At 70.7% G+C, this 56,312-nt stretch carries 55 protein-coding genes and 1 tRNA gene (2 of these 56 cut by a window edge); 12 read left to right on the top strand and 44 right to left on the bottom strand.

What is annotated here, in order from left to right; translation table 11 throughout:
* A protein-coding gene (murA, locus tag VFW66_13070) for a UDP-N-acetylglucosamine 1-carboxyvinyltransferase (GenBank protein HEX5387631.1) crosses the window boundary here: on the bottom strand, window positions 1-654 show its 5' portion. The gene continues 636 nt to the left of window position 1, outside the view; the window shows 654 of its 1,290 coding nt (coding positions 1-654); it begins with the start codon at window positions 652-654; its stop codon lies off the left edge, out of view.
* Window positions 655-743: 89 nt separating this feature from the next.
* Here murA and VFW66_13065 point away from each other — a divergent pair, with 89 nt between their 5' ends.
* From VFW66_13065 to VFW66_13055, 3 genes are read left to right on the top strand one after another with little or no spacing between them, the layout of a single operon-like run.
* Window positions 744-1,229: a hypothetical protein gene (locus tag VFW66_13065; GenBank protein ID HEX5387630.1), complete on the top strand. Its 486-nt coding sequence runs from the start codon at window positions 744-746 to the stop codon at window positions 1,227-1,229.
* The gene (locus VFW66_13060; protein ID HEX5387629.1) at window positions 1,226-2,194 is read left to right on the top strand and encodes a zinc dependent phospholipase C family protein; all 969 of its coding nucleotides are present in this window, start codon (window positions 1,226-1,228) and stop codon (window positions 2,192-2,194) included. The genes VFW66_13065 and VFW66_13060 overlap by 4 nt, the downstream gene beginning before the upstream one ends.
* 53 nt (window positions 2,195-2,247) lie before the next feature.
* On the top strand, window positions 2,248-3,201 hold the full coding sequence (locus tag VFW66_13055) for a M23 family metallopeptidase (protein HEX5387628.1): 954 nt from the start codon (window positions 2,248-2,250) through the stop codon (window positions 3,199-3,201).
* Window position 3,202: 1 nt separating this feature from the next.
* On the opposite strand, the gene gatB is transcribed toward VFW66_13055, so the two are convergent.
* From gatB to VFW66_13020, 7 genes are all read right to left on the bottom strand, one after another.
* Window positions 3,203-4,630: an Asp-tRNA(Asn)/Glu-tRNA(Gln) amidotransferase subunit GatB gene (gene gatB, locus VFW66_13050; GenBank protein ID HEX5387627.1), complete on the bottom strand. Its 1,428-nt coding sequence runs from the start codon at window positions 4,628-4,630 to the stop codon at window positions 3,203-3,205.
* Window positions 4,630-6,036, bottom strand: coding sequence for an Asp-tRNA(Asn)/Glu-tRNA(Gln) amidotransferase subunit GatA (gatA, locus tag VFW66_13045; GenBank protein HEX5387626.1), 1,407 nt, complete (start codon window positions 6,034-6,036; stop codon window positions 4,630-4,632). Before gatA ends, gatB begins: the two co-directional genes overlap by 1 nt.
* On the bottom strand, window positions 6,033-6,332 hold the full coding sequence (locus VFW66_13040) for an Asp-tRNA(Asn)/Glu-tRNA(Gln) amidotransferase subunit GatC (protein ID HEX5387625.1): 300 nt from the start codon (window positions 6,330-6,332) through the stop codon (window positions 6,033-6,035). The genes gatA and VFW66_13040 overlap by 4 nt, the downstream gene beginning before the upstream one ends.
* A complete protein-coding gene (locus VFW66_13035) occupies window positions 6,329-8,626 on the bottom strand; it encodes a UvrD-helicase domain-containing protein (GenBank protein ID HEX5387624.1) in 2,298 nt (765 codons plus the stop codon). Before VFW66_13035 ends, VFW66_13040 begins: the two co-directional genes overlap by 4 nt.
* The gene (locus tag VFW66_13030; protein HEX5387623.1) at window positions 8,623-9,837 is read right to left on the bottom strand and encodes a HAMP domain-containing sensor histidine kinase; all 1,215 of its coding nucleotides are present in this window, start codon (window positions 9,835-9,837) and stop codon (window positions 8,623-8,625) included. Before VFW66_13030 ends, VFW66_13035 begins: the two co-directional genes overlap by 4 nt.
* Before the next feature lie 76 nt (window positions 9,838-9,913).
* On the bottom strand, window positions 9,914-11,197 hold the full coding sequence (gene serS / locus VFW66_13025; GenBank protein ID HEX5387622.1) for a serine--tRNA ligase: 1,284 nt from the start codon (window positions 11,195-11,197) through the stop codon (window positions 9,914-9,916).
* A gap of 6 nt (window positions 11,198-11,203) precedes the next feature.
* Window positions 11,204-11,761, bottom strand: coding sequence for a hypothetical protein (locus VFW66_13020; GenBank protein ID HEX5387621.1), 558 nt, complete (start codon window positions 11,759-11,761; stop codon window positions 11,204-11,206).
* Between the two features lie 168 nt (window positions 11,762-11,929).
* Between VFW66_13020 and VFW66_13015 the strand changes: the two genes are divergently transcribed.
* Genes VFW66_13015 through VFW66_13005 form a run of 3 tightly spaced genes read left to right on the top strand, consistent with a single transcriptional unit; the run spans window position 11,930 to window position 15,026 of the window.
* The gene (locus VFW66_13015; protein HEX5387620.1) at window positions 11,930-12,961 is read left to right on the top strand and encodes a sugar phosphate nucleotidyltransferase; all 1,032 of its coding nucleotides are present in this window, start codon (window positions 11,930-11,932) and stop codon (window positions 12,959-12,961) included.
* Window positions 12,958-14,157, top strand: coding sequence for a putative sugar nucleotidyl transferase (locus tag VFW66_13010; protein HEX5387619.1), 1,200 nt, complete (start codon window positions 12,958-12,960; stop codon window positions 14,155-14,157). Before VFW66_13015 ends, VFW66_13010 begins: the two co-directional genes overlap by 4 nt.
* Complete coding sequence (locus tag VFW66_13005) at window positions 14,154-15,026, top strand: MBL fold metallo-hydrolase (GenBank protein HEX5387618.1); 873 nt, start codon at window positions 14,154-14,156, stop codon at window positions 15,024-15,026. The genes VFW66_13010 and VFW66_13005 overlap by 4 nt, the downstream gene beginning before the upstream one ends.
* On the opposite strand, the gene VFW66_13000 is transcribed toward VFW66_13005, so the two are convergent.
* The 3 genes from VFW66_13000 to VFW66_12990 all read right to left on the bottom strand — a co-directional run bounded on the left by VFW66_13000 (window position 14,983) and on the right by VFW66_12990 (window position 18,865).
* Window positions 14,983-15,372, bottom strand: coding sequence for a hypothetical protein (locus tag VFW66_13000; protein HEX5387617.1), 390 nt, complete (start codon window positions 15,370-15,372; stop codon window positions 14,983-14,985). The two genes, VFW66_13005 and VFW66_13000, sit on opposite strands and share 44 nt — an antisense overlap.
* Window positions 15,373-15,494: 122 nt before the next feature.
* Window positions 15,495-18,218 (bottom strand): serine/threonine-protein kinase, encoded by a 2,724-nt coding sequence (locus VFW66_12995; protein ID HEX5387616.1) that lies wholly within the window; start codon window positions 18,216-18,218, stop codon window positions 15,495-15,497.
* Between the two features lie 71 nt (window positions 18,219-18,289).
* Window positions 18,290-18,865 (bottom strand): ECF-type sigma factor, encoded by a 576-nt coding sequence (locus VFW66_12990; protein HEX5387615.1) that lies wholly within the window; start codon window positions 18,863-18,865, stop codon window positions 18,290-18,292.
* 438 nt (window positions 18,866-19,303) lie between these two features.
* Here VFW66_12990 and VFW66_12985 point away from each other — a divergent pair, with 438 nt between their 5' ends.
* From VFW66_12985 to VFW66_12975, 3 genes are all read left to right on the top strand, one after another.
* The gene (locus VFW66_12985) at window positions 19,304-20,386 is read left to right on the top strand and encodes a hypothetical protein (protein ID HEX5387614.1); all 1,083 of its coding nucleotides are present in this window, start codon (window positions 19,304-19,306) and stop codon (window positions 20,384-20,386) included.
* Between the two features lie 127 nt (window positions 20,387-20,513).
* The gene (locus VFW66_12980; protein HEX5387613.1) at window positions 20,514-20,720 is read left to right on the top strand and encodes a hypothetical protein; all 207 of its coding nucleotides are present in this window, start codon (window positions 20,514-20,516) and stop codon (window positions 20,718-20,720) included.
* A 167-nt stretch (window positions 20,721-20,887) separates the two neighbouring features.
* Window positions 20,888-21,451 (top strand): Uma2 family endonuclease, encoded by a 564-nt coding sequence (locus VFW66_12975; GenBank protein ID HEX5387612.1) that lies wholly within the window; start codon window positions 20,888-20,890, stop codon window positions 21,449-21,451.
* Between the two features lie 42 nt (window positions 21,452-21,493).
* Here the strand turns inward: VFW66_12975 and VFW66_12970 are convergent, their stop codons facing one another.
* The 4 genes from VFW66_12970 to VFW66_12955 form a co-directional block, all read right to left on the bottom strand.
* The gene (locus VFW66_12970; GenBank protein ID HEX5387611.1) at window positions 21,494-22,006 is read right to left on the bottom strand and encodes an Ig-like domain-containing protein; all 513 of its coding nucleotides are present in this window, start codon (window positions 22,004-22,006) and stop codon (window positions 21,494-21,496) included.
* Between the two features lie 83 nt (window positions 22,007-22,089).
* Window positions 22,090-23,310, bottom strand: a complete 1,221-nt coding sequence (locus VFW66_12965) for a tail fiber domain-containing protein (GenBank protein HEX5387610.1) — start codon at window positions 23,308-23,310, stop codon at window positions 22,090-22,092.
* A gap of 111 nt (window positions 23,311-23,421) precedes the next feature.
* A complete protein-coding gene (gene groL / locus VFW66_12960) occupies window positions 23,422-25,053 on the bottom strand; it encodes a chaperonin GroEL (GenBank protein HEX5387609.1) in 1,632 nt (543 codons plus the stop codon).
* 57 nt (window positions 25,054-25,110) lie between these two features.
* Window positions 25,111-25,425 carry a co-chaperone GroES gene (locus VFW66_12955; GenBank protein HEX5387608.1) on the bottom strand — a complete coding sequence of 105 codons (315 nt, stop codon included), beginning with the start codon at window positions 25,423-25,425 and terminating at the stop codon, window positions 25,111-25,113.
* Window positions 25,426-25,799: 374 nt separating this feature from the next.
* Here VFW66_12955 and VFW66_12950 point away from each other — a divergent pair, with 374 nt between their 5' ends.
* Window positions 25,800-26,912, top strand: coding sequence for a hypothetical protein (locus VFW66_12950; protein ID HEX5387607.1), 1,113 nt, complete (start codon window positions 25,800-25,802; stop codon window positions 26,910-26,912).
* A 6-nt stretch (window positions 26,913-26,918) separates the two neighbouring features.
* Here the strand turns inward: VFW66_12950 and VFW66_12945 are convergent, their stop codons facing one another.
* The 21 genes from VFW66_12945 to VFW66_12845 form a co-directional block, all read right to left on the bottom strand.
* Window positions 26,919-27,965, bottom strand: coding sequence for a C40 family peptidase (locus VFW66_12945; GenBank protein ID HEX5387606.1), 1,047 nt, complete (start codon window positions 27,963-27,965; stop codon window positions 26,919-26,921).
* Window positions 27,962-28,432: a hypothetical protein gene (locus VFW66_12940; protein ID HEX5387605.1), complete on the bottom strand. Its 471-nt coding sequence runs from the start codon at window positions 28,430-28,432 to the stop codon at window positions 27,962-27,964. Before VFW66_12940 ends, VFW66_12945 begins: the two co-directional genes overlap by 4 nt.
* Window positions 28,374-28,676 (bottom strand): hypothetical protein, encoded by a 303-nt coding sequence (locus tag VFW66_12935; protein ID HEX5387604.1) that lies wholly within the window; start codon window positions 28,674-28,676, stop codon window positions 28,374-28,376. The genes VFW66_12940 and VFW66_12935 overlap by 59 nt, the downstream gene beginning before the upstream one ends.
* Before the next feature lie 3 nt (window positions 28,677-28,679).
* Window positions 28,680-29,309, bottom strand: coding sequence for a hypothetical protein (locus tag VFW66_12930; GenBank protein HEX5387603.1), 630 nt, complete (start codon window positions 29,307-29,309; stop codon window positions 28,680-28,682).
* Between the two features lie 62 nt (window positions 29,310-29,371).
* A complete protein-coding gene (locus VFW66_12925) occupies window positions 29,372-30,295 on the bottom strand; it encodes a UbiA family prenyltransferase (GenBank protein ID HEX5387602.1) in 924 nt (307 codons plus the stop codon).
* A 19-nt stretch (window positions 30,296-30,314) separates the two neighbouring features.
* Window positions 30,315-31,103: a type III pantothenate kinase gene (locus VFW66_12920; protein HEX5387601.1), complete on the bottom strand. Its 789-nt coding sequence runs from the start codon at window positions 31,101-31,103 to the stop codon at window positions 30,315-30,317.
* 74 nt (window positions 31,104-31,177) lie between these two features.
* Window positions 31,178-31,924, bottom strand: coding sequence for a biotin--[acetyl-CoA-carboxylase] ligase (locus tag VFW66_12915; protein ID HEX5387600.1), 747 nt, complete (start codon window positions 31,922-31,924; stop codon window positions 31,178-31,180).
* A 4-nt stretch (window positions 31,925-31,928) separates the two neighbouring features.
* Window positions 31,929-32,756, bottom strand: a complete 828-nt coding sequence (locus tag VFW66_12910; GenBank protein HEX5387599.1) for an undecaprenyl-diphosphate phosphatase — start codon at window positions 32,754-32,756, stop codon at window positions 31,929-31,931.
* Complete coding sequence (gene bshA / locus VFW66_12905; protein ID HEX5387598.1) at window positions 32,747-33,889, bottom strand: N-acetyl-alpha-D-glucosaminyl L-malate synthase BshA; 1,143 nt, start codon at window positions 33,887-33,889, stop codon at window positions 32,747-32,749. Before bshA ends, VFW66_12910 begins: the two co-directional genes overlap by 10 nt.
* Entirely contained in the window at window positions 33,886-34,812 is a 927-nt protein-coding gene (gene miaA / locus VFW66_12900) for a tRNA (adenosine(37)-N6)-dimethylallyltransferase MiaA (protein ID HEX5387597.1), read from the bottom strand. Before miaA ends, bshA begins: the two co-directional genes overlap by 4 nt.
* Window positions 34,799-36,526: a DNA mismatch repair endonuclease MutL gene (gene mutL, locus VFW66_12895; GenBank protein HEX5387596.1), complete on the bottom strand. Its 1,728-nt coding sequence runs from the start codon at window positions 36,524-36,526 to the stop codon at window positions 34,799-34,801. The genes miaA and mutL overlap by 14 nt, the downstream gene beginning before the upstream one ends.
* 3 nt (window positions 36,527-36,529) lie before the next feature.
* The gene (locus tag VFW66_12890; GenBank protein ID HEX5387595.1) at window positions 36,530-38,929 is read right to left on the bottom strand and encodes a BatD family protein; all 2,400 of its coding nucleotides are present in this window, start codon (window positions 38,927-38,929) and stop codon (window positions 36,530-36,532) included.
* A complete protein-coding gene (locus tag VFW66_12885; protein ID HEX5387594.1) occupies window positions 38,926-40,551 on the bottom strand; it encodes a VWA domain-containing protein in 1,626 nt (541 codons plus the stop codon). Before VFW66_12885 ends, VFW66_12890 begins: the two co-directional genes overlap by 4 nt.
* Window positions 40,548-41,525: a VWA domain-containing protein gene (locus VFW66_12880; protein HEX5387593.1), complete on the bottom strand. Its 978-nt coding sequence runs from the start codon at window positions 41,523-41,525 to the stop codon at window positions 40,548-40,550. Before VFW66_12880 ends, VFW66_12885 begins: the two co-directional genes overlap by 4 nt.
* Window positions 41,522-42,310, bottom strand: a complete 789-nt coding sequence (locus VFW66_12875) for a hypothetical protein (GenBank protein ID HEX5387592.1) — start codon at window positions 42,308-42,310, stop codon at window positions 41,522-41,524. The genes VFW66_12880 and VFW66_12875 overlap by 4 nt, the downstream gene beginning before the upstream one ends.
* A complete protein-coding gene (locus VFW66_12870) occupies window positions 42,307-43,191 on the bottom strand; it encodes a DUF58 domain-containing protein (GenBank protein ID HEX5387591.1) in 885 nt (294 codons plus the stop codon). The genes VFW66_12875 and VFW66_12870 overlap by 4 nt, the downstream gene beginning before the upstream one ends.
* Window positions 43,192-43,229: 38 nt before the next feature.
* On the bottom strand, window positions 43,230-44,213 hold the full coding sequence (locus VFW66_12865; protein ID HEX5387590.1) for a MoxR family ATPase: 984 nt from the start codon (window positions 44,211-44,213) through the stop codon (window positions 43,230-43,232).
* A gap of 19 nt (window positions 44,214-44,232) precedes the next feature.
* A complete protein-coding gene (locus VFW66_12860; protein ID HEX5387589.1) occupies window positions 44,233-44,949 on the bottom strand; it encodes a pseudouridine synthase in 717 nt (238 codons plus the stop codon).
* Between the two features lie 5 nt (window positions 44,950-44,954).
* On the bottom strand, window positions 44,955-45,539 hold the full coding sequence (scpB, locus tag VFW66_12855) for an SMC-Scp complex subunit ScpB (protein ID HEX5387588.1): 585 nt from the start codon (window positions 45,537-45,539) through the stop codon (window positions 44,955-44,957).
* Complete coding sequence (locus VFW66_12850) at window positions 45,514-46,347, bottom strand: segregation/condensation protein A (GenBank protein HEX5387587.1); 834 nt, start codon at window positions 46,345-46,347, stop codon at window positions 45,514-45,516. Before VFW66_12850 ends, scpB begins: the two co-directional genes overlap by 26 nt.
* 10 nt (window positions 46,348-46,357) lie before the next feature.
* Window positions 46,358-47,017 carry a site-2 protease family protein gene (locus VFW66_12845; GenBank protein ID HEX5387586.1) on the bottom strand — a complete coding sequence of 220 codons (660 nt, stop codon included), beginning with the start codon at window positions 47,015-47,017 and terminating at the stop codon, window positions 46,358-46,360.
* Window positions 47,018-47,234: 217 nt separating this feature from the next.
* Here VFW66_12845 and rpsT point away from each other — a divergent pair, with 217 nt between their 5' ends.
* A complete protein-coding gene (gene rpsT / locus VFW66_12840; protein ID HEX5387585.1) occupies window positions 47,235-47,492 on the top strand; it encodes a 30S ribosomal protein S20 in 258 nt (85 codons plus the stop codon).
* Window position 47,493: 1 nt separating this feature from the next.
* On the opposite strand, the gene VFW66_12835 is transcribed toward rpsT, so the two are convergent.
* From VFW66_12835 to VFW66_12810, 6 genes are all read right to left on the bottom strand, one after another.
* A complete protein-coding gene (locus VFW66_12835) occupies window positions 47,494-48,447 on the bottom strand; it encodes a hypothetical protein (GenBank protein HEX5387584.1) in 954 nt (317 codons plus the stop codon).
* Window positions 48,440-49,105 (bottom strand): class II aldolase/adducin family protein, encoded by a 666-nt coding sequence (locus VFW66_12830; GenBank protein ID HEX5387583.1) that lies wholly within the window; start codon window positions 49,103-49,105, stop codon window positions 48,440-48,442. The genes VFW66_12835 and VFW66_12830 overlap by 8 nt, the downstream gene beginning before the upstream one ends.
* A gap of 5 nt (window positions 49,106-49,110) precedes the next feature.
* Window positions 49,111-50,427, bottom strand: coding sequence for a dihydroorotase (locus tag VFW66_12825; protein HEX5387582.1), 1,317 nt, complete (start codon window positions 50,425-50,427; stop codon window positions 49,111-49,113).
* Entirely contained in the window at window positions 50,424-51,389 is a 966-nt protein-coding gene (locus VFW66_12820; protein HEX5387581.1) for an aspartate carbamoyltransferase catalytic subunit, read from the bottom strand. The genes VFW66_12825 and VFW66_12820 overlap by 4 nt, the downstream gene beginning before the upstream one ends.
* A 4-nt stretch (window positions 51,390-51,393) precedes the next feature.
* Complete coding sequence (pyrR, locus tag VFW66_12815) at window positions 51,394-51,924, bottom strand: bifunctional pyr operon transcriptional regulator/uracil phosphoribosyltransferase PyrR (protein HEX5387580.1); 531 nt, start codon at window positions 51,922-51,924, stop codon at window positions 51,394-51,396.
* 41 nt (window positions 51,925-51,965) lie between these two features.
* Window positions 51,966-52,053 (bottom strand) — tRNA-Ser (locus VFW66_12810).
* A 302-nt stretch (window positions 52,054-52,355) separates the two neighbouring features.
* Between VFW66_12810 and VFW66_12805 the strand changes: the two genes are divergently transcribed.
* Complete coding sequence (locus VFW66_12805) at window positions 52,356-52,811, top strand: hypothetical protein (GenBank protein HEX5387579.1); 456 nt, start codon at window positions 52,356-52,358, stop codon at window positions 52,809-52,811.
* A gap of 105 nt (window positions 52,812-52,916) precedes the next feature.
* On the opposite strand, the gene VFW66_12800 is transcribed toward VFW66_12805, so the two are convergent.
* Together VFW66_12800 and VFW66_12795 are read right to left on the bottom strand one after the other, a co-directional pair.
* Window positions 52,917-55,073 carry a glutamine synthetase III gene (locus VFW66_12800; GenBank protein ID HEX5387578.1) on the bottom strand — a complete coding sequence of 719 codons (2,157 nt, stop codon included), beginning with the start codon at window positions 55,071-55,073 and terminating at the stop codon, window positions 52,917-52,919.
* Between the two features lie 537 nt (window positions 55,074-55,610).
* A protein-coding gene (locus VFW66_12795) for an FAD-dependent oxidoreductase (protein HEX5387577.1) crosses the window boundary here: on the bottom strand, window positions 55,611-56,312 show its 3' portion. The gene runs 507 nt beyond the window's last position; the window shows 702 of its 1,209 coding nt (coding positions 508-1,209); its start codon lies beyond the right edge, outside the window — the gene reads right to left on this strand; its stop codon occupies window positions 55,611-55,613.

The raw sequence follows: 56,312 nt of genomic DNA, 5'->3' as shown, positions 1-56,312 counted from the left end.
GCCCTCGATGGTGTACGCGTTCGAGCCGATGCCATCAATCGACGCGCCGATCGCCGCCAGGAAGCGGGCCAGGTCCTGGACGTGGGGCTCCGAGGCGGCATTCCGCAGCACCGTGCGGCCGCGCGCCGCCGCCGCCGCCATGAGCGCGTTCTCCGTCCCTGTGACGCTTGGCTCATCCAGAAAGATGTCGGCACCGCGCAGCGAGCGCGCTTCCAGCTCGTAGCACTCGCCCATGGTGACGGATGCGCCGAGGTGCTCGAGCGCCAGAAAGTGGGTGTCCACTCGCCGGCGGCCGATCACGTCGCCGCCGGGCGGCGGCAGCATCACCTTCCCAAACCGCGCGAGCAGCGGGCCCGCGAGCAGGATCGATGCGCGTATGTGCGCCGAAAGCTTGGGATCGAGGGCTTTGAGGCGCGCGGCCGCGGGATCGAGGCGAACGGCGTGGGGTCCGGTCCACTCGACGGCGCAGCCCAGGTCGGCCAGGAGCGCCAGCATCGTCTGCACGTCCCGGATCCGTGGCACGTTGTCCAGCTCGACCGGGCCGCCGGCGAGAAGCGAGGCGGCGAGGATCGGGAGGGCCGCGTTCTTGTTGCCCGCCGGCCGGATCGTCCCGTGCAACGGCCGCCGACCATGGACGCGAAATTGTGGAGGCATGGCGAAACGTCACTCCTGCCCCCGGGGGCGTCAAGCGGAGATGGCACGCAGCGCGTTATGTTGTCTGGAACGCACGGGAGGGAGAACATATGGCGATGCACGGGCTCTGGCAGGTTGCGGCGGCGATGCCGGGCTGGGTTGGTCCGATGGTAGCAATCTCGCTGGCGGTGGTGGCGCTGGCGTTCCTCGCGATCGCGTTCGGCGTGCTCGTCCTTCTGGCCAAAGTCGCGGGCCCCATTCGCCGCGCAAGCACGGTGGTGGATGGCGTGCAGGACGACGTGAGCCGGACGCTCACCGGCGTGCGTCGGCTCACCGAGCAAGGTCAAGACCTGCTGCTGCTGGTGCGACAGGAGGCGGGCGCCTTTGCACAGACGGGCAAGCGGCTCCGGCGGCAGGTGACGCGCGGCGCCGACCGGCTGCAGGAGCGAATGGAGGAGCTGGAGGCGCTGTATGAGGTGGTACACGACGAAGTAGAAGACACCGCCCTCGACGTCGCGGCGACGCTCCGCTCCATCCGCCGCGGCAACGGCGTGCTGGGCCGGGTGCGCCGGCTGATGGTCGCCGGCCGGCGATGAAGCTCGCCCGCTTCGCGCTGGCGCTCGGCGTCGTCGGAGTCGCGTGCCTGGTGCTGCCGCCCGCGGCTCATGCATGGACGCCGGGCACGCACATCTACCTCGGCGAGTCGATCCTCGCCAACCTCACCCAGCTCCCTTCCCCCATCGCCGCCCTGCTCAGCTCCTTTCCCTACGACTTTCTCTACGGGAGCATCGCCGCGGACTCGTCGATCGCCAAGCGCTACGCGCCGGTGGGGCGGCACTCGCATTTCTGGCACGTGGGCCAGGAGATCTATGACCTGGCCCCCACCGAATCGCTCAGGGCGTTCGGGCTCGGCTATCTCGCGCATCTCGCCGCCGATACCGTCGCCCATAACTACTTCGTGCCGCGGCAACTGATGCTCACGAGCAGCACGGCATCGTTCGGTCACTCGTACTGGGAGACCCGCGTCGAGGTGCACCTGGGCGACGCGTACGCGCGGACGGCACGCGACGTAATCATCCGGGACCATGGGCGCGCCGACGCGCACCTCGATCGGATCATCGCGCCCACGATCTTCAGCGTGCGGACCAACCGGCGACTCTTCCGCGGCATGGTGCGGCTCACCGACACCGATAGCTGGCAGCGCGCCGCGCGGACGGCGCGCGAGGTGAGCCGCTGGGACCTGAGCGACACCGACGTCGAGCGGCATCTCGCGCTGGCCTACGATCTCGTGATTGGCGTGTTGGCCGATGCGAACGCGGAGGCGAGGCACCTCGACCCGTCGGGCGAAGTGCCGCTCGCCACCGCCAAGGCCCACCGCCGGCGCGCGCTCCGCGAGTGGGGGCGGCGCGACCGGGAACGGCTCGCCGAGTTGGCGGAGGAGCAGTTCGGGCTGCCCGCGCGCGCGCTGGTGCACTGGCCCACTCGGTCCGAGCGGCTGGCGTGGCGCGAGCCCGGCGGACGACTTCCCCCTGATAAGTTGCTCGCGGCTTCGGACGAGTGAGCGCGCGGCAGAGGCGCGCAGAGGTATTCCCCCGTGTCCGCGCATTCGCGTGGGTGATCGGGCTCGCAGCCGCCGGGCGCTCGCCCGCGGCGCAGTCGCCCGCGGCGCAGTCGCTCGCGGCGCAGTCGCCCGCGGCACCGGAGGCCGACGAGTCGGTCGGGGGGAGCGCACTCGAGATCACCAGCGAGCCCGCGCACCTTGTCCGCGGCTCGCTAGGCCGCCTGCTCGTGCACCCGGCACCGGGCGCTGCGCACATCGACTCGCTCACCGCCATGGCGGCCGGCGAGCCGCTCCACTTCGAGCGCCGGCGGGACGGATCGTTCGCGGCGCTCGTGGCCGCTCCAATCGACGACACGGACTCCGCGAGCGCCGCCCTCGAAGTGACACTCGTCGCGCATCGCCACAGGGCCGGGGCCGCCACCGCATCATCCGCCGACACCACGGTGCTGGCGCTCACCCTGCGCGACGGCAACTACCGGCGTGAGCGGCTCACCGTCGCCCCGCAATTCGCCCGGCCCGACAGTGCGGCTGCCGCGCGCGTGGCCGACGAGGTGGCCGAGGCGCATGCGCTTGGGCGGAATGCGCACCAGACGCCCCGGCTCTGGCAGCGACGGTTCGCGGCGCCGCGCCCTGGGCGCGTCACCAGCCGGTTCGGCACGGCGCGCGAGCTCAACGGCGACGTGCTGACGCGCCACATGGGCGCCGACTTCGCCGGCAAGGTGGGCGCGCCGGTGCGCGCGGCGAACGACGGCGTCGTCGCCCTGGTGGCGAAGCTCTACCTGGCGGGGAATGCCGTGTACATCGATCACGGCGGCGGGCTCACGACCGGCTACTTCCACCTGAGCCGCGCCGAGGTTGCCGCGGGCGACACGGTGCGGCGGGGTCAGATCATCGGGCGCGTCGGCCGGAGCGGGCGCGCTACCGGTCCGCACCTCCACTGGATTGCGCGCTATGGTGAGATCAACGTCGATCCGATGAGCCTGCTCCGGCTGCCGCCCGAACCGTAGCTCAGCGTTCCTGGAGCTTACGCGCCAGCACGGGCTGGACACCCTTCGGATCGGCCTTGCCCTGACTCCGCTTCATGACCTGTCCCACGAAGAAACCCATCAGCTTGTCTTCGCCGGAGCGGAAGCGCTGCACCTCGGCCGGGTGGGCGCTCAGTACCTCGTCCACCAGCCTCCCGAGCGCATCCTGATCGCGTAACTGGACGAGGCCCATGCGCTCGGCCACGGCCCGCGCGTCCGCCGCGGGGTCGGCGGCAAGTTCGGGGAAGATTTTCCTCGCCGCCTGGCCGCTCACAGTGCCTTCGGTCTCCAGCCGGATGAGGGCGACGAGCCGCGCGGGCGCCACGGCGAACTGTCCGCTCTCGTTGTAGCCCGCAATCACGTCGCCCAGCACCCAGCGGACCGCGTCCTTCGGCTCGGCGCCGGCGGCGACGACGGCTTCGAAGTAATCGGCGATGGGGCGCTCGGCGGCGAGCTGGCCCGCGTGATACGGCGAGACCGCGTACGCCGAGACGAGGCGCGCGCGCTTGGTCTCCGGCAGCTCGGGTAGCTCGGCCTCGCGATCGGCGATCCAGGCGGGCACGAGCACCAGCGGCGGCAAGTCGGGATCGGGAAAGTAGCGGTAGTCGTGGCTCTCTTCCTTCGAGCGCATGAGCTTTACCTGCCCCGACGCCGCGTTGAAGAGGAGCGTGCTCTGCACCACGCGCTCGCCGCGGTCCATGAGTGCCATCTGGCGGTCGCGCTCCGCCTCGAGCGCGCGCTCCACGTTGGCGAAGCTGTTCAGGTTCTTGAGCTCGCACTTGACGCCGAGCGCGGCGCTCCCCGGCCGCCGGATGGAGATGTTGGCGTCCACCCGGAGACTTCCCTCTTCCATATTGCAGTCGCTCACTCCGGTGTAGAGCAGGATCTGGCGCAGCATTCGGAGATACTCCCGCGCCTCCGCTGGGCTCCGGAGGTCGGGCTCGCTCACGATTTCGACGAGCGGCGTGCCCGCGCGGTTCAGGTCCACGGCGGTTTTTCCGGAGATCCGGTCGTGCAGCAGCTTGCCCGCATCCTCCTCCACGTGCAGCCGGGTGACGCCGCACACGATGCGGCCGCGCTCCGGCGATTCGAGCGCCACCGCGCCGCGCGTGGCGAGCGGGACGTCGAACTGCGAGATCTGGTAGCCCTTGGGGAGGTCGGGATAGAAGTAGTTTTTCCGCGCAAACACGCTCGCCTCGTGCACGGTGCAGCCCAGAGCGAGCGCCGCCCGCGCGGCGAGGCGGACGGCTTCGGCGTTCGGCACCGGGAGCGCGCCCGGCAGGCCGAGGCAGATCGGGCAGACGTTGGTGTTGGGCCGATCGCCGAAGCGGTTGGCGCAGCCGCAGAACATTTTACTCCGGGTGAGAAGCTGGACGTGCACCTCGAGGCCGATCACCACCTCCCACGCCATCAGCGCACCTCCGCCGTGCCGTCGAGCACCCGCTCGAGCGTCATCGCGACGCTCAGCAGCGCCGCGTCGGCAAATGGCGGCGCGATGAGCTGCCCGCCGATCGGGAGCCCCGCATCCCGACCAACCGGAAGGCTCAACGCCGGCAGGCCTACAAGGCTGATCCCGCAGACGAACACGTCGGCCAGGTACATCTGGACCGGATCGTCGACCTTCTCACCGGCGCGGAACGCGGTGGTGGGCGTCGTGGGCGTGAGCAGGAAGTGCACGCCGCCGGGCGCGAAGGCGCGCTCGAAGTCCCGGGCCAGGAGCGCCCGCACCTGCTGCGCCTTGCGATAGTAGGCGTCATAGTAGCCCGCGCTCAGCACGTAGGTGCCGGTGAGGATGCGGCGCTTCACCTCCGCGCCGAAGCCCTCGCCGCGGGTGGCGCGGTAGAGCGCGCGGAGGTCGCCTTCCGGCCCGACGCGGCGCCGGCCGTAGCGCACGCCGTCGTAGCGCGCGAGGTTCGCCGCCGCCTCGGCGGGGTTGATGATGTAGTAGGTCGGCACCGTGTACGGCGAATGTGGCAGCGACACCTCCACCAGCTCGGCGCCCAGCTCCCGGAGGGCCCGTTCGGCGCGCTCGATGCCCGCGCGCACGCCGGGGTCGAGATCGGCGGGGAAATACTCGCGCGGGAGGCCGACCCGCACGCCGCGCAGATCCGCCCGCGGTGAGGGCATCGGCATCGGCGGCCGGTCGACGGTGGTGGCGTCGAGCGGATCGGGGCCGCTCATGACGCTCAGCACCCGCGCCGCGTCCGCCACCGTGCGGCCGAACACCGAAATGCAGTCGAGCGAGGAGCCGAACGCCACGAGCCCCCAGCGGCTCACACGGCCGTAGCTCGGCTTGACGCCGACCACGCCGCAGAAACTGGCCGGCTGGCGCACGGAGCCGCCGGTCTCCGATCCAAGGGCCGCGGCGACGGCGCCCGCCGCCACGAGCGCGGCCGAGCCGCCGGAGGAGCCACCCGGCACGCGCGCCGGGTCGAGCGGATGGCGCACGCGCCCGAATGCCGAATGCTCGGTGGATGAGCCCATCGCGAACTCGTCCATGTTGCTCTTGCACGCCACCATGGCGCCCGCCGCGCGCAGTCGCTCGACGACGGTGGCGTTGTAGGGCGAGACGTAGCCTTCGAGGATGCGCGAGGCGCAGGTGGTGGGCTGCTCGGTGGTGGCGATGTTGTCCTTCAGCGCGAGTGGCACCGCGGCGAGCGGCCCCGGCGCCGGCATTGCATCTACCCGTCGCGCCTCGGCGTCCAGCAGCTCGTCCGACCAGTGAAGCGTGGCATTGAGCGGGCGCGCCTCGCGAAGCTTTCGCGCGACCTCGCGCGCGACGTCCGTAGCGCGTGGCGCGGCCGGCGCGCCGGTCACGACCCCTCCATCGCGCCCATGCGGGGTACGATGAAGAAGCCGTCGACGAACTCCGGGGCCATGGCGGCGGGCGGGCGCGCGAGCGGCACCGGATTCACCTCGTCGGCGCGAAGGCGCACCTCCGCCGGGCCGGCGAGGTACGGCGCCGCATGGTCGGTGGCCGGCACCTCGCCCAGGCGCGCGACGTAGTCCACGATCTCGCCGAGCTGCGAAACGAGCCGCGGCACGTCGGGCTCGGGCACTGCAAGCTCGGCCAACCGGGCCACGTGGAGCAGATCGTCGCGTGTGATCGTCACGCGCTTTCCCATTCGCGCTCGAGGCCGGCGTAGGCGACGAGCAGTTGCTTCACGCCGACCTCCGGGTCATCAAACGCGACTTCGACCTTGAGGTTCTTCCCGCCGCCCGAGAGCCCCCGGATGGTGCCGCTGCCGAAGCGGCGGTGGCGCACGCGCTCGCCCTTCACGTACCGCGGCGTGTCCTGCGAGGCCTCCTCCGCGGCGGCCTCGGCCGGCGCAATGTCGCCGGCGCGGGCACGAAACGCCGCCGTGCCGCCCGACGCCGCCGAGCGCGCCCCCCGCCCGCGAAGGCCGACATCCCAGCCCGGCGCCCAAAGCGCGTTGGTGCGCCGCTCGTCCACGATGGCGGGCGGGAGCGCGCGCAGGAACGACGACGGCACACCGGGCCTGAGCTCGCCTCCGCGGCGCCGGGCGCGGGCCCAGGTGAGATAGAGCTTGTCCTTGGCGCGGGTTAGTCCCACGTAGCAGAGCCGGCGTTCCTCCTCCATTCCATCCGGCTCCTCGGCCGCGCGCGCAAGCGGAAAGAGACCGTGCTCCAACCCGGCCAGCACCACGACGGGCCACTCGAGGCCCTTGGCCGTATGCAGCGTCATGAGAGTGATGCCGTCGGCCGCGCCGGTGATCTTGTCCGGCGCGCTCACCAGTGCCGCTTCCGCAAGAAAGCGCTCGAGGGGAGTGGCGTCCACGTCTGCATCCGCCGTGACGACCTCCGACCACTCCGCCGCGCTCGCGATGAGCTCACGCACGTTCTCCCACCGCTCGGCACCCTCGGGTCCCTCGGCCAGCAGCACGGTCTCGTAGTCGAGCGCCGCGATGAGCTGCTCCAGCAGCGCCGCGGGGGCGAGCCCGGCAAACCGTGCGGCGAGCGTATCGATCAGCTCGGCAAACCGGCGGAGGGCGTCGCGCGCGTTGGGCCGGAGATCGGACACGCGGTCGGCGATGCGCGCGGTCTCGAGCAGCGGCCGGCCCCACTGCGCCGCGGCGCTCGCCACCGTCGCGGTGCTGGTGTCGCCGATGCCGCGCTTGGGCACGGCGACGGCACGCAGAAAGGCCTCGTCGTCCGCCGGATTCGCGATGAGCCGGAGATAGGCGAGCAGGTCCTTCACCTCGCGCCGCTCGTAGAAGCTGATTGCGCCGATCAGCCGGTACGGCACGCCCGCGCGCCGGAAGGCGTCCTCGAACGCGCGGCTCTGCGCGTTGGTGCGGTAGAGCACGGCCATCTCGCGGTAGCCGTGCTCGCCGGCGGCGGCGCGGCGCTCCAGCTCGCGCACGATCCACTCGGCCTCGTCGCGCTCGTCGGCGGCGGCCACGAGCGTCACGGCGTCGCCCCCGGCGCGCCGGGTCCGGAGCGTCTTGCCGATGCGCCCGCTGTTTTCGGCGATGACGCCGTTTGCCGCGTCGAGGATCACCTGCGTGGAGCGGTAGTTCTCTTCCAGCCGCACGAGGCGCGCGCTCGGAAAGTCCCGCTCGAATTCGCGCATGTTGCGCACCTCCGCGCCCCGCCAACCATAGATCGACTGGTCGTCGTCTCCCACCACGAACACGTTGCCGTGGGCGCCGAGGGCACGCACCAGCAGGTACTGGGCGCGGTTCGTGTCCTGAAACTCGTCGACCAGCACGAAGCTGAACCGCCGCTGCCAGGCCGCGAGCCGGTCGGGGTGCGCATCGAAGAGTGCCAGCGGATGCAGGAGCAGGTCGTCGAAGTCCATCGCGTTGGCCGAGCGGAGTGCCGGGCCCATCGCCGCGTAGATTTCGGCCGCCACCTGCGCCACGCGATCGAACGGGGCGTTCCGCGCGAGGTCTGCCGGCGCGACCATCCGGTTCTTCGCGTTCGACATGAGGCCGACGATGGCGCGGGGCGGAAAGAGCCGCGGCGGGTGGCCGGCCTGGTCGAGCAGCCGCTTCACCAGGGACAGGCGGTCGTCCTCGTCATAAATGGTGAAGTTGCGGGTGAAGCCGAGCAGCTCGGCCTCGCGCCGGAGCAGCCGGGCGGAGAGCGCGTGAAAGGTGCCGATCCAGAGCCCTGACGGATCGCGCGCGAGCAGGCGCCCGATCCGCTCCTTCATTTCTCCCGCGGCCTTATTGGTGAAGGTCACCGCGAAGATGCGGTCGGGCGGCACGCCGTGCCGCTCGATGAGACTTGCGATGCGGGACGTGAGCACGCGAGTCTTCCCCGACCCCGCACCGGCCAGGACGAGCATCGGGCCTTCCACGTGCTCGACCGCGTCGCGCTGGGCGGAATTGAGCCCCCGCTCCCAGCTGGCCACTTGGCGGACGTCGCCTACGTCGGTCATGCGTCGGCCGTCTCGTCCAGCGGAATCCGAATCAGAAAGCAGGTCCCCTTCTCCACCGGCTCGAGCGTGAGCTCGCCGTGGTGCGCCTCCTCGACCACGCGGCGCGAAAGTGCCAGGCCGATGCCCCAACCGCCCCGCTTCGTGCTGATGCCGGGCTCGAAGATATCGCGCCGGATTTCCTTCGGGACGCCGGGTCCGTCGTCGACCACGCGGATCGCAGCGCTGCGCGGGTCGCTCTCCACCCGGAGGATAATCGTCCCCGAACGCCCTTGCAGCGCGTCGATGGCGTTCTTCACCAGCGCCTCGAGCGCCCACTCGAGCAGCACGGGATCGCCCAGGACGGTGGGGCCGGCGCCCGGCGCTTCTACTCTGAGCGTGATCTGATTGGCCCACTTCGGAAGGCGAGGCCGGAAGTAGCCGGCCACGCGGTCGGCCAGGGCGCCGAGGCCAATCGACTCGCGCGCCGCCGGATTGCCGATGCGCTCGAACCGGCGCGCCACCCGGTCGAGCCGCTCGGCGTCGGCCGCGAGATATTCGGCCATGCCGGGCGGCGGATCGGGCATTGAGCGGATGCGCTCGATCCAGCCCTGGAGGCTCGTGAGCGGCGTGCCCATCTGGTGCGCCGCCTCGCGCGCCATGGCAACCCAGAGCCGATCGCGCTGCGCGTCCATGGCGCTCCGATAGGCGAAGACCGCGACACCCACCATCACCACGATGGTGAGCGCCTGGAGCAGGATGAGCGCGGTGAGATGAAAGCGGGCCGGCATGGCGCCGTAATGCACGGTCCCGATGAGCGAATCGGAGATCGGCGGGTTTTCGCGGTCGAGGCGCCCGATGAAGTCCCGCATGCGCGGGTCGTCGAGCGAGGTGACCCCGAACGGCAGGTTGTCGTACGCGGTCACCTGCCCCGACGCGTCGGTGACGACGAGCGGCATGCCGAGCCGCCGCACCTGGGCGCCGAGCGCCAGGAGCGCGTCGGTCTCCGCGCCGGGGCGCGGGCTGTTGAGGCCGGTGAAGACGTCGGAGTAGATCCGGCTCGTCGCATCGGCATCGCTCTGGAAGTGCCGCACCACGAGCCAGCCGGTGCCGAGGCTCAAGCCCGCGAGCACCGCCACGAGCACCACGACCACCACCGGCGCAATGCGCTCGAACCGGCGCCGCGGCGCGCGCGGTCGGGCGCTCGGTACGCCATGCGCGCCGGGCGCCGGCACGGAGCCGGAGGGGCGGCTCGTGGCCCCGCCGCCGGTGCGGCCGGTCCCGCCGCTTTCCGCGCGGGCCCCGGCGCCGCTACCCGCGCCGCTCGATCCGGTCGACGCCGACATACGGCACCAGCGCGTCAGGCAGGCGCACCGATCCGTCCGCCTGCTGCCCGGTCTCAAGCAGGGCGATGATGAGCCGCGGGAATGCGACGCCCGATGCGTTCAATGTGTGCACGAACTCCGGCCGCCCACCCGGCTCCGGGCGATAGCGGATGTTGGACCGGCGCGCTTGGTAGTCGGTGAACGTGCTCGCGCTCGACACCTCGAGCCACGCGCCCACGCCCGGCGCCCAGAGCTCGAGGTCGTAGGTGTGCGCGCTCGCGTGCCCCAGGTCGCCCGCGGCGAGGTCGACCACGCGATAGTGCAGGCCGAGCCGCCTGAGCACCGCCTCCGCGTGCGCGGTGATCCGCTGGTGCTCCGCCTCGGACTCCTCGGGACGGCAGAACCGCACCAGCTCCACTTTGTCGAACTGATGCACCCGGATGAGTCCGCGGGTGTCCTTCCCGTGCGCGCCGGCCTCGCGGCGGAAGCAGGGCGTGCAGGCGACATACGCGATCGGCAGACGCGCGCCGTCGAGAATGTCGTCGCGATGAATGTTGGTGACCGGCACCTCGGCGGTGGAAATGAGAAAGAGATCGTCCGACGGCACGGTGTAGAGCTCGTCGGCAAACTTGGGCAGTTGGCCGGTGCCGACGAGCGAGGCGCGGTTCGCGAGGAGCGGTGGCGACACCTCCACGTACCCGTGATCGGCCGTGTGGAGGTCGAGCATGAACGCGCCGAGCCCGCGCACGAGCCGCGCGCCGAGCCCGCGGAAGAGCGGAAATCCGGAGCCGGCAATCTTGGCCCCGGCGGCGAGATCGAGGATGTCGAGCGCAGCGGCCAGCTCCCAGTGCGGCCGCGGTGCAAAGCCCAGGTGGCACGGCGCGCCCCAGGTACGGACCACCGTGTTGGCCGACGCGTCGCCCGCGGGCACCTGGGCCAGGGGAATGTTGGGCAGCACGAGGAGGACCGCATCGCGCTCGGCCTCGAGCTCGCGCACGCGAGCCTTGAGTGCGCGCTCTTCTTCGCCGGAAGCCTTGAGCCGGGAGAGCAAGTCGTCCGCCGGCTCCCGGTTCCGCTTGCGGCGCGCCACCTCTTCGCTCGCCGCGTTCCGCTCGGCGGTGAGCGACTCCAGGCGCGCCAGCTCGTCGCGCCAGCGTCGGTCGAGTGCCAGCACGGTATCGAGTTGGGGACCGAGCGATGGGTCGAGCCGCCGCGCGAGACCGGCATGCCCGGCCTCCGGATCCTGCCGGAGCCGCTTGAGGTCGAGCACGGCCCCTCAGTCCTCGGGTAAGCCGGGGACGAGGCTGCGGAAGCCGCAGTTCTGGTTGGCGAGCACCTCAAAGGTCACGGTCCGCTCCGTCGGGTTGATCCCCAGGACGTGGAGCTTTCCATAATGCGGAACACCGAGCACAGTGCAGACGATTCGTCCACGGATCACGTAGCGTTGGCCGACGGCAATATGGACCGTGTCAAACGTCACGTATCCGTTGAGCGGCGCCTCCCTGATGTCGGCGAACTGATCGTCGGTCGGAAGGAGGCCCGGAGGCGCCGTGCTGCTCGTGAGGCCGATGACCGCGAGCGGGAGAAACACCGGGCTCCCCGAATTGTCGATGTTGAAGACGAAGTCGAAGCCCGCCGACTGGTCGGTGCGGACGGCCGCCGCGTCGGCCACCGAGTATCCGCTCGGACTGTTGAGCGGCGTTCCCACGAGCGCACTCAGCACGACCGTGTCCACCGCATTTGCGATCGCCGCGTCGCCAAACGGACTGCCGCCGCAGCCTCCGGCGACACCGGCGGATAGCGCGAGCACACCGACCACGACAAATCGACGCATGAGGCCGGAAGGTTAAGGCTCGCGTAAGAGGGGGTCAACCCGCCGTCATTGCTTGACTTCACCCACGGCGGTCCCCTACGTTGCGCGGGCGCTCGGCGCACGACTCCCCCCTCCCAGGCACGAGGACCCGCCATCCATGTCTCCGGCATTGCTGCGCCTGGCGCATTCATGAGATGGGCGGTCATCCTGGCCGGCGGGTCGGGCACCCGCTTCTGGCCGCTCAGCACACCCGATCATCCCAAACAACTGCTTCCGCTCACCGGTCCTCGGTCGACCGCGGAAGCCGCGGTCGATCGCCTGGAGGGCCTGGTTCCGCGCGAGCGCGTGCTGCTCGTCACCGGTTCCGCGCTGGCACCCCGGCTCCAAGAACGGCTTCGTCTCGATCCGGCCAATGTGCTCATCGAGCCGCGCGCCGCGTCGACCGGCCCCGCGCTCGTCTGGGCGACGTGGGAGGCGGCGCAGCGCGATCCCGACGCCGAGGTGCTCTCGCTGCACGCCGATTGGGCGGTGGGCGACGAACCGGCGTTCCGCCGCACCGCCGCTGCCGCGCTCACGGCCGCGCGCGAGCAGGATCGACTGATCACCGTGGGCATGGTGCCTTCGCGGCCCGAGACGGGTTTCGGCTACATCGTGCCGGGCTCCGAGCTTGCGGCAGGCGTGTGGACGGTGGCGCGCTTCGTCGAAAAGCCGGACGCGGCAGCGGCGCTCGACCTCATGGCGGACGGGGCGCTCTGGAACAGCGGACTCTTCGCCTGGACGGCGGCGCGATTGCTCGGTGAGATCGCGCGCCGCACTCCGGAAATCGCGCCGCATCTCGCGGCGCTCCGCCGGCGTGACGCCGCGGCGTTCTTTCACGGGGTGACGCCGGTGTCGATTGACGTGGGCCTGCTCGAGCGCAGCGATGCGGTCGCCGTGGTGCGCGGCGCGTTCGCGTGGGACGACGTCGGAACCTGGGAGGCGCTCGCGCGCGTGCGGCCCCGGGACGCGAGCGGGAACGTGCTCGTGGGCGAGGCGGTGGCGCACGATGCGCGCGACAACGTCGTCTGGGCCGAGCGGGATACCGTGGTGCTGAACGGCGTGAAGGACCTGATCGTGGTGCAGGCCCGCGGCCGCGTGCTCGTCATGCCGCGCGAGCGCGCGGCCGACATGAAGCGCCTGCTCGACGCCCTGCCACCCTCCGTGCGCGACGTGCCGGGGTGAGGGCGCTCCATCTGCTCGAGCCGCCCGCGCCCGGCGCGGCGTGGGCGCCGTTCGCCGGCGTGCGGCCGATCGCGGAGCTTCGCGCCGGCCGGTGGCGCATTCGCGAGCGCTGGGAGCGAGCGCTCGGCGTGCGCGCGACGAGCATTGTCGGAAACCACTGCGCCGGGTTCCGCGAGGATAATGAGCCGCCGTGCACAGCGCGCCCGGTGCCGGGCCCCGCCATCGTGGCCGCGAGCTGGTTCGCGCCGGCGGCGCCGGCAGGCGGGAAGCCGCTCGATCTCGCGCCCGACACACGGCGGCTCGAGCACGCCGGGACGACGATCGGGTGGGTCGTACCCGCCGGCGAAGAATTCGCGCCGTCCGCCGCGTTCGCCGCTTCCCGCGAGCCCGCACCGGCTCCGGCCGCCTCCGTCGACGGCCTGCTGCTCGCGGGCACTCATTCCCTGCTCGACGCGCTCGATCGATTTCTCGGAGAGGATTGTGCGGACGCGGCGGACCGCGCGGATTCGCTCCCGCCCGGTGCGGTCGTGTTTGGCGACCCCGCGCAGATCCGCGTGAGCGCGGCCGCGATCGAGCCCGGCGTGGTCTTCGACGTGCGGCATGGCGCAGTCGTGGTGGAAACGGGCGCCGAGGTGCGCCACGGCGCGCGCCTCGAGGGGCCGCTCTGGATCGGCCCGGGCAGCCGTGTGCTGGGCGGCGAGATCGGCGGATCGGCCATCGGGCCCGACTGCCGCGTGCGCGGCGAGATCAAGACGAGCACATTTCTCGGCTACGCCAACAAGAGCCACGACGGCTTCGTGGGCGACAGCGTCGTGGGCCGCTGGGTGAACCTCGGCGCCGGCACCACGACCTCCAACCTCAAGAACACGTACGGCCCCGTGCGGCTCGAGGTGGCCGGCCAGCTCATCGAGACGGCCCGGCTCAACGTCGGCAGTTTCTTTGGCGACCACGCCAAGACCGCCATCGGCACCATGCTCGCAACCGGCACCGTCGTCTCCGCCGGCGCAAACGTATTCGGCGCGGCGGGGGTGCCCCGGTTCGTGGCGCCCTTCGCGTGGGGGCTCGGCGGCGAGCGGATGACGGAAGAGGGATTCCTGCGCACCGCCGAGCGCGTCATGGCGCGCCGCGCGGTGGCGATGACGCCCGAGCGGCGGGTATCGCTTCAGGAGACCTACGCGCGGATGGTCGGACTATGAGCCGGCTCTACGTGCTGGGCTCGGGCTCGCGCGGCAACTGTTGCGCGCTGGAGTGCGACGGCGCGGTACTGCTCATCGACGCCGGCTTCAGCGCCCGCGAGGTGGAGCGCCGAGCGCGCGCGTTGGGACTTGTTCTCGGCGGCGTCGTCGGGATCGCGCTCACCCACGAGCACGGCGACCACGCCTGTGGCGCCGCGCGCCTGGCCGAGCGCCTGTCGGCGCCGATCCTCACCGCCTCGGGCACCTGGGCTCAGCTCGGCGCCGCCGCCCGGCGAGCCATGTTTCGTCCGCTCCGCTTCGGCGAGGACGTGCGCGCCGGCCCCTTTGCCGTGACGGCCTGCGCCACGAGCCACGACGCGGCGGAGCCGGTCGCCGTGGTGGTCACCGCGATCGACGGTGCCCGCGTCGGCGTCGCCTATGATCTCGGCCGGCCGACCGCCGCGGTGCGCTACCTGTTGCGCGAGCTCACGGCACTCGTGCTCGAGGCCAACCACGACGAGGTGCTGCTCCGCACCAGCGGCTATCCGGCGAGCGTGCGACAGCGGATCGTCGGGTCGGGCGGCCATCTCTCGAACCGGGCCTGCGCCGAATTGATCGAGGAGCTGTGCCATCCGGGCCTTGCGGCCGTGGTGCTGGCCCATCTGAGCCAGCGCTGCAACCGCGCGGATGTGGCGCGCGCCGAGGTCGAGCCGGCGCTCGCGCGCGCGGGCTACAGGGGCGCGCTGTACGTGGCGGCGCAGGACGAGCCGCTCGGGCCGATAGCGCTGGAGCCGATGACGCTCGGCCAGCCCGCATCGGCGGCTCCCGCGAGTGCTGCGGAGGAGGTCAGGACTCGGGAACTTTGTCGGGATCCGGCGGGACTGCGATAGAATCGGGGCGCGCCGTCGGCGGCCCCACGCGATCGAAGGTGATCGGCTCGGTGAGGTCGCCGCCGGAGAGCGTGAGGTGTTGCCCTTTCACCTTCATGTGGTAGCTCACCCACTCGCCCCCAAGTGCCAGCAGCAGGCTGTCTTCCTTGATTCGCCAGCGAACGGTCTCGGTGCCGTAGCTGGCACTGCTGTCCGGGCGCACGATCACGATGCGGGGACCGGTCTTGTCGCCCTGCTTGAGGTCGAACTTCCAGGTCCCGAGGACGCCGGGCGACTGGGCCCGGGCTGCGGGCGCGGCGGCCGCGACCATGAGCAGTGGAAGGGTGAGCAGGGCGGATTGTCGCATGCGTGTCCTCGACATCGGGCTCCGGCCGCAACTCGACGGCGTTCGTCGAATCCTTGCACCAATTTATCCGGACGTCGCATTCCGAGGAGCAGCGGCGAGCTGGTGCCCGGCGCGGACGTACGTCAACGCTTGCGCGACGAGTCCGCAGTGTGCGGATGCGCATCGGCGCCGCGAGCGCCGGCGGCAAGCTTGGCGGCCTCGCGGGTCTTCGGGTGGTCGGGACCGAGGGTCCGCTGCAGGTGACTCTGCGCCGAATCGAAGGCCACGGCCGCCCCACCGCGCCGGCCTGCCGCTAAGAGCGCGCGACCGAGAATGACATACTCGACGCCCAGCACGTCCGACGGCGTGCGGGGCTCGATCCGCGCCTTCGTGAGCTCGATCGCCCGGCGGATGTCGTCGAGCGCCGCCACGTCGCGACGGAGCCGAACGTCGATGTCCGCCCGGCGCCGCAGCAGCAACGCGAAAACAGCGCCCTCCGTGCTGTCCGCCATCGCGATTGCCCGATCCGACAGCACCAGCGCGGAGTCCAGATTGCCGCGCGCCAGGGCCAGCATCGCGCGGTGCGAGACGAGCACCGCGAAAACGTAATGGCCGGCCGGCAGCGCCTTGCGCAGCCGCGGCTCCACCTCCGCGAGCGTCCGCTCCGCGCCGGCCAGGTTGCCCGTATCGCGATACAGCTCGTGCAGCAGCAGCAGCGATTGGTTGGTGACGATCCCGTCGCCCGCCTTGCGGCTCCGGGCGTAGGCATTCCGCGCGTAGGTGATGGCCTCGGGACGCCGGTCGAGCACCATGAGCGCCCGGGCGAGATTGGTGAGCAACATCGGCGACACGAGGCTGTCGCGGCCGTCGGGGCTCGCGATCCGGATGGCCCGCCGGAAGAGCTGCTCCGCCTCGCGCGGGCGGCCCATGTCGTAGAGCGTGAGCGCCCAGTCGTTGAGGAGTGTGCCCGCCGTCTGCGTGTTCTCGCGGCCCAGCGCCTTGAGCTGCGCGAACGCGCGCTGGAACGCCGATTCGGCGGCTCGGTCCTGGTTGGCGACGCGGTAAGATTCGGCCCGGTCGATCAGCGCGTGCAGCGTGAGCACGGCCGGCGGCAACGGCATCCGGGCGACCAGTTGCCACGCGGAATCCGCGCGTTGAACGCCGCTCTCGGCGTGGCCCGCCTCGCGCGCGATCATACTTCCCAGCAGCAGGCAGAAGACGCGCCCCGTCGCGTATTGCGGCTCGTCCGGAAGCTGCGCCAGCCCTTCGCGCACCAGCCGCTCCCCCGATGCGGCCTCGCCGGACCGGCCCAGCTCCGCGCCCAAGGCGCAGGCCGCCCGCGCGCGGGGCAGGCGCTCGTGCAAGCCGATCGAGAGATCATAGGCGCGCTGGAGTACCGTGCGCGCGGTCTCCTGCTCCTCCAGCTCGGAGTATTGGCGTCCGATCGCGACTAGCATCTCGACACGGTTCCCGTCCGTCTCGGCGCGCTCCCGATCCACGATGCTGTCAGCCCGCGCCAGCAGATCGCCGACCATGAACGGCTTGCCGGAGGGCGCCGCATCGGCAAGCACGAACGCGTTCAGCTCGTTGATCGCCTCGGCGCGCGAGAGCTGGCGCAGCGCGAAGTTCCGCTGGTCCACCGCCGCCGTCGCCGCCCTGCCCGCGCGCGCCGCGTAGCGCACGGCGCGGCGCGCCTGCACGACGGTGCCGGCCACGCCGCCCGCGAGCGCTAGCGCCACGAGCGCCGCGAGCACAACCGGTACCCGGTTGCGGCGGACGAATTTCGCCGCCCGATAGTGCAGCGAATCCGGGCGGGCACTCACCGTTTCGTGGTTTAGATAGCGGCGGATGTCGCCCGCGAACGCTCCCACTGAGGCGTAGCGCTCTTCCGGCCGCTTCTTGAGCGCCCTGGCCACGATGTTGTCGAGATCGCCGGCATAGAGCCGGCCGAGCCGGTGGGGGACGGCCGCACTCAAGCGCGGCGGTTCGGTATCGGCGATCGCGCGCAGGTGCTCGGCCGCCGAGCGGCAGCCCGCGCCGGTGGGATGGCGGCCCGCGAGTAAAACGTAGAGCACGACGCCGAGCGCGTAGATGTCGGTCGCGACCGTCACCGGTCCACCCGCCACCTGCTCGGGGGCCGCGTACTCCGGCGTGAGCGCCCGGGTGCCGGATTCGCTGCGCGTGGCGTGCCCTGCCGCCTCCCCCTCGCTATTGAGCAGTTTGGCGATGCCGAAATCAAGCAGCTTCGTCCGGCCTTCGCGCGTGACCAGGATGTTCGACGGCTTGAGGTCGCGGTGGATGATCAGATTGGCGTGCGCATGCTCCACCGCGCCGAGCACCTCCAGGAACAGACGAAGCCGGCGATCCGGCGGCAGGTGCTCCTCGTCGCAGTAGCGCTCGAGGTGTCGGCCGTCGATGTATTCGAGCACGAGAAACGGCTGGTCGTCATCGCTCACCCCGGCATCGATGAGGCGCGCGATGCCGGGGTGCGTGAGCCGCGCGAGAAGCGTCCCCTCCCGCCGGAAGCGCTCGCGCCCGGTCGGGCTCAGCAACGGAAAGTTCAGAAACTTGATCGCCGCCGCGCCATCAAAGCGGCCGTCACTCCGCTGTCCGAGCCACACCGTGCCCATCCCGCCCTGCCCGAGTGGGCGCTCGAGCGTGTAGGCGCCCACGCGCCGGCCCGCGCCCGGGGTGGGGCCGAGCAATTCGGTCCAAAGGCCGGCGCCAACGAAAAGACCGGTCTCGGCGCCATGCTGGCAGCCGAGCAGCGACTCCAACCTGCCCGCCAGCTCCGGCTCTTCGGACCGAAGCCGGTCCAGCCATCCCGCCCGTTGGTCCGGCTCGAGTGCGAGGACGTCGTCGAGCAACGGCGAGATCCGCCGGAGGAGATCTCGTGTCGTGGCTCGGGTGTCGGGTTGCATGGTGAGTGAGACGGCGCTCAGGCGCGGCCGAGCACGGCATGCAGCAGCAATCTCGCCTTCTGCCAGTCCCGCTGCACGGTCCGATCGGTCACCCCACGCAGCGCGGCGGCTTCCACCAGCGACACGCCGCAGAAGACGTGGAGGTCGACGAGCTGCGCCAACACCGGCTCCACTTCGGCCAGGCTGTCGAGCGCCTCGTTGAGCTGATCGAGACGATCGCCCGCGAATGCGTCCGCGTCCGCTGCGGCACCGGCATCGGGCGGCAGGGTCGTGATGACGAATTCACCGCCCCGCTTCTGCGCGCGACGGCAGCGCGCAAAGTCGATCAGGAGGCGCCGCATGGACGTGCAGGCGTAGGCGAGAAAGTGCGCTTGGCTCGTGAAGCGGAGATCGTCCCGGGCCGAGAGCCTGAGGAACGCCTCGTGGAGCAGCGTGGTCGTGCTGAGCGTCGCGGCGGGGTTCGCGCGGCGCAGCTCGCGCGCGGCGATCGCATGCAGCTCGCGATAGAGCTCCGCGAACAGCGTGCGCACCGCCTCCGGGTTCCCGGAGTCTGCGGTACGCACGAGCTCGCCGATGGGCGCGTCCAGCGACATCGTCCTCGCCGGGGCTCGGGTGTGGTGAGGCGTGGTCGAGCAGAATATGTGCGCCGGGGCGCGGCAGGTCAAAGCGGCCGGCAACGCCTCAGCCGTGCTGGTCCGGCGCGCAAGGAGCGCGATCCGTGCCGCGCCATGCGTGTCGTGCCGTCGGGGTTCCGCGTATATCCAGATGCTCCCACGCTCGCGAGGCATGCATGCGACGCCACCGCCGTCTTCAGCGACCCCCAACTTCTCGGAGCCGGCCCATGCCGAGCATTCGCACCGCCGACCCGCGCGCCCGAACCGCGCCGTTGGTCAGCACCAGCATCCGCACCCGCTGGAATCTCGCCGCCATCTCGAGCGCCCTGACGCTGCTGCTGGCCCTCTCCGGTTGCCATGATGCCGGCGCCCCCCCCCGGGCCGGAGTCCGGTCCGAGCGCGGTGAAGTCGAGCGCGGTGACCGGCTTTGCCCTGGCATCGGTGAGCGCCAGTCTCGACCATACCTGCGGGGTGGACAAGAGTGGCAGGGCGTTCTGCTGGGGAGCCAACACGTTCGGCAAGTTGGGTGACGGCACGCTGCACGACCGGACCACACCTGTGCCGGTGCTCGGCGGGCTGCGCTTTCAGAGCGTGAGCGCCGGCGCGTTTCTCACTTGCGGCGTGCTCCAGGATGGCCGAATCGCCTGCTGGGGACGGAACACGCGCGGTCATGCGGGGAACGGGACGACGACGGCCAGCATCGTGCCGGTCGCGGTCTCGGGCGGCAATGCGTTCACGTCCGTGAGCGTGAGCGCGACGTTCCCGCCGCCGGCGGCGAACGGGGACGGAGGGAGTCACACCTGCGGCATCACCCAATCCGCTCAGGCGCTGTGCTGGGGCAACAACGACGCGGGGCAAGTCGGCGATGGTAGCACCACCGAACGCCGGACGCCGGCCGCGGTCGAGGGCGGCCACGCCTTTACAGCGATCAGCACCGGCGCCAAGCATACCTGCGGGCTCACCAAGGCGGGCCGGGCGCTCTGCTGGGGCGCGGGCGCCCTCGGCAACGGAAGTGCCGCGACCACGAGCCCGGTCGCCGTGTCGGGCGACTACGCGTTGAGCGCGATCGCCAGCGGCAGCGATTTCAGTTGCGGCGTGGTCAAAGGTGGCGACCAGGTGATTTGTTGGGACCAGAACCCGCCGACGGTGCGGAGCGGCTTCACCGCCAGCGCAATCAGCGCAGGCGCCGGGCACGTTTGCGGTGCAAGCGCGCGCGGTACCTGGTGCTCGGGCAGGAACGACCGGGGCCAGCTCGGCAACGGGACTTCGTTCGACACTCCTGGCGTCGTGCCGGTGAGCCTTTCGCAAGGTCTCAGGGGCATCTCGAACGCTTCGGACTCCTCGAAGTTGGCATCCCCGGGTCTTCTGGCCTCAGCATTCGCTTCTTGGCTGCTTCGGACGTCCTTGGCTATCTCCCGGCGTGCGGGGCGCCCGCACCACTCCTTACCGATCAGGGCGACCCAACGGCGACCCCGTCGGGGGTATTCGGCGGCAACGTGACAGCCTTGAAGCTCAATGTGGACTTCGGCGAGACATTCTTCGAGGGCGATTTTGATCTCGGGAACCCCTCCCCGTCCTTGGACCCGGTGACTCCGCTCGTCTCCCGCACCCGTGCGGCGACTACCGGATGTGCGGCTTCACCGACCTGCCGGAGCTCAACGGCCTCAAAGTGCGGGACTTCCTCGACGTCGTGCAGACCCTGCTCGGCGGCGGTACCGCGACATACAGCATCGTCCAGCTGGACCCGATCGCCCAGAACCTGAACGTGTCGTTCCAGGATGGGTTCAAGAGCCAATTTGCGGCGGATCACCTGGTGAACGGCGCCTGCCCGTGAGCTGCGCGCCCGTCACCGTCCTGACGCAAGAAAACGCTCCGGGCTTCTGCCGGGAGCGTTTTCTCAATCCGTCGTGCGCGAATCCGGTGCTGCAGTGGCAACCACGCGAGCGCACCTTGGCGCATGCCGCCTTGCGCCCCCTTCGCCGCCGAGACCAGCTTATGGGCATGCCCGCCCCCCTTTACTACACCGCCGACATGGTCCGGGCGCTGCCGGACGACGGCAATCGCTACGAGGTAGTATACGGGGAACTCCTGGTGAGCCCGGCACCGCGGGCCTGGCACCAGGAGCTCGCGTTCCGGTTGGCCATGGCGATCCACCGATACCTCGAGACCGAGCGCATCGGCCACGTGATGATGGCGCCGGCCGACATTTCGTGGGGGCCCGACGTGCTGGTGCAGCCTGACGTATTCGTCGTGCCGATCGGCGAAGCCGCGACTTTCGATTGGACCCGGATGCGGACGCTCCTGCTCGTGGCCGAGGTGCTGAGCCCGTCCACCGCACGCGCCGACCGCTTCCTCAAACGCCGGCGCTACCAGGAGGCCGGCGTGCCCTGCCTCTGGCTGGTGGACGGCGATGCGCGGCAGGTGGAGGTGTGGACGCCCGAGGACCGCTTCCCGCGGATCGAGCGCGACGCGCTCACCTGGCGGCCCGCCGGGGCGGCCACCGTTTTCACTCTCACGCTCGAGACACTCTTCGCGCCAATCGAGGCCGCCCAGCCGCCGACCTGAGCGGCACCGGCGACACTACGGCCCGCGGCGCCGACCCAGCGCTCAGGGCTGCTTCACGAGCAGTATGTGACCGGCATCGCGCAGCGTGCCGCCGGCCACGATCAGCCGGGCGACCTGCACGTCCTCGCTCAATTCCGCCGGTGCGGACGTCGCCGCCACCAAAGCAGTGTCGAGCGCGCCCGGAACACCCGCGGGTTTCCAATTCGCCGCAAGCGACCAGTTCGCCGGCCCGCCCGCCGCGCCACCGACCCAGGTTCGCAACACGTGCTCGGCCGCCGTCGCGGTGACGGTCACGGCGGCGGTTGCGCTCACCTTTTCGCTCGTGGCCGTGACGTGCGCCGTCCCCACGGCGACTCCCGTGACGTTGCCGGTGCGGTCCACCCCCGCCACGCTGCCATTGCTCGTCACCCAAGCGACGGCGCGGCCGTCGAGCGTGCTCCCATCGCTCGCCTTGGTCACCGCCTCGAGCTGGAGCGTCCGGCCTACGGCGACCGTTGCCGAAGCAGGGGTGATTTCAACGTGCGCGACCGGCCGTGCGTCCGGTGGGCCTGTCACGTCGCTACCGGCGCCACCCCCACACCCGGTCGCGAGTGCGGCTGCCAGTGCGAGGCGCCCCGCCGAACGCACTCGTATCCGTATCATTGGTGCGGCTCGGCCCGGCGGGACGCGGCCTGGGCCGCGGCCAGCGCTCGCACCGCCTCACGCAACGAATCGAGCTCCGCGCGGAGCGCGGCATTCTCAGAACGCAGCGCGGCCGTGCGCCGCTCGAGCACCTGAACTGCGACGAGGCTGATTCCGCCGGTGTCTATGAATGAAACCGTGCGCGGTCCCGTACCGAGGCCAAAGGCCGCGTAGAAGTCCTCGGCGACCGGGCCCACGTGCCGAGCCTTGTTGCCACGATAGCTCCAGGCCTGGATGGGCAGCCGCGCCACCTTGGCCAGCACCGTGTCCGCGTCGAGCGGCTCGAAGCGTTCCTTTACCAGCCGGCTCGACGCGCACGAGATGCTCTCGCCGGGCGGGATGAAGCAGCCGCGAGTCTGATCGGTGGAGGAATAGAAGACGTAGCCGCCGCTGGCGCGCACCACGAACTGATTGGCGTTCTCCGCGCTCACGCCCTTACCGGACCCATCGGCGAAGGCGAAACTGCCATCTCCAACGGCTGTCGCCTTCGTGCCCATTGCGACTGACCCGGCGCCCATGGCCCTCGATCCGGTGCCCATCGCCGTGGAAAACTGTCCACTCGCCGTCGTGTTGTTGCCGGTCGCCGTGGCCGCAAACTCGCTCGCCTTGGTATCGCTCCCAATCGCCACCGCGCGCTGGCCGCTCGCGACCGTGCGAAGACCCATTGCGATGGCGAGCTCCGCGCTCGCAACGGACTGAAGGCCAAGCGCCATAGAACTCAGCCCACTCGCGGCAGTGCCGGGGCCGATTGCAACAGCATTGACCCCGCTTGCTACCGCCTGGTTCAACGCGATGGAACCATCGCCCTTGGCCGATGAAAAGTTGCCAAGGGCCAGCGAATGCTCGCCGCTGGCAACGGTTCGGTCACCGAACGCAAACGAGAACCGGCCGACGTTGGCATCGTCCCACTGCGAGCCATCCACGCTCCCGACGCGGAGCACCGCCTTTCCGGGATACCACATGAACCGGGTGCCCCGGCCGCTCGCCGGAATTGCGCCCGCACCGACTGCGCCCGCCGCGGAGAACCCGCCGTCGTCGTTCACATGGAGCACATCGGTGGAATCGCTGCGTTGCAGCTCCAGCAAAGGCGTCTGCGCGGCCGCTGGCGCGGCGGCCGAAACTGCGACCAACAGGAGCACGGCCAACGCCGTGCCGGAACCGAGCGAAAACCGTCGCATGTCCGTCCTCGTTGTTGTGCCTCACTTAGAGAACGGAAAACCGGAGCGAAACACGACGCCCCGGCCGATCTCGGCCGGGGCGTCGCGTCTGAACGGTGCGGAAAGCCGGGCTCAGTACATCCCGCCCATGCCACCCGGAGCCGCCGGCGCGGCCGCCGGCTTCTCTTCCTTCTTCTCCACCACCACGCACTCGGTGGTGAGCAGGAGCCCCGCGATCGACGCCGCGTTCTGCAGTGCCGTGCGGGTCACCTTGGTCGGGTCGATGACGCCGGCCTTCACCAGGTCCTCGTACGCGTCGGTCGCGGCGTTGTAGCCGAAGTTCTTGTCCTTCGACTCCCGTACCTTGGCTACCACGATCGAGCCCTCCGCGCCCGCGTTCTGGGCGATCATGCGGATCGGCTCCTCGAGGCTGCGGCGCACGATGTCGACGCCCACCTTCTCGTCCTCGCTGCCGCGCAGCTTCTCCAGCGCCACCTGGGCGCGGAGCAGTGCCACGCCGCCGCCCGGCACGATGCCCTCTTCGATGGCCGCGCGGGTCGCGTGCAGCGCGTCTTCCACCCGCGCCTTCTTCTCCTTCATCTCGGTCTCGGTGGCCGCACCGACGTTGATCACCGCCACGCCGCCCGAGAGCTTGGCCAACCGCTCCTGCAGCTTCTCCCGGTCGTAGTCGCTGGTGCTCTTTTCGATGGCCGCCTTGATCTCGTTGATCCGGCCCTGGATGTCGCTCTCCTTGCCCTTGCCGTCCACGATCGTGGTGTTGTCCTTGTCGACCACCACCCGCTTGGCCCGGCCCAGGTCGTTGAGCGTCGCGTTCTCCAGCTTGAAGCCGACCTCCTCGGAGATCACCTGCCCCCCGGTGAGCTTGGCCACGTCGATCAGCATCTCCTTGCGCCGGTCGCCGAAGCCCGGGGCCTTCACCGCGCACACCTTGAGCGTGCCGCGAAGCTTGTTGACCACGAGCGTCGCGAGGGCCTCACCCTCCACGTCCTCCGCGATGAGGAGCAGGGGCTTGCCGGTCTGGGCCACCTTCTCGAGGATGGGGAGCAGTTCCTTCATCGCCGAGATCTTTTTGTCGTGGATGAGCAGATAGGGATCGTCGAGCGCGGCCTCCATCTTCTCCGGATCGGTGACGAAATAGGGCGAGAGATAGCCGCGGTCGAACTGCATGCCGTCCACCGTCTCGAGCGTGGTCTCCAGGCCTTTCGCCTCCTCGACGGTGATCACCCCGTCCTTACCGACCTTCTCCATCGCCTCGGCGATGAGGTTGCCGATCTCCTTGTCGTTGTTCGCGGAGATGGTGCCGACCTGGGCGATTTCCTTCTTGCCCGCCGAGGGCGTCGAGATGCTCTTGAGCTGCTCGACCACGGCCTCGACCGCGCGGTCGATGCCGCGCTTCAGCTCCATCGGGTTGGCGCCCGCGGTGACGTTCTTCAGGCCCTCGCGGAAAATTGCCTGCGCCAGCACGGTGGCTGTGGTGGTGCCGTCGCCGGCCAGGTCGCTCGTCTTGGTCGCGACTTCCTTCACCATCTGCGCGCCCATGTTCTCGACCGCATCGGGAAGCTCCACTTCCTTGGCGACCGTGACGCCGTCCTTCGTCACGGTCGGCGAGCCGAATTTCTTGTCGATGACGACGTTTCTGCCCTTCGGGCCGAGCGTCACCTTCACGGCCTCGGCGAGATGATCGACGCCCCGCTTGAGCTTGGCGCGGGCGTCGGAATTGTAGAGAAGCTCCTTCGCTGCCATCGGTCAGATCTCCTTAGGTAGGTGCTGCGCAGAAAGTTGGTGGAGGCGAACGCCGGCTCAGCTCAGCTTGGCCAGCACATCGGCCGCCTTGATGATGACGTACTCTTCGCCCTCATGGGTGTAGTTGGTGCCGCTGTACTTGCCGTAGATGACCTCGTCGCCGACCTTGACCTCCATCGGCACCCGCGCACCCTTCTCGTAGCGGCCCGGCCCCACAGCGATGACCCGGCCCTGAGTCGGCTTCTCCTTGGCGGTGTCCGGGATGTACAGGCCGCCCCGCATGGCCTCGGTCTCCTCGGTGGGGGAAATGACTACCCGGTCCTCCAGGGGAACGATCTTGAGGTCCTTCTTGGTCTTCGTTGCCGTCGCCATCTCGTACCTCCACAGCGTGTGAAATGAGTCGGAAAAACCAATTGTCTCGCAATGACTTGGCGCCAGTCACCTGAGGGCGCTTGGCACTCGTAGCCGAGGACTGCCAACGTCGCGCGCGAATATGCAGAGCCGGAGTCGCGAAGTCAAGCACGCGTGCAGCGAACAACCGGCGCCTTGAGCAACCGCGGTGCCTCGAATCGCTGCCATTCTGACCCGCGCACGCGCTCCCGTTGATCGGGAGCGTGCCGATTCCACATGCGAACCGCCGCCTTGACTTCCGGACCGCCCCGGGCCGATGTTGCCCTCGCGTTCAACTCGGGCGCAGCGCTTCCGCGCGCCCGGCCCCATCCCCGACGATACCTCAGGAGTCAGGCATGTCGCTCGTGAGCTCGTTCGTGATCGCTTCGCTTCTCGCGGTTGGCCCCGCGGCGGGTGGCCCGCCCGCCGGCCCCAGCGCTCCGCGCGGGCCCGCGCCGCCCCCGCTCCGCGTAACGGTCGACTCCTCGGACCACGAGGTGGTGATCACGAGCGGACCGTGGAAGCTCAAGAATATGCCGCCGATGGATGACGCCGCGATGATGGCGATGCACATGGGCGAGGATGTGCCGGTGCAGCGGTTCGAGTGGCCGGTGGAAGGGTGGTTCCGCGGCTTTAAATGGGAGATCGTAGACGGAAAGGGCCACACCCTGCCGCGCCGGGTGATGCACCATCTCATCATGGTGAATTTCGACCGGCGCCAGCTGGTCTACGACGCGGTCGAGCGGCTCATGGGCGCCGGCAGCGAGACGGATGACGCCACCGTGCCGAAGACGATTGGCGTCCCCATGACCCCGGGCACCCAGCTCGGCATGTACGTGCTCTGGCACAACGAGACGGGCCAGGACCTCGACGACGTGTACCTCAAGCTGAGCCTCGTCTGGACGCCGAAAAATCAGAATCCACGGCCGGTGAATTCACTTCCCATCTACATGGATGTGAACCTCACCATCGGCGGGACCAACACGTTCGACGTGCCGCCCGGCAAGTCGACCAAGGCCTACGAGTTCACCCTGCCGGTGAGCGGTCGGCTGCTTGGCGTCGGCGGCCATTTGCACGACTACGGCGTGATGGTGAAGCTCATGGACGCGGAGAGCGGCAAGGAGCTGACGCAGGTCGTGGCCAAGCGCGATTCGGCCGGCAAGGTGCTCGGCATCAGCCGCAAGCTCTTCGGCGTGACCGGTCGAGGCCTCAAGCTCGAGGCCGGACACCACTACCGCGTCGTGGCCGAGTACGACAACCCGACCGGCAAGACGATTCCGAGCGGTGCCATGGCGTCGATGGTGGGCCTCTTCGCGCCGGACGATATGAGCAAGCTGCCGCCCGTGGACCCCACCGATCCCACTATGCAGAAGGATCTCGCGTCGCTGCAGGTACCGGTGAGCGGGGGCATGCACGACCATCACGGTGGCCAGCACGGGACTCACGGCACCAGCAACGACGAGCAGTAACCTGCGCTATTCCACCACGCGCCTGACGCCGATCCACCGCCGATACCACCAGCGGCCGTAGGGATCGGCGTCATCCAGGCGGCTCAACTGCACGCCTCGGCTCGCGCTATGGACGAACTGCCCGTCGCCCACGTAGAGCCCCACGTGCGTCACCCCGCGGCCCGTCGTTGAAAACGTGAGAATATCGCCCGGGCGGAGCTCATCCAGGCCGCGCCGGACCTTGCGGCCGGCATGCGCCTGCTCGGCGCTCGTGCGCGGGAGCGCGACGCCGTGGCGGCCGTACGCGTACTGAATGAGACCGGAGCAGTCGAACCCGTCGGCCCCGGTGCCACCCAGGCGATAGGCGGTGCCCATCGCCTCGGCGGCGGTCGCCACGACAGAGTCCGCGAGGGTGCGCGGGTCCGTGATGGCAGAGGGCATGGAGGACGGGAGCACTGCGGGCGCCGCGGACGCTTGGGGGCCTTCGCTCGGCGCCGCATCGGCCGGCGCGGGTGGGGGCAGCGGACTCGGGGCGACAGCAATCGGGCGCGCCGCGTCGGTGGCCGCCGGCCGGCCGGGGCGCCCCAACCCCACACCCAGCCGGAACGACAACTCGACGCCGCTCCGGCTGCCGGGCGATAGCTTGCGCCAGCGCGCCTCCGCACCGATGCCGAACGGGCCCGCCGGAAGCACCTGAAGCCCGATGCCGGCCGACCAGGAGCCCCAGAGGTGCTTGGCAGCGCCGCTCGCATATCCTCCCGAAACCCCCGCGACCGAGTAGAGCCCCTGCCGCCCCGCGCGAAAGAGTGTGAAATCCAGGCCCGCGCCCCAGAGACGCTCGGTGCCCGGCTCACCAGCGCGGAGATACGTGCCGTAGAGCTCCGCGCCCAGCGGACCGGCCACCTCGTACTCCAGGCCGGCGTGGTATTCCGTCCAGTCGGAGCCCTCGAAGAGATGCCCCACCTCCAGGCCGACGCCCTGCGCCGCGGCGCGCCTCACCGGCGCGGCGAGGACCAGCGCAACGGAGGCAACCGCGCACACCGCGCGCTGCGCCAGGTCCGGGCCGGCTCTCATCGTCCCGTCGGCACCGGCTGCCCCGTGCGCAGGTTCACCGCGTACCCAGCGCCCGGACGGCATGCGTTGGAGAGTTGCACAGTGAAGGTGGAGTCGTTGAGGAGCCGCGGCGTGTCGCGGGTGTAGAGCAACGGCACTGGGGTCCGGCGTGCGCCGTCGCGAATCTCGAGCGCGCGCTCCACGCAGGCCGCCCCCGCGCTGTCGCGCGCGCTGCGGGCAAAGGTGGCCCAGACCTCGACGCCATGCGGTGCGCGGAGCACGAGGGAATCGGCGGGTCCGCCGCTGTCGGCCGCTGGCGTGCTCGCGCCCGATGCCGGCGCGGCGGGATTGCTCTCCGCGACCGTGCGCGCCGCCGGCGTGGCATGCTCCGGGCCTCCGCACGCGAGCGTCGTGGCGAGAATCAGCAGGTTAACCCGATTGATGCGGTGCCTCCTCGTCCGACTCCGCCACGATGTCGGGCGTGCCATCGCTCTGCACCGCGAGGGCCTCGCGGATGTGCGGCGAGCGCCGGAGCAGCCGGAGCCAGAGCAGGATAATGACGATGCCCGCCGTCGCTCCCGCGATCGCGGTGACGATGAGCCCCGTCCTGGGCTCGCGCAGGTGCATCGCGATGAGCGCGCCGGCCACCGCACCGAAAAACGAAGCTGCCCACGCGAGAAGCGGCGTGAGCAGCCAGCCGAAGATTCTGAGGAGCAGGCGGAGCCAGCGCATCTCCTACCGGCGTCGGAGCCCCAGGCCCGAGTACACCGCGGCAGCGGCGATGCCGGGGAGGAACGCGACGCCGAATGTGGGCACCCGCCAGACCGCGCCGGGGAAGCCGATCAGGATGGCGGCGATGGCAAAGAGCACCGCGAAGATGATTCCGCTCAGCGTCATCCGCACGATCGACGGGCGGCCGTCCTTGGCCGTCTGATTCGCCAGGATCCAGCCGCCCATCCACGGGAGATAGGTACCGAGCATCCACCATACGGGGTGGTACCACCAGTTGGCGAAGCCGCCGATCTGCAGCCAGCGGTTGGTGTAGGTCCCGATCGGCTGCAGGATCGAGACGTCGACCAGCAGAAAGGTGAACGCCGCGCCGAGCCCGATGCCCGCGGCACCGGCGATGCCCTCGATCGTATAGGCGCGAGTCCAGGTGCCCGGCAGGCCGCAGACGCATCCGAGTCCGACGATGAGCACGATCGCCATCAGCACGCTTTCGACCGTGCCGGCGGTGAAGCGGGTGATGAACGAGAGGAGGAGCACCACCACGCATTCGATCAGGCCAAGCTCGATCCCGCATCGGACCAGGTGGGACACGTTGGTGCGGTCGATTTCGCCGCGGGGTTCCACCGCAGAGGCCATGCGATCTCCGAGGGAGTAGACGGTCAAGTATATCCGGCCGGCGCAGAGCGGGCCAAGGGGCATCAGTTCGCCCAGGCGAGCACCACGACGAGGTCGGTGACGGCCCAGGCGCCCAGCGCGCGGTACATGCCGCGTTGGTGCGCCGCAGGCGACCAGCGCGCGGCCCCCCGCACCCATGGCACGAGCACCGCCGCCCACGCGAGTGCTGCCGCGAGGAGGGCGGCCCAGCGCCACAGATCGCCGGGGCCGGTCCGCCAACCGGCCAGCACGCCGGCGGCCAGGAAGATCGTGAACGCGACGGTCGCCATCGCCGTGGCAATGCGAAGGCTCAGCACGGGGCCGAGCCGCACCGCGAGCGCGTCATCGCCGCGGCGGCGGTCCTCCTCGATCTGATACACCTGGGTGAGCGGATAGAGCGCGGCGAAGAGCGGACAGAACGCGAGCAGCACGAGCGCGCGCGCCGGATCCAGCGGAAGACCGGTCGCGGCCCACCCGGCGTAGGGCGTGAAGGTGCCGAAGCCCCACATGTTGATGAGCCAGTCGGCCCCGGCCACGGCCTTGAGCCGGAGCGGCGGCACCGAGTACGCGAGCGACAGCGCAAAGCAGACGGCGTAGACGAGCGTGAAGGCGCGCGGCAGCGCGAATGCGGCGAGCTGTCCCGCGGCCATGAGCGCGAGCCCGAAGGCGAAGAGGTGCGGCGGCGCCGGCGGTGGCTTGCGCAGGTAGGCGATGTCGCCCTCGTCGTGGTCGAAGGCGCTGTTCACGGCGAGCGTGCCCCCGTTGAGCCCGATGACCCAGACGACAAGCCCGAGCGCCGCCGCGCCAAGCCGCTCGCCGCGAGCCGCGCCAGCCAGGCCCACCGCGAGCACCCAGCCGAGCGCCGTGTGGGCCGCCATGATCGGCCACTCGGCGGGACGCGTGTGCAGCAGGTAGGCGAACCGCGGGCCGGCGACCCGGAATCCCGCGGTGCGGGCGGCGCCGCTCATCGGCGCGGAGGGGCGAAGGTCACCAGGCCAGGCCCAAATGTCCGGCCGCGAGCCGCACCCCATGGAGCGTGAGGTCGGGATCCACCCGTTCGATCGTGGCGCTGAGCGGGGTGACGAGCCCCGCGAGTCCGCCGGTCGCGACCACGGCGGGTCTCCGGCCGCCGGGCCATTCGGCGGCGATCCGGCGTACGATGCCGTCCACCGCGTCGGCGGTTCCGAAGAGCACCCCCGCGCGGATGCAGTCTTCCGTGCGGCGACCGATTGCACGCGCCGGCGGGCGCAGCTCGGTGGCGGGGAGCTTGGCCGCGCGGCGGGTGAGCTGGTCGGCAGAGGTACGGAGCCCCGGCATGATGACCCCGCCGATGAAGCGTGCGTCGGCGGTGATGCAGTCGAACGTCGTCGCGGTGCCGAAGTCGACCACCAGCACATCGCCACCGATGCGCTCGATGGCGGAGAGGGCGTTCACGATGCGGTCGGCGCCCACGGTGAGCGGCTCGTCCACGTCGAGCGCCACCGGCAGCGGCGTCGCGGCATCCACCACCGCGGGCGCGCACCCGGTCGCCGTCGCCACACCGCTGGCGATGCTCTCCGTGACGGCCGGTGCCACCGACGCGAGGCACGCCGCGCGCACTTCCCCCGGCGCGCGGCCGGCGTGATCGAGGAACGAGGCGATGCCGGCGGCCCACTCGTCGGGGGTTCGCTCGACATTGCTGGTGAGGCGCCAGTGGGCGTCGAGCGCGTCGCCGCGCTCCCCGCCGAAGAGGCCGAGCGTGATCTCGGTGTTGCCGATGTCGAGCGCGAGCAGCATGGGCCGCCCCCGAAATGGTGTGCGCCGCCGGTCTGCGCGGCTCGGACGTGTGCCGCGCGGTCAGTGCGGCTGTGCTAGCGAGCCCGCGGCGGTGCGGTGCCGCCTGGCGCAACGGTCACGGCCGGCGTCGCATCGCCGCTCCGGATCGTGGCAAGCGTGCCGTCCGCGCGGCGCACGCGCAGCGCGCCATCGGGCGCGACGCCGTCCGCAGCGCCGGCCACCGGCGCGAGAAGCGTGCGGCCGGCGAGCCAGTCCCTCCGCGCGAACGTTGCCAGCTCGGCCGGGCTCAGTTGTGCCGGCCCGCCGCGAGCGAGCGGCACCAGGCGCGCGAGGAGGGGCCAGAGCAGGTCATCCACGTCCACGTTGGGCCGCCACTCGGCCACCCGCGTGGGCGCCATGCGCGCGCCGTCAGGCAGCGGGTTCCGCACGTTGATGCCGAGGCCCACCGCCACCCACTCGAGCGCGGTGCCCTGCCACCGCGCCTCGCAGAGAATGCCGCCCAGCTTGCGACCATCTGCCACGAGGTCGTTGGGCCACTTGAGCGCGATGGGCGGCAGCCCGCCAAGCTCATCCAACGCCTCCGCCGCAGCGAGTCCCGCGCGCAGACTCAACAGCTCGGCGCCGGCTCCGTCCTCCGGCCGACAGAGCAGCGTGAGCCAGAGTCCGCCCCGCGCCGAGCTCCAGGGCCGCCCCCGCGCGCCGCGTCCGGCACCCTGCTCCTCCGCCACCACCAGGGTGCCGGCCGGCGCGCCCGCCGCCGCAAGGCGGTGGATCTCGTCCTGGGTGGACGCCAACCGGTCGAACCGCTGAACGTGGTGCACGCGCTCACCCGAAGCGAGACCCGTACGTGAGCAGCAGCAGCACGCCGAAGGCGATCCGGTACCAGGCGAACGGGATGAACGTATTGCGCGCCACGTAACGGAGAAAGGCTCGCACCACCACGAGCGCCGTGAGGAACGCGCAGAGAAAACCCACGACCAGCACCGGCGCATCGCTCGCATCGAGGAGCCGGTGATTGGTCGCAAGCTCGAATCCGGTTGCCGCGAGCATCACCGGAATCGCGAGGAAGAACGAAAACTCGGTCGCCGCCTCGCGCGAGAGTCCCAGACAGTAGCCGCCCATGATCGTGGCCGCCGAGCGCGAGGTGCCGGGCACGAGCGAGAGCACCTGTGCCATGCCCACACCGAGGGCGGTGCGCGGCGGGATATCGTCGACGCCGCGGATGCGCATCGCCGGGCGCCATCGCTCGATTGCGATGATGATCAGTCCGCCGGCAATGAATGCCACCGCCACGACGTCGGGGTTGAAGAGGTAGCGCTTGATCGCCTCGTGGGTGAAGAGCCCGACCAGGGCCGCCGGCAGCATCGCGAGGGCCAGGTTCCAGAGCAACTGCTGGCTCGCCGGATTGCGCCGGGCGGTGACGAGCACCTTGGCCAGTCGCGCCCGGTAAATCCACACGATCGCGAGGATGGCGCCGAGCTGGATTACGATCTCGAAGCTCTTGGCGCCGGGGCCGTCGAAGCCGAGCCAGTCGCCCACGACGATCAGGTGTCCGGTGGACGACACCGGAATGAATTCGGTGGCGCCTTCGACGACGCCCAGGATCGCGGCCTTGATCAATGGGTCGAGCTGCGCCAGCCCGCTCAGCTCCATGCCAGCACCTCGGCGTAGAGCGCCTCGTACCGCGGCACCATGCGGTCGGCGCTGAACTCGTGCGCCTTGGCCACCGCGGCCTCTCGCATCTCTGCAAGGCGCGGCGGGTCGCGCAACAGCTCGATGGCGCGGCGGCCCATCGCCTCCACCGAGCCGACCGGCTCGAGGATGCCGGTGACGCCGTCGTCGATCACCTCGGGCAGCCCGCCGGCGCGGCTAGCCACCACCGGTGCTCCGCACGCCATCGCCTCCAGCGCCGCGAGCCCGAACGACTCGCTCTGAGAGGGAAGCAGGAACAGGTCGGTGGCCTGGAGCAGCGGTGCCACCGAGTCGAGCCGGCCGAGAAAGCGCACGGACTCGCTCACGCCAAGCTCCGCCGCCTCGTGCTCGGCCTCGGGGCGGTCGGGGCCGTCGCCTACCATGAGGAGCGTTGCGGGCATGGCGCGCGCGATGCGCGCAAAGACGCGGACGACGTCCTTCACCCGCTTCACCTCGCGGAAGTTGGACATGTGGGTGATGACCCGATTTCCCGCCGGCGCCAGGTCGGCGCACTTGGCTTCGACGTCGGCCGGGGGGGCGGGATGATACTCGTCCAGATTGACGAAGTTCGGGATCGTGCGGATGTCGCAGCCCATGCAGCCGAACGCGCGGTAGGTCTCGTCGCGCAGGTAGTCGGATACCGCCGTCACGGCATCGGACTGCTCGATGGAAAACTTGGTGATCCCGTAGAAGTGCGACTCCTGCCCAACGAGCGTGATGTCGGTCCCGTGAAGCGTCGTGATCACCCGGAGATCGCGGGTGCCGCGCAACATCTCGCGGGCGAGGTACGCCGTGGTTGCGTGGGGAATCGCGTAGTGGACGTGGAGGATCTCCAGCTCCTCGCGCAGCGCCACCTCCTGCTGCTTGGACGCGAGGGCCAGGGTGTAGGGGTAGTGCTCGAAAAGCGGATACCGCCCCATCCGGGTCTCAACCTGGTGAAAGTAGACGTGCGGCACGTAGCCGCGGAGCCGGAAGGGCGAGTCGTAGGTGATGAAGTGCACCTCATGCCCGCGCCGCGCGAGGTCGAGCCCGAGCTCGGTGGCCACGGCGCCGGAGCCGCCGTACGTCGGATAACAGGTGATACCGATCCTCACGGATGCGATCTCCTCTCCCACGCGACGGCGATCTCGGCAGCCAGGCGCTCCGGCGCCCGGCTGGCGTCGAGGGTGAGCGCGGGCGCGCCGAGCTGGTGGCGGAACCAGGTCTCCTGCCGCTTGGCGTAGCGCCGGGTGCCGAGGGCGATCGCCTCGGCCACGCTCGCCCGCGGTCGCTTGCCGTGAAGGTACTCGACCGCCTCCCGAATGCCGATCCCGTCGAGCCCGGCGGCGTGCGCCGGGTGTCCCTCGGCCAGGACCGAGGCCACCTCCTCGATCAACCCCCGGCGAATCATCTCGTCCGCACGCCGCGCGATCCGCTGGTGCAGCACCGCGCGGGGCGCCGAAAGCACCACGTACCATGCGTCCACGCTGCCGCTGCTCCGGGCCGCCTGCTGCCACCATTCGAGCGCGCGTCCGGTGAGGAGCGCCAGTTCGAGCGCGCGTGCGGCCCGCTGGCGGCCGCCGCCTCGGACGGCGGGGTCGAGGCGAGACACCCAACGGATGAGCTCGCGCGGCTCGAGCCGGGCGAGCCACGCATCCAGGGCGCGGCGGCGCGCCGCCTCGAGCGGCGGCTCCAGAAAGAGCCCGTCGGCGAGCGCGCGCACGTACAGGCCCGTGCCGCCCACGACGACCGGCAGCTTGCCGCGGCCGGCGATGTCGCCGATCCAGCCGTCAGCCTCGCGGGCAAAGCGTCCGGCGCTGTAGCGCTCACCCGGCTCGATGAGATCGAGCCCATGGTGCGGAGTGCGAAGCCGCTCGCGGCGCGTCGGCTTGGCGGTGCCGATGTCCAGCCGCCGATAGACCTGACGCGAATCGGCCGAGACGATCTCGAGCGGCCAATGCGCTGCGAGTGCCAGGGCAACAGCGGTCTTGCCGATTCCGCTCGGTCCCACGATGACGGGGACCTTAGCGGCGGCCAAATCGGCGCTCCAGCTCGTCGCGCGGCAGTTGCACGATCGTCGCACGGCCGTGTACGTCGTGCGGCGGGAGGTCGGTCTCGAAGAGCCGGAAGAGAAGCGCGCGCATCTCGCCATCGCTCAGCGCCTGGCCAGCCTTGACGGCGGCTCGGCAGGCGTAGGTCGCGGCAAACCGCTCGAGCCGGTTGGCCCATCCTCCAAAACGGCCGCGCGCCAAGTCCGCGATCATCTCGCGAAAGCAGGCGCCGCCGTCGAACCGCGGGTGAGGTGAGGGGACGGCGTGGATGGCCACCGCGCGGCCGCCGAACGGGTCCACCTCGAACCCGATGGCCCGGATCTCCTCGGCGTGGGCCTCGACCGCGTCGAGCTCCTCGTCGGAGAGCTCGAGCGTGAGCGGCAACAGGAGGCGCTGCGCTGCGGCGCCGCCGCGGGTGAGCTGCGCCAGCACCGCCTCGTAGAGGACCCGCTCGTGGGCCGAGTGCTGGTCCACGATTACGATGCCCTCGGGCGCCTCGTAGAGGATGTAGGTCGCGAAGATCTGGGTGAGCGGCGCGGCGAACCCGGCGACGTGCTCGTGGCCGGCGGCCGTGAGTGGCGCAGCAGCCGGAAGCTCGAGGGTTGCCGGCGCGGGCTCCGGCGAGTCGCTCCCGAACGTTGCCGCCGCGGCACCTGCGTCAGCGGCCGCTCCGGCGGGAAGCGGCCGCCAGCTCCCGATCGGCGCCGCCGCCGCGAGCGCGCCCAACGCGTGGCGTACGGCCTCCTCCGCCACGCGCTCGGCGCCGATCCGGTCGCGAAAGCGCACCTCGAGCTTGGCGGGGTGGACGTTTACGTCCACATCCGACGGCGTCACCGTCATCGCGAGCAGCAGTGACGGCCGGTCGCCCGGATGGATGGCTGCGCGATAGCCGGCCTCCGCCGCGCGCACGAGAAAGGGATCCTTGAATGGCCGGCCGTTGACGAAAAGCTGCGTGCGCCGGCCCGTGGGTGCGGCGTCCGCCGGGCGTTGCACGAATCCGTGCACCTGGAAGGCGCCGGCCGCGTAATGCACCGGCACGAGCGTGCCCGTCAGCTCGCGGCCCCAGACGCCCGTGAGACGCTCCACCAGCGTCTCGTCCGGCGCGAGCCGGAGGCGACTGGCCGCGTCCACCTCGAGCTCGATGCCGACTTCGGGATGGGTGAGTGCCAGCGTCGCGAGCGCCTCGTAGGCGGCGCGCGTTTCGCTGGCGGTCGAGCGGAGGAATTTGCGGCGCGCCGGCGTATTGAAGAAAAGGCCGCGCACCGAAACCGTCGTGCCGCGCTGGCGCGCCGCCGGTGCCACGCGGTCGAGCCGGCCGCCCGTGACGGCCAGCTCCGAGCCCTCGCCATCGCCCTCCGACGTGAGGAGGGCGAGCCGCGAGACCGACGCGATCGCCGGCAGCGCCTCGCCGCGGAAGCCGAACGTGCTCACGCCCACGAGATCGGCCGCACTCCTGATCTTGCTCGTGGCGTGGCGGTCGAGCGCCAGCACCGCGTCGTCGCGCCCCATGCCCGAGCCGTCGTCGCTCACCTCGATGAGCGTCTTGCCGCCCTGCTCCAGCCGCACCCGCACGTGGCGCGCGCCGGCGTCGATGGCGTTTTCGACCAGCTCCTTCACCACGGACGCAGGGCGCTCGACCACTTCACCGGCGGCGATCTGGTCCGCGACGGCATCGGGCAGAATGGCAACGCGGCGCGCCATCGCTCAGCTCGCGCGCAGGACGAACACCGATTCCTCCTCGACCCAGCCGAGCCGGCCATCCGGTGCCGTGACCATGACCCAGTTGGGTGCGCGGCGCATGACGAGGAGCGCGCTCCCCGCGCCGAGCGACGCCAGCGTGGGCGCGCGCTCGTGCGGTGAGAGCTGGAGCGGAATCGGCGTCAGCACGACGGCGAGCGGCCGCTCCTGCCGGCGCCGAACGAGTAGCCCCGCCGCGCCCAGCGAGGCGGCCACGAGGAGCGCAGCGAGCGCGAAGTCCCGGCGGCGGGGCCGGAAGGTGAGACCGGCCCAACCCAGAATCCAGAGCGGGAGCGCCGCGAGCGCCAGCTCCTGCCAGGTGACCGGCGGCAACCAAAGTCGCGAGGCTGAACCTTCGTCGGGCGGCGGGACCAGCTCGAGCGCGCTGCGCACGGTGCGCTCGCGTGGAGCGAGGCGGCTCGCCTGGCGCCACGCCGCCGCTGCGCGGCCGTCCAGCCCAAGCCGGTAGTATGCGGCGCCGAGGTCGTACCAGTTGGCGGGACTGTCGGGCCGCTCCGCGGTGCGCTCTGCAAAGGCGTCGGCCGCGGGGCGGAGCTCACCCTGGGCGTAGAGCTGCTCGGGCGAAGGCTCGAGGGTCCGCGCAAGGCCGACGCTCGCCCCGAAGCTTGCGACGACAATCAGCGCGCACATCGTGAGCGCCACTGCCCGATGGCCGCCGCGCGCTCCGCGCCAGTCTTCGGCCGCCGGCGCGAGGCGGTCCACGATCGCCCGCGCCTCGGCGGAGAGCTGCGCCGGCACGGGTCCGCCTGCGGGTCCGTAGCGCAGTGCACGCAATCGCTCACGCAACTCGACCAGCCGGGCCGCGTCCTCGGGCGCGATGCCCGCCGTGCGCAGCGCCGCGACGAGATTCGCCCCGTCCAGCGCTTCGGGCGTGGGAACGAGCACGCGGAGCAGCCGCTCGAGACGAGCCTCGGCGTCGGGCGAGCCTGTGGCGGGGGATCGGTCCGCAGCCGGCCGCCGCCGCGCGTGCCGGAGCCGGCGTGTGCACCACGCGAGCGGCGGCAGCAGGAGCAGGATGGCGACGAGCCACGCGGGCATCGCGCGCACGATGCGCCAGGCGAGCGGCGGCCCCTCGTCCGCAAGCAGCGGCGGCGGGAGCGGCCGAGCGATGCGGGCGTCGCTTCCGCGCGCCACCGCGAGCACGGCAGGCGCCATCGCTGCCGAGTGATACGCACCGGCGGCGACATCGAAGAAGGGATAGGTCGCGCCGGGGAGCCGGAGTGGACCGGCGGAGTCGGGCACGACGGTGAAGCGAAAGATCTTGGAGCCGCCAAGGTGCCCGTCGGTAACCGACACGTGCTCGTCCACGCCGTCCGGGTAGGCGCGCACGCCGTGCGGCCAACTGAGGTCCGGCGCGGGCCAGAGCGCCGGATTGCCCTCGCCGCTGATCTCGAACGCCACGCTCACCGGCTCGCCGGCGCGCGCCGCCGGCGGGTTGGCGGTGCGGTCGACGCGAAGCCCCTGCCCGACCGCGCCCGCATAGCCCACGGGACGCCCGGCGAGCGGCGTCGGAGTGACGGCGAGTGTCTCGGGGAGGCTCGTGAGGGTGAAGCGCTCTTCCTGGCTGAAGAACTGGAGCGCGAGCGGCACGCCGTACTTGAGCACCGCGGGCCCGATCGTGATGCGTCCGGCGACGAGCGGAAAGAGCACCTGGTGCGCCACGAACAGATCGTACAGCGTACCGCCGACCATGCGGCTCGCGGCGATGCCGGAGGGCACCGGTTGCGGGTAGCTCCATACGCCTTCCACGACGGGCGGCTGCAGCGTGGGCGGGCGGCGGAGCCGCACCCGAAGATCGCGGGGAAACCATGCCGCCGTGAGCACGTCCACCTGCTCCCCGATCTCGGCGCTCGCGCTCGAGATCACGAGGCTTACGGCGGGCTCGCCTGCCTTGGCCGGCGGCGGTGCCCGCGCAAGCAGGCGCCGAAGCATCGGGTTCGTCGCCACCGCCTGCGCGCCGGGCTCGTCGTCGACCCGCACGGCGACGGGGGCCGCGGCCGTCGACGCGCTGCCCTGAATGGCCCGCGCGGGGCCCAGACGCCAGTGACCCGCCTTGATGGCCCGGAGCCGGAGCTCGAGCGTGAGCGTGCGCGCCGTGCCGGTGGCCGCGCCCGCGTCCTGCGAGACCTCGGTCCGCTCGCTCCGGCTCAGCAGCTCGAAGCCGGATATCGTGGGTACGGAGACCTGCATTGGCGCGACTGCGCTGCTGGTGGCGCGGACCGTAAAGACGATCTCGTCCCCCACCGCGACGTGGTTCCGATCCACATCCGCGGCGACGGCCGGGCCCGGCGCCTGACGCTGAGGGCCGGGATGCGCCGCCGCGAGCAGCACGAGCAGCCATGTCACCAATCCTTCACGCCTCCGGCGCTCCCCTGGAATCGCCGCTGCTGTTCGGCGCGGGTCGCCTGCTCCTGTCGCTCCATGGAGTTGAGAATCTGCTCGGCTTCCGCCCGACTCAAGCCCTGGCCCGAGGGGCGCGGCGGCGGCGGGGCTGCGCTGCTCCCTCCGCCCTTGGACGGCGGACTCGCGCCTCCGCCAGCCGAAGGCGGCGGTGGTGGCTTCCGCCGAAGCGCCAGCTCGAGGTTCCACTTAGCGCGGGCCGATGCGGGCTCGAGCAGGAGCGCATCCTCGAGGTTCGCCGCGGCCTCGTCGAGCAGCGTCGAGCGCCGTGCGGAGTCAGCCGCCGCCTGCACCAGCGCCGCGGTGCCAAGGTTGTAGAGCGCGCGATACCTGAGTGCCGGGTCGGGCGACTTGGCCGCTTCGGCCAAGGCGCCGCGGGCCACGTCGTAGCGACCGGCCGCCATCGCGGCGGTGCCGGCATTGTAGAACGCCGTGTCGCGCGCGGCGCCGCCGCTGGCCTGCTTCAGGTACTCCTCGGCCGCGCGCACCGGATTGCCCGCGGCGAGCGCACGCTCGCCGGGTGCCGGCCGCTGCGCCTGCGACGGCGCGGCGAGCAGCGCAAGGCCGCCAATCGCGGCGAGCGCGGGGCCGGGGCGCGCGAGTGTAAAGACGAGGAGTGTGAACGCGGCGAGCAGGACCGGAATCCACGCACGCGGCAGCAGGTCGGCGATGCGCGTTTCGGTGGTCGGGGTGCGCTTGAGCGCGGCGGCGAGGCTCGCGACGGCGCCGGCCTGGTCCGGAAGGTTGGCCGGCACCAGCGTACCGTCGGCCGCGTCGGCGATGGCGCGGAGCACGTCGTCGCGGCGCGCGGTTTCGACCGGGCGGCCATCGGCGTCGAGCTTGTACTCGAGCAGGTGGCCCAGCGAATCGCGGATCGGAATCCGCACGGGCGCGGCACCCCCTTCGGCCACCAGCACGAGCTTGATGCCGTGCGCCTTGAGCGCCGCGGCTTCGGCGATCGCATCGGGCAGTGTGTCGTGCCCCTCGCCGTCGGTAAAGACGACCAGCAGCTTGTCCGCGCCATCGCCACCTGCCGCGAGCAACTCGCTGCCTTGCCGGAGCACCGCCGAGAGATCGGTCCCGCCTTCACTCGCGAGATCGGGGTCGAGGCCGTCGAGGTACATGCGCACCGCGCCGCCATCGATCGTGAGCGGCGTGAGGATGTAGCTCCGGCCCGCGAACGCCAGGAGGCCAAGCCGGTCGCCCTCCTGGTCCTGCACCAGCCGGCGGCACTCCCGCACGGCGCGCTGCAGGCGGTTCGGGCTCACGTCTTCGGCGAGCATCGATCGGCTGATATCGACCGCGAGCACCATGTTGAGCGCCTCGCTCTCGCTCGTCACCCGGGCGCGCCCGCCGCGGGGCCCCGCGAGCGCCACGCCCGCGAGGAGTGCCGCAAGCCCGAAGACGAGCGGCGCCCGCCGTGCCCGTCCCCGCGCCATTCGGCCGAGAGCGCGCGACCACGCCTCGGCGAGCATGACGCGCCGGCGCCGCGCGAACCAGGCAAGCGCGCCGACGGCAAGCGCCAGCACCGGTGCCAGTGCGAGCAGGAGCGGCGCCTCGAAGATCACGGGACCCGTACCACCAGCGTGGCGTCGAGCAGGAGCTCCAGACCCAGCGCGAACAGTCCGAGCAGCACGAGGCCGCGGGTGGACTCGTCGAACCGGGTGTAACGCGTCATCACTGTAGGCGTGCGCTCCAGCCGATCGATCTGCTGGAAGATGCGGGTGAGTGCCTCGCTGTCCTTTGCTCGGAAGTAGCGGCCGCCGGTCTTGTCGGCGATCTCGCGCAGCAGGTCCTCGTCAATCTTGACCGGCAGGACCTCGTAGCGAAAGCCGCCGCCCAGCGCGCGGCCCGTCGGAATCGGGGCCTCGCCCTCGGTGCCGACGCCGATGGTGTAGACCTTGATTCCGTACGCCGCCGCCGTGGCCGCCGCAGTACGCGGATCGATCAGGCCCTTGTTGTTCTCCCCATCGGTGAGGAGCAGAATCACTTTCGATTTGTCGGGCGCGCGGCGCAGGCGATTCACGGCGACGGCAAGGCCGCTGCCGATCGCCGTCCCATCTTCCAGCGTGCCGATCCGGATGTCGCTCACCGCCTGCTCTACCACCGGATAGTCGAGCGTCACCGGCACCTGCGTCAGCGCCTCGCCGGCAAAGGCGACGAGGCCAATCCGGTCCGCGTCGCGCCCGCGGATGAACGCGACCGCCTGCCGCTTGGCCACCTCCAGCCGGTTGGACGGCGCGAAGTCCTCCGCCAGCATGCTGCTCGAGATGTCGATCGCGATGACGATCGCGATGCCTTCCTTCTTGAGCTCCACCCGGTCACCGCCGATCCGCGGACCCGCCGCCGCCACGATCCAGGCGGCCAATGCGAGCCCGCGGAGCCAGACCGGGAGGCGCACCCACCACGCCGGCCGCGCGATGCGCGCCGCGAGGCTCACATCGCTGTACGGGGCGGCGGGAGACGTGCCGCGACGGCGGCGCCACCACCAGAGCGGCAGCGCGAGCAGCAGGAGCAACAGCCAGGGGCGGGAGAACGTCATGCGGCCAGGGACGCTTCCAGCGCATCGGCGCGCCGCAACAGCCCGGCCGCGTCGGCGTCGTCACCCGGCGCGAAGCGCGCTGCGTTGAGCGCGCGGAGCAGCGCGCCCAATTCCGCGAGAGGCCAGTCGGGCCGGCGGGTGGCCAGGAGCGCAAGACACCATTCGGTCTCCATGCCCGCATCGGCCTCAGGCACCCGTGCCGCCAGCACGGCACGAAGCCGTGCGGCGGCCGCGTCCGCCGTCACGCGTGTCTCGCCGGCCCGGGCCCACCGCGCGAGCGGCAACACCGGCGCCGGCATGGCACCGGCATCGGGCACCGGCACGCTGCGGCCGCGGCGGCGCCAGAGCAGGTGCACCGGTACCAGCGCGAGTGCCGCGCCTCCCAGCAGAATGAGGATTGGCAGCACGCGCCTCTCCCGCGTCGGCACGATCGGAACGCGCGGCTGCGGCCGGAGCGCCGAAACAGACCGCGCTGGCAGCACGCTCGCGACGACGAGCGTCACCGAATCAGGCGGCAGCGAATCGACGCGCCCATCCGCAGAGAGCAGCACCGGGCCGGGGACGGGCACCGTGTGCTCGCCGGGCATCCACACGGTGACCGGATACGCGACCACCGCCGAGTCGCCCCGCAGTGTCACGCGCGGTGAGCCGAGCACTTCCAGCGGGTCGGCCGGCTTCCAGTCGGCGGCGCGCACCTCGCGCCCCGGCGGCACGGCTACCGTGCGCTGGACCCAGAACGTGTCGCCCACCGTGGCGAGCTGCAGCAGCAGGCCCAGCGCGATCATCGCGTTCCCGCGCGCCGGGCGCGCACGGCAAAGTGGCGCCGGAGCGGAATCTTGTAGTCGCGGCCGGTGGCGAGCTCGAGATGATCGGCGCCCGCGGCCGTGAGCGCGTGGTGCCGCGCCTCGCGCCGGCGCTCCGCCAGCCGCGCAATCCGCTCCCGCACCGCGCGGTTGCCGGTGTCCACCAGTACGCGGCGCCCGGATTCCGCATCGGCCAGCTCGATCCAGCCCGATTCGGGCAGCCGCTCTTCCCGCGCATCGTCGACCGTGATCGCCACCACGTCGTGCCGCCCCGTGAGCCGGCGCAGCGGACGCTCCCAGCCTTCGGCGAGAAAATCCGAGAGGACGACGACCGTGCTCCGGTGCCGCAGCAGCCGGCCCGCGTAGGTGAGGCCCGCCGCGAGATCGGTGGCGCGCCCCCGCGGCTCGAACGCGACGAGATCGCGAATGACCCGGAGCGCATGCCGGCGCCCTTTTCGCGGCGGCACTACGTGCTCCACCGCGTCGGTGAAGAAGAGCGCACCCACGCGGTCGTTCTCCTCCGCCGCGGCGAGCGCAAGCACCGCGCCCACCTCGACGGCGAGCCCCGCCTTGGTCACCGGCTCACCGAAGCGCGTGGAGCCGGACTCGTCGACCACGAGCAGCACGGTGAGCTCGCGCTCTTCGGTAAAGGTCTTGACGTAGGGCGTCCCGAGGCGGGCCGAGACGTTCCAGTCGATGGTCCGGAAGTCATCGCCGGGCTCGTAGGTACGCACCTCGGCGAACTCCATCCCCTGCCCGCGAAAAACCGAGCGGTATTCGCCGGCAAAGAGCGACCCCACGAGCCCGCGCGTGCGCAGCTCGATCGCCTTCACCTGCTTCAGAATTTCGGGATCGATGCTCATGCGACGCCCGGCTCGCCGCTCTTGCGCACGGCCGCGCCTCAGGGCGCGCGAACGGCGTCGAGCACCCGCGTCACCACGCCGTCCGTGGTGAGGTCTTCCGCCTCGGCTTCGAAGGTGAGCACGATGCGATGGCGCAGGACGTCGGGCGCGAGCGCGCGCACGTCCTCGGGCACCACGAAGCCGCGGCCGCGCAAAAAGGCGTGGGCACGCGCGGCCTGCGCCAGCGCGATCGACGCGCGCGGCGAGCCGCCGAACGCCACCAGCGGCCCGAGCTCGGCGAGACCCACCGTGGCCGGCTCGCGCGTCGCGCGGACCAGGTCCACGATGTAGTCCACCACCTTCTGGTCCATGTAGAGGTCGGCGATCGCCGCGCGCGCCGCGAGAATGGTCGCCGGCTCGAGCAGCCGTTCCACCGGGATCTCCTTGCCGCCGCTCATGCGGAGGAGCACTTCTTTCTCCTCGTCGCGGCTGGGATAGCCAACGCGCACCTTGAGCATGAACCGGTCGAGCTGCGCTTCGGGCAGCGGATAGGTGCCTTCGCTCTCGATCGGGTTCTGCGTTGCGAGCACGAGGAACGGCTCCTCCAGCGGAAAGGTGGTCCCACCGATCGTCACCTGCTTCTCCTGCATCGCCTCGAGCAGAGCCGCCTGCACCTTGGCGGGGGCACGGTTGATCTCGTCGGCCAGGATGATCTGCGCGAAGAGCGGCCCCTTCTTGACGTGAAACTCCTGGGTCTTCTGGTCGAAGACCATCGTGCCGATGAGATCGGCAGGCAGAAGGTCGGGCGTGAACTGGATCCGCGAGAACGACGCGTCAATGATCTCGGCCAGCGTGCGCACCGCCAGCGTCTTCGCGAGCCCCGGCACGCCCTCGAGGAGGATGTGGCCGCCGGTGAGGAGCCCCACCAGGAGTCGCTCGATCATGGCATCCTGTCCCACCAGCCGGCGCCCCACCTCCTCCACCACCCGCTGCACGGGCACCGGATCGGCGGCAGGCGTGAACGGCCGCGCGGTTGTCGTCATGTCGTCTCCATGGTCTCGATCATTCCGGCTCCATGCCGATCGCGCGGTAGATGGCCGCCTCTTCCCTGGGTGTGAGCGGCCGCGATTCGCCCGGCGCGAGATCACTGAGCCGGACCGGCCCGTACGAGAGCCGCGCCAGCCGGTCCACCCGAAGCCCGAGCGCCTCGCACCAGCGGCGCACGATGCGATTGCGCCCTTCGGCAAGCGTCACGTCGATGATGCTGCGCCCCTCGTGTCCCGACCGCACCCGTACCTCGCTGGTGACGACCGGGCGCCCCTCCACCGCCACGCGGCGATGCACCGCCTGGGCCAGCTCGGCCGTCGGGCGGCCATGCACCAGCGCGACGTAATGGCGCGGGATCCGATAGCGCGGATGGGTGAGGCGATGGACGGCCTCGCCGTCGGTCGTGAGCAGCAGCAGGCCGGTGGTGTTGACGTCGAGCCGGCCGACGTAGGTGAGCCCCGCCGTATTCTCGATGAAATCGAAGACGGTGCGGCGCCCCTCGTCGTCTCTCGCGGTGGTGACGACACCCAGCGGCTTGTGGAAGGCGAGCCAGCGGCGCGCCTGCACCTGCACGCGCCGGCCGCTCACCGTGATCGACTGCCGGTCGGGATCGACCTTGGAACCGAGCCGCATCACGGTGCCATCCACCCGCACCCGCCCCGCCTCGATCAGCCGCTCCGCCTCACGGCGGGAGGCAACCCCGGCGCGCGCCAGCGCCCGCTGGAGCCGCATCTCGCTCACGATTCGGCGGGCACGTAGGCCGCAGCGTCGTCGGCCCCCTCCGCGCTCGGGCGATGCGGCTGCAAGGCGATCGTCAGCTCTTCCACCTTGGGCAGGTCGGCGAGATCGCGGAGACCGAGCAGCTCGAGGAAGAGCGGCGCCGTGCCGTAGAGCATGGGGCGCCCGAGCGCGTCGCTCCGGCCGACGACTTCGATCAGCCCGCGCTCCTGCAGCGAGCGCAGCACGCCGCCGGCCGACACGCCGCGGATCTCCTCGATCTCGGCGCGCCCGACCGGCTGCCGGTAGGCGATGACCGCAAGCGTCTCGAGCGCCGCGGCCGTGAGCCGGGCCTGCCGCTGGGCGAACTGCGCGCGCTCGATGGCCGCGGCGTGCACCGCGCGGGTGAGAACCTGGTACCCTCCCGCAAGCTCGGCCAGCTCGACACCGTGCTGGTCGAAGTCGTAATGCTCGCGCAATTGCTCCAGCGCCGCGCGCACGTCGGCGAGCGTGGCTTCCGGCTCGAGCAGGCACAGCTCCTCGGTCGTAAGCGGGCGCGCGGCGGCGAAGAGCGCGGCCTCAAGCAGTTGCGCGAGCGGCGTCACGGGCGATCACCATCGGCGCGAACGGCGCCGGCTGTGAGAGGGAGAGGGAGCCGCGCCTGGCCAGCTCGAGCAGCGCGAGCAGTGTGGAGAGCACGTCGGCGATCGTTGCCGCGGGCCCGACCGCGTCGAGCCAGCCGATTTCCGCCATCGCGTCGAGCAGCGACTCAATGCGCTGCATGGCGCCTTCGACGTCGAGCGGCCGCGCGACGACGCGGTGGAGCACCGGCGAGGGAATCGCGGCGATGACCCGCTCGACCGCCTGCAGGAGTTGCATCAGATCGAGCGTGAGCGGCGCAGGGGGCATCACCGGAGCCGATGGCAGATAGCCCCGCGCCATCCGCTCCGAACGCCGCGCCGCCGCGCCGCCGAGCCAGAGAGCTACTTCGCGAATCTGCTGATACTCGAGCAGCCGGCGGACGAGATCGGCGCGCGGGTCCTCCCATCCGTCGTCGTCCAGCGCGCGCGGGAGCAGCATCTGCACCTTGAGCCGCACGAGGCGGCTCGCCATCTCGAGATAATCGGCGGCCTGGTTGAGTCCCAGCCGATTGATGGCCTCCAGGAACTGGCCGCAGATCCGCGCGATGGGGACGTCGGCGATCTCGAGCTGCTCCTCGCGCAGGAGGTGCAACAGCAGGTCGAGCGGGCCGGAAAACTCCTCCAGCTCGACCAGGAAACCGGGCTCGGCGCCAAGCGCCGCGGTGGGCGCATCGCGTCCCGGCGCGGCCCGCTCCGCCATGCCGGGCTTAGCCCGCGGCTCCGTCATGGCCGCCTCCCGCTCGGCCGGCTCGATCGTGGCGTGCGCCGTCACGCTGCGCGCATCATGAAAAGATGTTCCATCCGTTGCCCACCGCGTACGGCAGTACGAGATGCAGCAGATACACCATGCCGTACTGCGCCGGAATCAGCAGCTTCGAGAGCACTGGCTGCGCGAAGAAGATGAGCACGAGAAGCGGCAGGAAGCCGAAACGCTGGAGCGACCGGTAGCGCGCGCCGAGACCGGGCGGAAGCAAATGGTAGAAGAGGTGCGAGCCGTCGAGCGGCGGGATCGGGATGAGATTGAAAAAGCAGAGCACGAGGTTGAGCCAGATGCCGAGGACCATCATGCGCTGCAGCGTGTCGGCGACGACCATAATGCCGGGCGCCCGCGCGGCCACGAAGCCGATCACAATGAACGCGAGCGCGCAGAGCACGGCGAGCCCGAGATTGGTCACCACGCCGGCGGCGGAGACGATGATGTCGCCCCGGCGATAGTTCTTGTACTTGCGCGGATTTACCGGCACGGGTTTGGCGCCCCCGAAGGTGAAACGCCCGCCAGATATCCACCAGAGCAGCGCCGGAAAAATGATGCTCATCCAGGGGTCGATGTGGGGCACCGGGTTGAGCGTGAGCCGGCCAAGCATGTAGGCCGTATCGTCGCCCTCGCGGAGTGCCGCCGCTCCGTGGGCGTACTCGTGCGCCACGAGCGAAAAGACGAGCACCGGCAGAGCGAGGATGAAGTCTTGAAGCAGCGCGGGATTCCCGGGCGAAGGCCGGGAGAAGGTTACATGAGGGGGAGCGGCAAGTCAAAGCGCGGCGCGCAGGACAAAACGCTGCACGGCTTGACCTTGCGCCGGCGCGCGCCTACCTTTTCCGCCTCGTTGGCACCGGTGCCCCGGCCCGGTGCTTTCCAGCATCGGTCGAGCAATTTTTCGTGAGGTGGTCGTGCCGCGAACCAAGTCCGCCAAGAAACAGTTGCGCCAGTCTCGGGCCCGGACGCAGAACAACCGCATGCAGCGGAGCCGGCTCCGGTCGGCCATCAAGAAGGCGCGGACCGCCGCCAAGGGCCCGGACGCCGAGCGGGCTTACGCTGAAGCGGCAAAGCTGCTCGACCGCGCCGGCCGGAAGAACATCGTCCACCACAACACCGCGAACCGACAGAAGAGCCGGCTCGCCAAACTTATCCGCCCCGCCTAACTCAGAGCGCCGCCAGCTCCGCGCCGCACCGCTCGCAGTACCACTCGGTCGCGCGGTTGAGCGTTCCGCACTCCCCGCACTTCAGGGTCTTTTGCTGCGATGCGGGCCCCGGCTTGGCCGATGGCTGCGTCGCCACGGGCGCGCCCGCTGGCGCGCTGCCGGGCGGCGCACTCGATACCGGCATGCCGGCGGGGCTGCCCGCTCCGCCCGCGTGGTCCGGCACCCTTGGGCGCTCGCCGCTCACCGACTTGAGAAACGCCAACTCGTCCATTCCGGCCGGCTGAGGCGCCGGCTTGGGCACGAAGCGCGGCGCCCCGGGAGCCGGTGCCGGCGGCGCAGCGTCGATCACCGGCTGTATCTCCGGCGGCGAGCCGGCGGCTGCGGATTCATCCGGCGTCGGATCCGGCAGCATTTCGATCGCCGGTTCCGGGGCGGGTACGCGGGCAGGCTCGGCCTTTACCGCCTCGACCCTCGGCGGCTCGATCATCGGCTGCGGCTTCGGCGGCACTGGCTTGGGCGATGCCGAAATCAAGCCCTGCACCTCGACCAGCCGTTTCACCTCGGCCATGATCGTGGCGAGCTCGTTCCGGACCTTTTCGAGCGTTTCCGAGGTCTCGTCGCTCAGCGCGCGCCACTCGTCGTCCGAGTACTCGCCGACCGCGTGACGCACGCCGGCCTCGGCCAGCACCTCCTCGGCATCCGCCCGCCGGCCCTCCAACTCTGCCTGTGCGCTCCGCTGCCTTTCCAGCTCCTCGTTGATCGTCGCGCCGTGCGACTTGAGCTGGTCAATCACGCCGTCGAGGCGCTGGGCATAGTCGGCACGGACCTTATCGCGCACGCCCGGCGGCGCCGAGCCGGCCGCGGTATCGAGCTTGGTAAGCCATTGCTGAAAGCGGGCCCGCTCCTGGAGCAGATGCTCGATCGCGGTGCCGCCGGAGGTGGGAGCGTCAGCCATCGCGGGACTTTCCTCTCAGGTGCTGGAGAGCCTGAAGCTGGTCAGTGGTGAGGCGCGTGACGCGGCCGAGCGCGCGCGCGGCGAACAGGATACGGGCGGCGTGTTCCAGGCTCTCCATGCGGATGCGCGCCACCGTGAGATCGGCGCCCCAGGTGACCGCGCCGTGGTTGGCGAGGAGCACCGCGGGATGCCGGGCCAGGAAGGGGGCCGCCACGTCGCCGAGCGCGGGCGTGCCCGTCGTGGCATACGGCACCACTGGCACCTCGCCCATGAGCAGCGCGACTTCGGCCAGCACGTCGCCCGGAATCGGTTCGCCGGCCACCGCAAATGCGGTCGCGACCGGCGGGTGCGCGTGGACCACGGCGCCGCACTCCTCCGACTGGCGGTAGACCCGAAGATGCAAATCTAATTCGCTCGACGGCCGTCGGAACCGGGGGCGGCGGGGGCCGGCGGGGGATCCGACCGGGGCCCCGGCGAGCGTCACCTCGACCAGATCGCTCGCCTCGAGCTCCGCCTTGAGGCAGCCGCGCGGCGTCACCAGGATCCGGTCCGGCCCAAGCCGTACGGACACGTTTCCGTCCGCGCCCGCAATCAGCCCCGCCTCCCAGAGCCGCCGGCAGCAGCGGACGACGTCCCGTGCCGCGCCACGCGCCCGCATTGGGGTCAATCGCCCCGCTGGTAGACGACCTGTCCCCGCACGATCGTGAGCGTGGCGCGCCCCGTGAGCTCCCGCCCGGCAAAGGGCGTGTTCCGGCTTTTCGAGAACGACTCGTCGGGCCGCACCGTCCACTGCGCAGTGGGGTCGAACACGGTCACGTCTGCCGGCGCGCCCGGCGCCAGCGTGCCGCCCGGCAGCCCGAACACCCGCGCCGGGAGCGTGCTCATCCGCTTCACCAACTCGGGCAGCGTGAGAAGGCCGCTTTCGACCAGCTCGGTGACGGCAAGCCCGAGCGCCGTCTCCAGCCCGATGATCCCGTTCGGCGCGTCGTCGAACTCGCGCTCCTTTGCATCGTAGTGGTGCGGCGCGTGGTCGGTCGCGATCACGTCGATCGTCCCGTCCCGAAGCGCCTGCCGAATCGCTTCACGGTCCTCGGCCTCGCGGAGCGGCGGGTTCATCTTGGCGTTGGTGTCGTAGCCCTCGCAGGCCAGGTCGGTGAGCGAGAAGTGGTGCGGCGTGGCCTCGGCCGTGACCCGAATGCCCCGCTCCTTGGCTCGGCGGATCAGCTCGACCGAGCCGCGCGTCGACATGTGGCAGAGGTGCACGTGCCCACCGGTGAGCTCGGCCAGAAGGATGTCGCGTGCGACCATGATCTCTTCGGCCGCCGCCGGAATCCCCTTGAGACCGAGCCGAGTCGCCACCAAGCCCTCGTGCATCACGCCGCCGGCCGAGAGCGTTGGGTCCTCGCAGTGGTCGGCGACGGGGATGCCGAACGTCTTGGCGTACTCGAGCGCGGTGCGCATGAGGTGACTCGAGACCACCGGCTTCCCGTCGTCGCTCACCGCGACGGCGCCCGCGCCCACCAGCTCGCCGAACTCCGCCAGTTGCTGCCCCCTCTGCCCGAGCGAGATGGCGCCGATCGGATAGACCCGCGCCTTGCCCGCGCGCTGCGCCTGCGCCTTGATGAAGCCCACGACGCCCTGGTTGTCGCAGACGGGATCGGTGTTGGGCATGGCGCAGACCGCGGTGAACCCGCCGGCGGCCGCGGCCATCGAGCCGCTCGCCACGGTCTCGAGATCCTCCTGTCCCGGCTCGCGCAGGTGCACGTGCACGTCGATGAGGCCGGGGCACACGACCTGGCCGGTCGCGTCCACCACCATCGCGCCCGCGATGCCGCTCGCTCCCCCAAGGTTTCGCCCGACCGCCTCGACCCGCCCGTCCAGCAGATAGACGTCCGCCACGCCGTTGGCCGCCGCGTCCGCGACGGCGCCGCCGCGTGATGGATCGATCACCTGCCCGCCCCGGATCAGAATCCCGCTCAATGGTCCTCCCCGCGGCCGGCCGCCTGAGCCCAGTCCGGCGCGCCGCCCGCCAGCAGGTAGAGCACCGCCATGCGGACCGCGACGCCGTTCGTCACCTGCGGCAGGATCACGCTGTGCGGGCCGTCGGCGACGTCACTGTCGATCTCGACGCCGCGGTTCATCGGGCCCGGGTGGAGGATGAGCAGATCCTTTGGCGCCCGCGCGAGCCGCTCGCTGGTGACACCGAAGACCCGATTGTACTCGCGCAAAGAGGGAATGAACCCGGTCTGCATCCGCTCGAGCTGCAGGCGCAGCACGTTGAGCGCGTCGGCCCACTGGATCGCGTCTTCAATCCGCGGCAGTACCGCGACGCCGAGCGCTTCGATGTTCCGAGGCAGGAGCGTGGCGGGACCGCAGACGCCCACCTGGGCGCCGAGCTTGAGGAGTCCCCAGATGTTGCTCCGCGCCACCCGGCTGTGCAGAATGTCGCCGCAGATCGCGACCTTGAGCCCCGCGAGGCGCCCGAAATGATCGCGCAGGGTGAGCATGTCGAGCAGCGCCTGGGTCGGGTGCTCGTGCTTGCCGTCGCCCGCGTTGATGACGTTGGACCGGATCCGGGAGCCCAGGAATTGGGCCGCGCCCGACGCGCCGTGCCGGATCACCACCATGTCGATCCGCATCGCCTCGAGGTTGCGCGCGGTGTCGACCAGTGTCTCGCCCTTGGAGACGGACGAGCCCTGCGGTGACACGTTCACCGTGTCCGCGCTCAGCCGCTTCTCGGCAAACTCGAACGAGATCCGGGTGCGGGTCGACGGCTCGAAGAAGAGATTGACGATCGTCTTGCCGCGGAGCGCCGGAACCTTCTTGATCGGCCGCTCGCTCACTTCCTTGAACGGCTCGGCGGTGTCGAGGATCAGCTCGAGCTGCGCGGGCGTCAGGTGCTCGAGCCCGATCAGGTCCTTGCCGAGGGCCGCGGAGGTCACGGCGTCACCGCACCAGCTCGACGGCATCGCGGCCGTCGAGCTCGCTCACGAAGACGTCCACGCGGTCGCCCGCGGTGGTCGTCACACTCGCGCCGCTGATGTCGGCCTGGATCGGCAGCTCACGCCCGCCCCGGTCAATCAGCACGCAGAGCAGGATGCGGCGGGGCCGCCCGAAGTCGGCGCACTCGTCGAGGGCCGCGCGCACCGTGCGCCCGGTGTAGAGCACGTCATCCACGATCACCACGGTCTTTCCGTCGAGGTCCGGCAGGCTGGTTTCGCCGACCACGGGCCGGGGGCCCACCGTCTGGAGATCGTCGCGATAGAGGGTGATGTCGAGCTTGCCCACCGGAACGGCGGCACCTTCGCCCTGCCCGATGAGCCCGGTGAGCCGGCTCGCCAGCTCCACGCCGCGGCGCTGAATGCCCACGAGCACGAGGTCCTCGGTCCCGTGGCAGCGCTCGACAATTTCCGATGCCATGCGCGCCAAAGCGCGGCCGATTGCGCGGTCGTCGAGGAGGAGGGTCCGGGTTGGCATCTCGGGGAGAGGAAGCTAGCCGAGGTTGCCGGGCTTCGCAACGGACAGGGCGGGATTCGAACCCGCGAAACGCTTTTGACGTTTACACGCTCTCCAGGCGTGCGCCTTCAACCACTCGGCCACCTGTCCCGATGGGTAAGCGGCGTGAGCCGCGCCACAATCTATATCCGGCGGCGGAGCGTCGCCCCGCCATCCGGCGGTACCGCGTCGCAATCCGATTCCGCGCGTGGAGAAACGCCCGGCCGGCGTGGCCGGAGAGGCTGCCGGCGTGTGACTCACGGCACGACTAAGGGCGATGAAAGATGGGATTATTCAACGAGTAAGAGCCGGCCCGGGCCCGCGTGCAACAAATGGCCCGCCTTATGCTGAACTTGGCGCGCCGACCCGGTTGCGGCCCCTCGACGGGCAACATCTTGCCGGAGCGTCGTGTTATGCAGTCCCCCCTCGTCGTCGAAGCGCTGCGCGAACAACTCGTAAGAGTCATGGATTGGCACGTGAACGAGCGGCCCGCGTTCCGGTGGGGTGCCGTCATCCACCGGCGCAACGAGCGCGGCCGGTTCCGCTTTGGCTGCGTGACCCAGGGTGGCGAGAGTTTTCTGCTGACCGAGCGCTTGCTGCGGGACCTGGCGGGGCTCCCCTGTTGGCTCGACGGCGCGGTGCGGGTGACGCTCGAGTGCCGCGAGGCGCTGACCGAGCCCGACCCCGACGAGCTGCAGCGCCCCGACCGGCCGCCGCTCGTGGAGGCGATGGCGGTCTACTTCGATCCCGGCGCGAACGCTGGCGACGCCGCCGCCTTTCAGGCAATGGCCGGAGTGATCACGCCGGCAGCCTGTCCCACCGAGCTCTTTCTACTCACTCGCGAGCGCCCGCGCGGCTGGCCGAAGTAGGCGGGAGGACGGGCGGTCAGAGGGCAACTGAGTCGGCAGGTATGCGGTGCTGAATTGCCTGGCTCACTGCCCGCCCGACCGCCCGATCGCCTGTCCGCCCGCCCCTTACTTCAAGAACAACAACTCCCGATACGTCGGCAGCGGCCAGAGATCCGCGCTCACCACCGTCTCGAGCCCGTCGACCACCGCCCGAAGGCGCGCCATGGCCGGCTTCACCGATGCCTTGATCTGCTGGGCGTGACGCATCGGATCGTCGTGATGTTCGCCCAGCGCGCGCTCGAGATCGGCCGCCGCGTTACGCAGCTCCCCCACCCGCTCCACGAAACTCTGTAGCGCCGCCTGACCGTCCGGCGTGCGGACGCCGGCGCCTTCCGTCGCGGCCACCGCCCGGGCCAGCCGCTCCTGATGCGCGAGCGCCGCCGGCAGGATCTGGGTCCGTGCGATCGAGACCATCGTCTCGCCCTCGATCACGAGCTGCTTCACGTATTTCTCGACCGTCACGTGCACGCGCGACTCGACCTCGGCCCGGTTGAGCACGCCGTACTTCTTGAAGAGGTCGGCGTTCTTCTTCGCCTTGAGCACGGGGAAGGCCTCGACCGAATCCTGCAGCATCGGGAGGCCGCGCCGCTTGGCCTCCTCGTGCCACTCGGGCGCGTAGTTGTCGCCGTCGAAGATGACGCGCTTATGCGCCTTGATGGTGCGCTTGAGCAGGGCCAGCACGCTCGTCTGCAGCTTGGCCGCCGTGGGCTTGGCGCCGAGCGCGCGCTCCAGCTCGGTCGCCATGTAGTCGAGCGACTCGGCCACGATCGTGTTGAGCACGGTGTTGGGCCACGCGATGCTCTGGCTCGAACCCACGGCGCGGAATTCGAACTTGTTGCCGGTGAACGCGAAGGGCGAGGTCCGGTTGCGGTCGCCCGAGTGACGCGGGAGCTGGGGCAGCGTGCGCGCGCCCAGATCGAGCGTGCCGCCGCGCAGCGTGCGCTTGGGCTGGCCCTTCTCGATCTGCGCCAGGATGTCCGTCAGCATGCTGCCGAGGAAGATCGAGATGATGGCCGGCGGCGCCTCGTTGGCGCCGAGCCGGTGGTCGTTCGCGGCGGAGGCGATCGAGCTCCGGAGCAGATCGGCGTGGAGATCGACCGCGCGGATGACCGCGCAGAGGAAGACCAGGAACTCGAGATTGGTGTGGGTCTCGTCGCGCGGGTCGAGCAGGTTGACGCCGGTATCGGTGGACATCGACCAGTTGTTGTGCTTGCCCGACCCGTTCACACCGGCGAACGGCTTCTCGTGCAGCAGCGCCACCAGCCCGTGCCGGAGCGCGACGCGCTTGAGGGTTTCCATTACCACCATCTGGTGGTCGCTCGCGATGTGGCTCGCCTCGAAAAGCGGCGCGATTTCGTATTGGCCGGGCGCCACCTCGTTGTGCCGGGTCTTGACCGGGACGCCCAGGCGATAAAGTTCCCCCTCGGCCTCGCCCATGAACCCGAGCACCCGCGGCGGAATGCTGCCGAAGTAGTGGTCCTCGAGCTGCTGGCCCTTGGGCGGCTTGGCGCCAAATACGGTGCGCTCGCAGGTGACGAGGTCGGGGCGCCGGAAGAAAATCTCGCGGTCCACCAGGAAGTATTCCTGCTCGGGTCCCACCGTGGTGAACACCCGCGAGATGCCCTCGTCGGTGCCGAAGATCCGGAGGATACGGAGCGCCTGCTTGGAGAGCGCCTCCATCGAGCGGAGCAGCGGTATCTTGGTGTCGAGCGCCTCGCCGGTCCAGGAGACGAACGCGGTCGGAATGCAGAGCGTCACCACGTTCTGATTGCGCATGAGAAACGCGGGGCTCGTGGCGTCCCACGCGGTGTAGCCGCGGGCCTCGAAGGTGGCGCGGAGGCCGCCCGAGGGAAAGCTCGACGCATCGGGTTCGCCCTGCACCAGCTCGGTGCCGGAGAAGTTGAACACCACGCCGCCGTTGCCGTCGGGCGAGATGAGCGAGTCGTGCTTTTCCGCCGTGAGGCCGGTGAGCGGCTGGAACCAATGGGTGTAGTGGGTCGCTCCGTTCTCGATGGCCCAGTCCTTCATCGTGGCGGCGACGACGCTCGCCACCTGCGGGTCGAGCGGCTCGCCCCGATCGATGGTGCGGATCAGGCTGCGGTAGGTCTCCTTCGGGAGCCGCTGCCGCATGTTGGCGCGCGAGAAGGTGTCGCTGCCGAAGATGCTGTCGACCCGATCGGCCGCGGCGGTGCCGGGCCGGGCGCCGTTGCGAGGGTTGCTCACGGGCGGTGCTACCTCATGCGAAAGTGGGCCAAGGGCTCGGGGAACGAGACAAAATACATCATCGGGCCGGAAGGCGCATATTCATTCAGGCCGTCCCGATCACGTGCCGACCCAGTGACGCGAACCGCTGAACCGAGGTATCGATGAAGGCCCGCATGACGATCGCGCTGGCCAGTCTGATATCAGGGCTGGTGGCGCTCTACCTGCACCTCTGGAAGCTCGGGCTGGTGGGACAGTTGGCCTGCGCCAACGGAGGTGGTTGCGAGACGGTGCAGACGAGCGCCGCGGGCTCCTTCCTGGGCGTAGATGTCGCGCTCATCGGCGCACTCGGCTACGCGGCCATCGTCGTGCTGAGCCTCATCTCGCTCCAGCCCAGGTTCGTGCGCGCACGCTGGCCTGCGCTCGCCATGATGGCGCTCATCTACCCCGCCCTGCTCTTCACCATCCGCCTCAAGTACGCGGAGTTCGTGACGCTCCGCAGCTTTTGCCCCTGGTGCGCGGTGAACGCGATTGCCATCGTGATCTGCGCGATCGCCGTTACGGTCGACTGGTTTCGGCTGCAAGGCGCGACGGGCTCGATGGACCCGTCGCAGCCCCGGTCCGAACAGTCTGACCCGGTACCAAGCGCCGCAATACGAACTCCGCCTCCGGCTCGGCCCGCCCGAGCACCATCCGCGCCACCAGCTCGCCGACCGCCGGGCCCATCTTGAACCCGTGACCCGACCCGCCGCCCGCGAGCCAGACGTTATGGGCCGCGGGGTGCCGGTCGAGGATGAAGTCGCCGTCGGGCGTCTGCTCGTACTGGCAGACCCGTGATTCGACGAGCGGTGCCGCCGCGAGCGCCGGGAACCGGCGCGCGAGAAACGCCCGCGCCCGTGCCACCGCCTCGGGCGAGACCACGCGATCATCCGACGTGGGGTCGATCGGGCCGCCGCGCGTATCATCCGCCAGCTTGAAGCCGCGGCGCCCGTCGCCGGGGATGCCATAGACGAACCGCTCGCCATGCTCGAGCCAGACCGGGAGCGAAGATTCGTCGTACGCCGCGGCGCCCGGCGGCGTGCCGAAGAATAGCACCTCCTGCCGGGTGGGCCGGATCCGGTCGCCGATCACCTCGGGAAAGAGCCGGCCGAGCCACGGCCCGCAGGCGAACACGAACGCATCGGCGCGGAGCGTGGCGCCTCCGCCCAGCATCACCGCGTGCATTGCGCCTCCCGCGATGCGCCCCGGCCGTGCCGCCTC

It is taken from the genome of Gemmatimonadales bacterium (genome assembly GCA_036279355.1).
Lineage (GTDB): Bacteria > Gemmatimonadota > Gemmatimonadetes > Gemmatimonadales > GWC2-71-9 > DASQPE01.
The sequence above is the reverse complement of the archived record's forward strand: the minus strand, read 5'-3'. Positions and strand labels throughout refer to the sequence as shown.

Bases quoted from the DNA above. Each gene is read 5' to 3' on its own strand.
- VFW66_12805 (HEX5387579.1), top strand. From the start codon at position 52,356: ATGCAGTCCCCCCTCGTCGTCGAAGCGCTGCGCGAACAACTCGTAAGA.
- VFW66_12870 (HEX5387591.1), bottom strand. From the start codon at position 43,191: ATGAGCATCGATCCCGAAATTCTGAAGCAGGTGAAGGCGATCGAGCTG.
- groL (HEX5387609.1), bottom strand. From the start codon at position 25,053: ATGGCAGCGAAGGAGCTTCTCTACAATTCCGACGCCCGCGCCAAGCTC.
- VFW66_12990 (HEX5387615.1), bottom strand. From the start codon at position 18,865: ATGTCGCTGGACGCGCCCATCGGCGAGCTCGTGCGTACCGCAGACTCC.
- VFW66_13005 (HEX5387618.1), top strand. From the start codon at position 14,154: ATGAGCCGGCTCTACGTGCTGGGCTCGGGCTCGCGCGGCAACTGTTGC.
- VFW66_12945 (HEX5387606.1), bottom strand. From the start codon at position 27,965: ATGAGAGCCGGCCCGGACCTGGCGCAGCGCGCGGTGTGCGCGGTTGCC.
- pyrR (HEX5387580.1), bottom strand. From the start codon at position 51,924: ATGCCAACCCGGACCCTCCTCCTCGACGACCGCGCAATCGGCCGCGCT.
- VFW66_13020 (HEX5387621.1), bottom strand. From the start codon at position 11,761: ATGCGTCGATTTGTCGTGGTCGGTGTGCTCGCGCTATCCGCCGGTGTC.
- VFW66_12920 (HEX5387601.1), bottom strand. From the start codon at position 31,103: ATGCTGCTCGCGCTCGACATCGGCAACACCGAGATCACGCTCGGCCTC.
- VFW66_12950 (HEX5387607.1), top strand. From the start codon at position 25,800: ATGTCGCTCGTGAGCTCGTTCGTGATCGCTTCGCTTCTCGCGGTTGGC.
- VFW66_12860 (HEX5387589.1), bottom strand. From the start codon at position 44,949: ATGCGGCTCCAGCGGGCGCTGGCGCGCGCCGGGGTTGCCTCCCGCCGT.
- VFW66_12865 (HEX5387590.1), bottom strand. From the start codon at position 44,213: ATGACGACAACCGCGCGGCCGTTCACGCCTGCCGCCGATCCGGTGCCC.
- VFW66_12880 (HEX5387593.1), bottom strand. From the start codon at position 41,525: ATGACGTTCTCCCGCCCCTGGCTGTTGCTCCTGCTGCTCGCGCTGCCG.
- VFW66_12965 (HEX5387610.1), bottom strand. From the start codon at position 23,310: ATGCGACGGTTTTCGCTCGGTTCCGGCACGGCGTTGGCCGTGCTCCTG.
- VFW66_12980 (HEX5387613.1), top strand. From the start codon at position 20,514: ATGTGCGGCTTCACCGACCTGCCGGAGCTCAACGGCCTCAAAGTGCGG.
- VFW66_12940 (HEX5387605.1), bottom strand. From the start codon at position 28,432: ATGGCACGCCCGACATCGTGGCGGAGTCGGACGAGGAGGCACCGCATC.
- VFW66_13015 (HEX5387620.1), top strand. From the start codon at position 11,930: ATGAGATGGGCGGTCATCCTGGCCGGCGGGTCGGGCACCCGCTTCTGG.
- VFW66_12910 (HEX5387599.1), bottom strand. From the start codon at position 32,756: ATGGAGCTGAGCGGGCTGGCGCAGCTCGACCCATTGATCAAGGCCGCG.
- VFW66_13035 (HEX5387624.1), bottom strand. From the start codon at position 8,626: ATGACCGACGTAGGCGACGTCCGCCAAGTGGCCAGCTGGGAGCGGGGG.
- VFW66_12955 (HEX5387608.1), bottom strand. From the start codon at position 25,425: ATGGCGACGGCAACGAAGACCAAGAAGGACCTCAAGATCGTTCCCCTG.
- mutL (HEX5387596.1), bottom strand. From the start codon at position 36,526: ATGGCGCGCCGCGTTGCCATTCTGCCCGATGCCGTCGCGGACCAGATC.
- VFW66_13000 (HEX5387617.1), bottom strand. From the start codon at position 15,372: ATGCGACAATCCGCCCTGCTCACCCTTCCACTGCTCATGGTCGCGGCC.
- VFW66_12930 (HEX5387603.1), bottom strand. From the start codon at position 29,309: ATGGCCTCTGCGGTGGAACCCCGCGGCGAAATCGACCGCACCAACGTG.
- VFW66_12835 (HEX5387584.1), bottom strand. From the start codon at position 48,447: ATGGCTGACGCTCCCACCTCCGGCGGCACCGCGATCGAGCATCTGCTC.
- VFW66_12830 (HEX5387583.1), bottom strand. From the start codon at position 49,105: ATGCGGGCGCGTGGCGCGGCACGGGACGTCGTCCGCTGCTGCCGGCGG.
- VFW66_12925 (HEX5387602.1), bottom strand. From the start codon at position 30,295: ATGAGCGGCGCCGCCCGCACCGCGGGATTCCGGGTCGCCGGCCCGCGG.
- VFW66_13065 (HEX5387630.1), top strand. From the start codon at position 744: ATGGCGATGCACGGGCTCTGGCAGGTTGCGGCGGCGATGCCGGGCTGG.
- VFW66_12875 (HEX5387592.1), bottom strand. From the start codon at position 42,310: ATGATCGCGCTGGGCCTGCTGCTGCAGCTCGCCACGGTGGGCGACACG.
- VFW66_12935 (HEX5387604.1), bottom strand. From the start codon at position 28,676: ATGCGCTGGCTCCGCCTGCTCCTCAGAATCTTCGGCTGGCTGCTCACG.
- gatB (HEX5387627.1), bottom strand. From the start codon at position 4,630: ATGGCGTGGGAGGTGGTGATCGGCCTCGAGGTGCACGTCCAGCTTCTC.
- VFW66_12975 (HEX5387612.1), top strand. From the start codon at position 20,888: ATGCCCGCCCCCCTTTACTACACCGCCGACATGGTCCGGGCGCTGCCG.
- VFW66_13060 (HEX5387629.1), top strand. From the start codon at position 1,226: ATGAAGCTCGCCCGCTTCGCGCTGGCGCTCGGCGTCGTCGGAGTCGCG.